We start from the raw sequence: 53,045 nt of genomic DNA on the forward strand, positions 1-53,045 counted from the left end.
CCGCCGCATCTCATGGAGCCCGGCGCCGACGGGCCCGGCGTCCAGGAACTGCTGGGGCACGCGTCGGTGACCACCACCCAGATCTACACGCTGGTCACCGTGGACACGCTGCGCGAGGTGTACGCGAGTGCCCACCCGCGAGCGGGTAGCCTCGGCCCTCGTCACGCCCCGGCCAGGCAGCGTCGCGCCGGGGCCGGGAACGGCACCGGGGCAGGAGGGCAGAGCCGCACATGAGCATCTCGACTCGGCCGGAGCACGAGCCCGAGCGAGACCCGCAACAGTCCGCCGAGCAGGCCGCCGGGCGCCCACGTCCGGGACCCGGCCCGAAGCGCGTTCGGCCGGGTGTCGCGGCCGCTGAGGCGCAGCTACCCGATGCGGACGCGCTGTTCCCGGCGGCACCCGCCGAGCCCAGCCGGTCCGCGGATCCGGCGCTCGCGCGGCGCAAGCGCGAACTGCTCGAGCCGCCCGTCCTGGACCGACACGGCCCGGCCCGCGTGCTCGCGCTGTGCAACCAGAAGGGCGGGGTCGGCAAGACGACGTCGGCGATCAACCTGGGCGCCGCGCTCGCCGAGGTCGGCCGACGGGTGCTGCTCGTCGACTTCGATCCGCAAGGTGCGCTGTCCGTCGGCCTCGGTGTGCAGCCGCACCAGCTCGAACGCACGACGTACAACCTGTTGATGGAACGTGCCGCGAGCATCGAGGACACCATCCGCAAGACCTCGGTGCCCAACCTGGACCTGCTGCCGAGCAACATCGACCTGTCCGCGGCGGAGATCCAGCTGGTCGGCGAGGTGGCCCGTGAGCAGGCGCTGTCGCGCGCGCTCGCGCCGGTGCTCGACCGCTACGACTTCGTGCTCATCGACTGCCAGCCGTCACTCGGGCTGCTGACCGTCAACGCGTTGACGGTCGCGTCCGGCGTAATCATCCCGCTGGAATGCGAGTTCTTCAGCCTGCGGGGCGTGGCGTTGCTGATCGACACGATCGACAAGGTGCAGCAGCGGCTCAATCCCGACCTGCGACTCGAGGGCATCCTGGCGACGATGTACGACGGGCGCACCCTGCACGGCCGCGAGGTGTTCTCCCGGGTGCTCGAGGCGTTCGGCGACAAGGTCTACGACACCGTCATCGCCCGCACGGTGCGCTTCCCGGAGACCACGGTCGCCGGTGAGCCGATCACCTCCTGGGCGTCGTCGTCCACCGGCGCAAAGGCCTACCGCGACCTGGCACGCGAAGTGATCGCACGCGCGTGACGCACCGATGAGCACACCGCAGAACGGTTCCGGCGTCGACACGATAGGTGCGGTCGGCGCCGACCGCACCGTCGACGACCTCGACGTGCTGGACGAGGCGGACCTCGGCGAACTCGTCGACGGGACGGTCGCCGCCGATTCCGGCGACGGCGCGTTCCGGGTCCGGTTGGACAACTTCGAGGGACCGTTCGATCTGTTGCTGACCCTGATCAGCCGCCGCAAGCTCGACGTGACCGAGGTGGCGCTGTCCCAGGTCACCGATGAGTTCATCGGCTACCTCGCGGGAATGGGTACCTGGACGCCGGCGGATCTCGGCAAGGCCACCGAGTTCCTGGTCGTCGCGGCGACGCTGCTCGACCTCAAGACCGCTCGGCTGCTGCCGGCCGCCGAGGTCGAGGACGAGGAGGACCTGGCGCTGCTCGAGGCGCGCGACCTGCTCTTCGCACGGGTGTTGCAGTACCGCGCGTACAAACTCTCCGCGGCGTACCTCGCCGAGCTGGACCGCACGCAGAGCCGGCGGCACGGCCGCGCCGTGGAGCTGGAGCAGCGTTTCGCCGATCTGCTGCCGGAGGTCGACATCGGCGTCAGCCCCGCGCAGCTGGCCGCCATCGCCGCCGCCGCGCTGGTGCCGAAGCCGGTGCCGGTGGTGATGACCGACCACGTGCACGCGCCGCAGGTCAGCGTGCGCGAGCACACCGAGATCCTGCGCGAGCGTTTGCGGCGGGTGGGCGCGGCGACGTTCCGGGCGCTGGTCAGCGATTGCGAGCTGACGCTGGAGATCGTCGCGCGGTTCCTCGGGCTGCTCGAGCTGTACCGGGACGGTTCGGTCGCCTTCGACCAGGCCGCGGCGCTGGCCGAGTTGCGGGTGCGCTGGATCGCCGGCGAGCACGCGCCGGTCGCTGCGGACGTCTCGGCCGGGGGCGAGCCCGTCGACGTCGACGAGGAGTACTCATGACCGGCACTCCCGAGCCGATGCCCGGTATGGACCTCGAGGTCGATGGCGAGGTGGACGCGGCAGTCGGCGAGGCCGAGTCGGGGTCGGCGGCGGCCGACATCGAGCCGCAGTCGCTGGTGTCGGCACTCGAGGCCATCTTGTTCGTCGTGGAGTCACCGGTGGCGCGTGCCGCGCTGGCCGCGGCCGTCCAGGCGCCGGTGCCGGTGGTGGAGGAGGCTCTCGGCCTGCTGCGCACGGGCTACGACGAACGCGGTGCGGGCATCGAACTGCGCGACGTCGCCGGCGGGGTGCGCATCTACACCCGGCCCGAGCACGCCGGTGCGGTGGAGCAGTTCCTGCTCGACGGCCAGCGCAGCAAGCTGAGCCAGGCCGCGCTCGAGACGCTGGCGGTGATCGCGTACCGGCAGCCGGTGACCCGCGCGCGGGTGTCCGCGATCCGCGGCGTCAATGTCGACGGCGTGGTGCGCTCGCTGTTGGCCCGGGGGCTGATCGTCGAGGTCGGTACCGATCCGGATTCCGGTGGGGGGCTGTTCCGCACGACCGACGTGTTTCTCGAGCGGATCGGGCTGCAGACGCTCGACGAGCTGCCGTCCCTGGCGCCGTTGCTGCCGGAGATCGAGGGGCTCGACGCGCTCAGCGGCGATGAGTTCTAGCCCGGCCGATCCGGCGACGGACGGCATTCGGCTACAGAAGGCGTTGGCCGCCGCTGGTGTGGGCTCGCGGCGGGTCTGTGACGAGCTGATCGCCGAGGGCCGGGTGACGGTGGCCGGGGTGGTCGCCGAGCCGGGCGCGCGGGTGGACGTGGCCACCGCCGTGATCCACGTCGACGGCCGGCGGGTGGTGGTGCGTGACGACCTGGTCTACCTGGCGCTGAACAAGCCCCGCGGCGTGCTCAGCGCGATGAGCGACGACCGCGGGCGGCGCACCGTGGGCGACCTCGTCGGCGACCGCGCCGAGCGGCTGTTCCACGTCGGTCGGCTCGACGCCGACAGCGAGGGCTTGTTGCTGCTGACCAGCGACGGCGATCTCGCGCACCGGCTCATGCATCCGTCGTTCGGCGTGCGCAAGACCTATCTGGCGACGGTGCCCGCGCCGGTCGGCCGCGATGTCGCCCGGCGCCTGCGTGACGGCGTCGAATTGGAAGACGGGCCGGCGCGGGCGGACACGTTCCGCGTCGTCCAGACCCAGGGCGAGCGCGCGATCGTCGAGATCGTGCTGCACGAGGGCCGCAAACACATCGTGCGGCGGATGCTCGCCGAGGTGGGGCACCCGGTGTCGCGGCTCGTGCGCACCCGGATCGGGCCGGTGAACCTCGGCGGGCAGCGGGCCGGGACGGTGCGCGAGCTGACCGCCGACGAGGTGGCCGACCTGCACGCGCTCGGTGACACTGCCGCCGAACCGGGCGCGGGGCAGCCCTAGTCTCGACGCATGGCAGTGCGGGCGGTGCGCGGCGCGATCCAGATCGACGGCGACGACCGGGAGAAGATCCTCGCCGGCACGTCCGAGCTGGTCGCCACAGTGCTCGACCGCAACGAGATCGACCCGCAGGATCTGATCAGCATCGTGTTCACCGCCACGCCGGACCTGACCGCGGAGTTCCCGGCCTACGCGGCGCGGCAGATGGGGCTGACCGACGTGCCGCTGCTGTGCACGACGGAGATCGCGGTGCCGGGGTCGATGCCGCGGGTGCTGCGGCTGATGGCGCACGTCGAGACGCCGCGCCCTCGTGCGCAGATCCGGCACGTCTACCTGCGCGGCGCCGCCGCGCTGCGCACCGACCTGCCGAAGTAACCTGCTCGACGTGAGCTCGCAGTCCCCGTTCGCCGGCGTCGTCGCGCTCGACGGACCGTCGGGCACCGGCAAGTCGACCGTCGCGCGGCGCCTCGCGGCGCGGCTCTCGGCCCGCTACCTGGACACCGGCGCGATGTACCGCGCGGCCACGGTCGCCGTGCTGCACGCGGATGTGGACCTCGACGACCAAGTGGCGATCGCGGCCACGGTCGAGGCCGCGCAGATCGAGATCTCGACCGATCCGGACAACACCTGGGTGACGCTGGACGGCGTCGCGGTGGACGGTGAGATCCGCACCGCGGACACCACGGCGGCGGTGAGCGCGGTGTCGGCGGTGCCGGCGGTCCGCGCGCAGCTGGTCGCGGCGCAGCGGGAGCTGATCGATTCCGGCGGGATCGTCGTGGAGGGCCGCGACATCGGCTCGGTGGTCTGGCCCACGGCGCGGCCGAAGGTGTACCTGACGGCAAGCGCCCGCGCCCGCGCGGAGCGTCGCGCGGGTGAGGTCGGCGCCGACGTCGACTCGGTCGCCGCGGACATCGCCCGCCGCGACGGGCTCGACTCCAGCCGGGCCGCCAGCCCGCTGACCCAGGCCGCCGACGCGATCGAGCTGGACACCACGGAACTCGACATCGACGACGTGGTCGCCAAGCTGCTCGAACTCGCGCAGGACTGACGTGATGAGCGAGGGGACTTCTACGGCGCTGCCGGTGGTGGCCGTGGTCGGCCGCCCCAATGTCGGCAAGTCGACGCTGGTCAACCGCATCCTGGGCCGCCGCGAGGCTGTCGTGCAGGACGTCCCTGGCGTCACCCGCGACCGCATCGCCTACGACGCGGTATGGAACGGCCGGCGGTTCACGCTGGTCGACACCGGCGGCTGGGAGCCGGACGCCAAGGGCCTGCAGGCCATGGTGTCGGCGCAGGCGGAGTACGCGGTGCAGGCGGCGGACCTCGTGCTGTTCGTCGTCGACGGGCGGACCGGCGCGACGCAGACCGATCTCGTGGTCGCCCGGACGCTGCGCCGCGCGGAGCGGCCGGTCGTGCTCGCCGCGACGAAGGTCGACGACGAACGGCTGGAGTCCGACACCGCGCAGTTGTGGTCGCTCGGGCTCGGCGAGCCGTTCCCGGTGAGCGGGCTGCACGGGCGCGGCAGCGGTGACCTGCTCGACGCCGTGCTCGAGGCCCTGCCGGAGGCGCCGCCGGACACCGACGTCGAGGGCGGCCCACGGCGTGTGGCGCTCGTCGGCCGGCCGAACGTGGGCAAGTCGAGCCTGCTCAACCGGCTGACGGGGGAGTCGCGGGCCGTGGTCGACTCGGTCGCAGGCACCACGATCGACCCGGTGGACAGCCTGGTCGAGCTTGGCGGGCGGACGTGGCGCTTCGTGGACACCGCGGGGCTGCGCCGCCGGGTGCACCAGGCCAGCGGGATGGAGTACTACGCGAGCCTGCGCACCGCCGCGGCGATCGAGAGCGCCGAGGTGGCGATCGTGCTGCTCGACGCGGCCGAGCGGCTGACCGAGCAGGACCAGCGGGTGATCGCCGAGGTGGTCGACGCCGGTCGGGCGCTGGTGATCGCGTTCAACAAGTGGGATCTCGTCGACGACGATCGCCGCGAGGATCTGACCCGCGAGATCGAGCGGGATCTCGCGCGCATCACCTGGGCGCCGCGGGTCAATGTCTCCGCACGCACCGGCCGCGCGATCGATCGACTCGCCGGAGCGCTGGACACGTCGCTGGCGTCCTGGGACGCGCGCATCCCGACGGGTCGGTTGAACACCTGGCTGACCGACGTGGTCGCGCAGACGCCGCCGCCGGCACGCAGTGGGCGCGCGCCGCGGGTGCTGTTCGCGACCCAGGCCGACACCCGGCCGCCGCGCTTCGTGCTGTTCACCACCGGCTTCCTGGAGGCCGGTTACCGGCGCTTCCTGGAGCGGCGGCTGCGCGAAGATTTCGAGTTCACCGGCAGCCCGATCGAGATTTCCGTCCGCGTCCGCGAGAAGCGCCCCCGTTCTTAGCTTGCGTTTGCGCTCGCCGGCGGCTCGGCCAGCACGTTCCCGGCCGTCATCACCTTGAACACCGCGTAGGCCTGCAGGCTCAGCCGCTGGCGCCCGACGACATCGGCGGTGGGTAGCAGGTAGGCGTTCAACTCGCCGTCGACCACGAAGAAGCAGTCGATCTCACCTTGCGAGTAGGACACACGTCCGGCGGATCGCGAGTTGGTGATCGAGACCGCGTAGCTTCCGTCGTCGCGCCACGTCGTGGTCTTGACCTGCACGCGCTGAATCTGCGCGCCACGCTCGACCAAGAGGTCGTAGCGCTGCGGTTCCAACGGCCAGCAGACGGCATAACCCCGCACGGTGAACCACGCGGCGGCCAACATCGGCGCGGCGGTGCGCAAGCGGGTCAGCTCGACAGCAGGGTGTGCGTCAGGTGTCAGCTGCCGCGGTTCGAGATGAGTGATGTCGAGCCCGCGCCGCAGAGCATGGGTGCGCAGGCTGGCCAGTGCGCCGCCGTCAGGCGTCCGCCCGACGCGAATGGCGACCTCGCTCCAGGACGCTGCGTTGTCGACAGCCGCACTCAGTTGCGCGTCCGACCACCTGCGTTGGCCGGTGAGATGGTCGTAGGGAACGCCGAGCTGGTCGGCGCGCCGGCGCGCGGCCCGCAGCGAGCCCGCTGAACTGTCGTTCAGGTCCAACGCCCGGAGCACGCCGCGCCAGGACTGCGCAGCCGCCACTGCCGCGATCAGTTGCTCGTCCGAGTAGCGGCGCGTACCCATGATCGGGACCGTACGGGCGGCCACCGACAATTTCGTGGTCGGGACGACAGGATTTGAACCTGCGGCCTTCCGGCCCCCAGCCGGACGCTCAACCAAACTGAGCTACGTCCCGTTGCCGATTCTCGGCGGGCTCAGCGTATCGCGCCGGAGCGGACCCGCAGCTGCGCGGTAGCTTGATGGCGCGCGGCCGGACGGATGCGCGAGGAGGGTGGACGTGGCTGAGAACGCTGCCGACACCGCCGCACCGCAGTCGACCGACCGGCTGTGGACCATTCCGAACGCGTTGAGCATCCTGCGGCTGTTCGGCGTGCCGCTGTTCCTGTGGCTGCTGCTCGGCCCGCACGCGGACGCATGGGCGCTCGTGGTGCTGGCGGTGTCCGGGTTCACCGACTGGGCCGACGGCGTGCTCGCCCGCAAGCTGAACCAGATGAGCGCGCTCGGCGCCCTGCTCGACCCGCTGGCCGACCGGCTCTACATCCTCGCCACGCTTGTCGGCCTGGTGCTGCGGCACATCATCCCGTTGTGGCTGGCGATCGTCATCGTCGGGCGCGACGTCGTGCTGGCCGTAGCGCTGCCGCTGCTGCGCCGGGCGGGTTACGGGCCGCCGGCCGTGCACTATCTCGGCAAGGCGGCGACCTTCTGCCTGCTGTACGCCTTCCCGCTGCTGCTGATCGGCGCTTATCACGGCACCGTCGCCGACATCGCCCGGCCGATCGCCTGGGCGTTCACCCTCTGGGGCACGGCGCTCTACCTGTGGTCCGGCGTGGTCTACCTGCGCCAGACCGCCGGGCTGCTCCGCGACCCCGTGCACCCGTGAGCACCCGCGGCACGCCGCCGCAGCGCACCGAGCCGGCGCGACTGCTGGTCGAGCTCGTCAGCGACCCGGTCGATCCCGGTTATCGGCAGGCCGCCCGCCGCCGTGCCGAGCGCGGCGGCGGCCGTCACTGGTACGACCAACCCCTCGTTGCCCTCGGCTGCCTGCTGATCGGGTTCGTCGCCGTCGTGGCCTATGTCCACACCCATCGCGGCGCACCGGAGGAGGCGCGTACGCACAACCGATTGGTAGAGCGGGTGCGCAGCGCGCAGCGCAACGCCGACGGTCTCGGCAGTCAGGTCGACACCTTGCAACGCCGCCTCGCGAAGGTGCGCGACAGCGCCCTGCCGCCCGGCGCCCTCGCCGCACAGCTCGGGCGCGCGCAGCTCGGCGCAGGGCAGACCGCGGTGCACGGCCCGGGCATCACCATCACCCTGCGCGAGCCGAAGAAGCCGAGTGCCAGCCCGAGCGCCGGTCGTGTCGGCAGCATCCCGATCGACGCGACGCATATCCTCACCGACCGAGATGTGCGCAGCGTGGTCAACGAGCTGTGGCACGACGGCGCGGAGGCGATCGAGGTGAACGGGGTGCGCTTGACGCCAACCAGCGCGATCCGCTTCGCGGGCGAGGCGGTGCTCGTCGACTTCCAACCCATCACGGCGCCGTACCGAATTGCGGCGATCGGCAACGCCGACGACCTGTCCACGTCGTTCGCGCAGAGCTCGGTCGCGAGCCGGTACCAGACTCTCGTCGGCGTGGACGGCATCGGCTTCTCGATCCACGACGAGCGCCGCATCGACCTACCGGCCGCCGCACCGGTGAATCCGCGCTACGCCCGGCCCGCGCCGACCGCTATACCGAGCCGCGCCAAGCCCACGACACCGTCGACGTCCGCGTCGTCCGCGCATCACCGGAAGACGCACCGATGATCGCCGCACTCGCCCTGGTGGTCGGCGTCGTGCTCGGGCTGATCTTCCACCCGACGGTCCCCGGCTGGTTGGAGCCCTATCTGCCGATCGCCGTCGTCGCGGCACTCGACGCGGTCTTCGGCGGCATCCGGGCGCGCCTGGACCGCATCTTCGACGCCAAGGTGTTCGTCGTGTCGTTCGTGTCGAACGTGCTGGTCGCGGCACTGATCGTCTTCCTCGGCGACAAGCTCGGCGTGGGCGGCCAGCTGTCGACCGCGGTCGTCGTCGTCCTCGGCATCCGGATCTTCGGCAACGCCGCCGCGATCCGCCGGCATCTGTTCCGGGCATGAGCGCGGAACGACGATCATGACCGACGACCCGGACGCGCCCGACGACCACGACGACCACGACGACCAGAACCAGACCGCACGTCGCCGGCTGCCCGGCCGCCGTGCGCCGCTCGCCGTCATCGGCGTGTTGACCCTGCTGCTCGGCTTCGCCATCGCGGTGCAGGTGCACGCGAACTCCTCGTCGGACTCGCTGTCCGCGCTGCGCGACGACGACCTCATCGGCATCCTCGACAACCAGTCCGACCGCGCGGACCGCCTGCGCCAGCAGATCAGCCAGCTGCAGGCCAACCTGCGACAACTGCAGGACACCGGCAACCGTTCCGCCGCCGCACGCAAGCAGGCGGCCGCGCAGGCGCAGGCACTCGGCGTGTTGACCGGGACGCTGCCGGCCACCGGGCCCGGCATCACCGTCACCGTCACGGACCCGTCCGGCAAGCTCGACGGCGAGGACCTGCTCGACGTCATCGAGGAACTGCGCGGCGCCGGTGCCGAAGCGATCGAGGTCGGCGCTGTCCGGGTCGGCACGAACACCGCCTTCGAGGGCACCGGCGGTTCGCTGACCGTCGACGGGACGACGATGCACACGCCCTACACGGTGATCGCGGTCGGCGAGAGCAAGACACTGGACACCGCGCTCAACATCCCCGGCGGCGTGGCGGCCACCGTGCGCGCTGCCGGTGGCGAGCTCACCGTCGTCGAGCACGCCACGGTGACGATCCGGGCGATCCGTGCTGCGCAACGCACGAAATACGCACATACAACGCACTGAGCGACGGCGTCGCGGCTATCGGTAGGGTCGGGTCGGTTCGATCTCCTGCGTCCGAAAGAGGCCGGTTCATGCCCGACGTCCCCGACGACCTCAAGTACACGCCCGAGCACGAATGGGTGCGCGCCGGCGACGGCTCGACGGTCCGGGTCGGCATCACCGATTACGCGCAGGAGGCGTTGGGTGACGTCGTGTTCGTGCAGTTGCCCGACGTAGGCGAGTCGATCACGAAGGGCGCGACGATCGGCGAGATCGAGTCCACGAAGAGCGTGTCCGACGTCTTCGCGCCGCTCACCGGCACGGTTACGGCACACAACGACCAGCTCGACGCACAACCTGAGTTGATCAACTCGTCGCCGTACGGTGACGGTTGGATCTTGGAGCTCGAGGTGTCCGACACCGCAGAGCTCGATGCACTGCTCGATGCTGCCGCCTACGGCGAGTTGTCGGGCTGAACCGCCCCGTCACGTCCGCGCCGACAGCACCTGGCATGATCGCGCGGGCCTCGACGGCATGCACCGTCGCGAGCGGTCGTGGCGGTGAAGTGTCCGATTGACCCTCGCGCGGAGCCGGACCTAGGCTCTGCGCACCGACCGAACCGCATACAGCAGCACCGGCGTTCCTGCGTGACCGGCGGTAATCGAGAAAGGGTGGCGCGCGTGTTCTGCACCGCTTGTGGCACGGAGAATCAGGCAGGTAGTCATTTCTGTGCCAACTGCGGCGCGGCCTTGCCGGTTGCCTCGGCGGGTCCCGACGTCACGACCACGATCAACCCGACCGGCACCGTCCCGGACGGCGACAGCGACTTCTCCGCCGAAGCCCATCAGGGCGCGGTCGACGCACTCACCCCGGGCTCGGCGCTGCTCGTCGTCAAGCGCGGACCGAACGCCGGCAGCAGATTCCTGCTCGACCAGGACGTCACGTCGGCGGGTCGTCACCCGGACAGCGACATCTTCCTGGACGATGTCACGGTGTCCCGCAGGCATGCCGAGTTCCGACGCGAAGGCAGCGGTTACACGGTGCACGACGTCGGGTCGTTGAACGGTTCCTACGTCAATCGCGAACGCATCGACGCGGCTCCGTTGTCCGGCGGCGACGAGGTGCAGATCGGCAAGTTCCGGCTCGTCTACCTGACCGCGGCGGTCCGCACCGGAGCCGGGGCCCAGACGTGACGGGCGCGCGATCCGCGGCATTCGGATCTCAGCCGTCCGCCGCGACCCTCACCATCGGTGACGTCCTCGCGACCCTGAAGGTCGAGTTCCCGGATCTCACGATCAGCAAGATCCGTTTCCTGGAGGACCAGGGTCTGGTGCAGCCCGAGCGCACGCCGTCGGGGTACCGCAAGTTCGCCAACGGCGACGTGTCGCGACTGCGCTACGTGCTCGGCCAGCAGCGCGACCACTACCTGCCGCTGCGCGTGATCAAGGAACAACTCGACGCCATCGACCGCGGGCTGGTGCCACCGGGCACGTCCACCGACAGCCCGCGTGCCGCGCACGTCGCGATCGCGTCGATCGAGGACAACGCGCCGACCGCCGCACACTTCAATCCGGCGCCGGCGGCAATGCGCCTGTCGCGCGACGAACTGCTCAACGCCGCGGGCCTGCGCAGCGACCAGCTCGGCGAGCTCGAGCAGTTCGGTCTGATCACCGCCAAGCCCGGCGGTATGTACGACGACGACGCCCTCGCGGTCGCGAAGGTCGTCGTCGAGCTCGCCCGCTTCGGCCTGGAAGGACGTCACCTGCGTGCGTTCCGCACCGCCGCCGAACGTGAGGTCAGCCTGTTCTCGCAGGTGGTCGGGCCGGCGTCACGCCAGCGTGGCGGCGAGGCCCGTGCGCGTGCCGAGGAGACGGTGCGCGAACTCGCTGCGTTGTCCGTCCGCCTGCACGCCGCGTTGGTGCAGATCGGTCTGCGCGACATCGTCGGCGGCAGCTGATCACCAGCTGGTAACGCCTCCACGAGGACGCACACCGGCTCGCAGCCTGCGTGTAGCGTCGAACGCGCAACGCGCTGTCTCGGGTGCGGCGCAGGCGCGAGGAGGTCCGGTCGTGCATCCCATGCGGGTAGTCGGCGTCCGCGTCGAGTTGCCGGCCAACCAGCCGGTGGTGCTGCTGCGTGAAGAGGACGGCGTGCGGTACCTGCCGATCTGGATCGGTGCCGTCGAGGCCTCGGCCATCGCGTTCCAGCAGCAAGGTGTCCAGACGTCGCGCCCGCTGACCCACGACCTGCTGCGCGACGTCATCGGCGCGCTCGGCATCTCGCTGGAGTCGGTGCACATCACCGAGCTGCGCGACGACGTGTACTACGCCGAGCTGCGCTTCAGCGGCGGAGTGGTGGTCAGTGCCCGCCCGTCCGACGCCATTGCGCTCGCGCTGCGCGCCGAGGTCGACATCCTCGGCTCCGACGCCGTCCTGGACGCCGCCGGCATCGAGATCCCGGACGAGCAGGAGGACGAGGTCGAGAAGTTCCGCGAGTTCCTCGACACGATCACGCCGGAGGACTTCGCCTCCGGCGGTTGAGCCGACTGTCGACCTCATGTTGAGGGTTAAGTTTCGCGGCGCGTCGCATTGACCGGATACGTACCGACACCTACCTTCGATCCAGCGAATCACGTTCGTGCAATTCCGCCCTCGGCGGACTCGCGGCACGGACGGCGACGAGAGGTGAACGAGCGTGGTCACTGGTGACGGGCTGCCCCAACAGGGCGCACTTTTCGCCGATCCCAGCGTGGCCGAGGGCAGCGGTGCCTACGACGGTGACGCCGTGGTCGGCTACCGGGGCCCGACCGCCTGTGCGGCCGCCGGCATCACCTACCGCCAGCTCGACTACTGGGCGCGCACCGCGTTGGTCCTGCCGACCGTGCGTACCGCCAGCGGGTCCGGCAGCCAGCGGCTCTACTCGTTCAAGGACATCCTCGTCCTCAAGGTCGTCAAGCGGCTGCTCGACGCCGGGGTCTCGCTGCAGAACATCCGCGTCGCCGTCGACGCACTGCGGGCACGTGGGGTCGAGGACCTCGCCCAGGTGACGCTGCTCTCCGACGGCACGACGGTGTACGAGTGCACGTCCTCGGAAGAGGTCGTCGACCTGCTCCAAGGCGGTCAGGGTGTGTTCGGCATCGCCGTCAGCGGCGCACTGCGCGAGCTGCGCGGGTCGCTGGCGAACCTGCCCGCCGAGCGTGCCGACGGCGTCGAGGACACGCCGGCGGCAGCCCACCCCAATGACGAGCTCTCCCGGCGGCGCAGCCAGCGCAGCGCCACGGCCTGACCCGTCGCCGGCCACCGCGTCGGCCGAGCGGCACCGACCGATGTGGCGTCCTGCACAGTGCGGCGTTGCGCGGTGCGCAACCAAACGCTGATACCGTCGGAGGCGGCTGAACACGCCGCACGGGAGAGCCGGATCGGGCACGACCCGGCGCCGAAGGGGCAACTTCCCCGGAACCTCTCAGGCACCCAGGACCGCGCGGTCGAGGCCACTCTGAAGGGATCGCTCCCGACAGACGGGGACGCGGTCGCCGTTTCGGCGAGCGCGTCGGACCCGCGACCGACGGAGCGCACGCCACGATGACAGCCCGTAACGCCGCCGACCTCGCCGGCAGCGCCCCCTTCGCCGCCCGGCACATCGGCACCCTCGGCCACGAAGCGTCCCTGCTGGACGCGCTGGGCTATCGCGACCTCGACGAGTTGCTCGCCGACGCGGTGCCCGCCTCGATCCGTGAGCAACTCGACCTCGCACTGCCCGCGCCCGTGTCCGAGGCCGACGCGGCGCAGGAGCTGCGCGAGTTGGCCGCGCGCAACCAGGTGCTGACCTCGATGATCGGCCTCGGCTACTACGGCACCCTCACGCCGGCCGTGATCCGCCGCAACGTGCTCGAGAACCCCGCCTGGTACACCGCCTACACGCCGTACCAGCCGGAGATCAGCCAGGGGCGCCTCGAGGCCCTGCTCAACTTCCAGACCGTCGTCGAGGACCTCACCGGCCTGCCCGTGGCCGGCGCATCCGTCCTGGACGAGGCCACCGCCGCTGCCGAGGCCATGGCGCTCGCGCATCGGGGTTCGCGCAAGGGCAACACGCTGGTCGTCGACGCCGACGTGCTGCCGCAGACGCTCGACGTCGTGCGCACCCGCGCCGTCCCGCTGGGCCTGAAGATCGTCGAGCAGGACGTCGCAGCGTCGCTGCCCGACGACGACGTGTTCGGCGTGCTGGTGCAGTACCCCGGCGCGTCCGGGGCGATCCGCGACCTCGCGCCCGTCGCCGAGGCCGCGCACGAGCGCGGCGCGCAACTGATCGTCGCCGCCGACCTGCTCGCGTTGACGCTGATCACCCCGCCGGGCGAACTCGGCGCCGACATCGCAGTGGGCAGCACGCAGCGCTTTGGCGTGCCGATGGGCTTCGGCGGTCCGCACGCGGGTTACCTCGCTGTGCGTACCGGGCTTGAGCGGCAGCTGCCCGGCCGGCTGGTCGGGGTGTCGGTCGACGCCGTCGGCCAGCCCGCCTACCGGTTGGCGCTGCAGACCCGCGAGCAGCACATCCGCCGGGAGAAGGCGACCAGCAACATCTGCACCGCGCAGGTGCTGCTCGCTGTCATGGCCTCGATGTACGCCGTGTACCACGGGCCGGACGGCCTGCGCGCAATCGCCGAGCGCGTCCACCAGCACGCGGTCGCGCTGGCCGGTGCATTGCACGACGGCGGCGTCGAGGTCGTCGACGGCCCGTTCTTCGACACCGTCACGGCAGTCGTGCCCGGTCGCGCCGAGAACGTCGTCCGCGCGGCGCGCGACGCCGGCGTCAACCTGCGCCACGTCGATGCCGACACGGTCGGCATCTCCTGCGACGAACTGACCACCGCAGACCACGTCGCGACGGTGTGCCGGGCGTTCGGGGTGGACGTCGACGTCGCCGCCCTCGTGCAGGACGCCGACCCGATCACGCCGCAGCGCACCAGCGAGTATTTGACGCACCCGGTGTTCCACACGCACCGGTCCGAGACGTCGATGCTGCGCTACCTGCGCTCACTCGCCGACCGTGACTTCGCGCTCGACCGCGGCATGATCCCGCTCGGCTCGTGCACGATGAAGCTCAACGGCACGACCGAGATGGAGCCGATCACCAACCCCGGCTTCGCGGACCTGCACCCGTTCGCGCCGGCCGGCCAGTTCGACGGTTACCGCCAGCTGTTCGACGACCTGCAGCGCTGGCTGTGCGAGATCACCGGCTACGACGCGGTATCCCTGCAGCCCAACGCCGGCTCGCAGGGCGAGTTCGCCGGTCTGCTCGCGATCCACAACTACCACCGCGCCAACGGCGAGGCCGGTCGCGACATCTGCCTGATCCCGGCCAGCGCGCACGGCACGAACGCCGCGTCCGCGGTGATGGCCGGGCTGCGGGTCGTGGTCGTCAAGACCGGTGGCGAGCAGGGCGAGGTCGATCTCGACGACCTGCGCGCCAAGATCACCGAGCACGCCGACGAGCTCGCCGCGATCATGATCACGTATCCGTCGACGCACGGCGTCTTCGAGGACCACATCGGCGAGATCTGCGCACTGGTGCACGACGCCGGCGGCCAGGTGTACGTCGACGGTGCGAACCTCAACGCCATGGTCGGGCTCGCGCGGCCGGGCAGATTCGGTGCGGACGTCTCGCACCTGAATCTGCACAAGACGTTCTGCATCCCGCACGGCGGGGGCGGTCCGGGCGTCGGCCCGATCGGCGTGCGGGCGCACCTGGCCGGCTACCTGCCCAACCACCCCGCGCAGCCCGAGGCGGGACCCGAGACGGGCTGCGGCGCGATCGCCGCGGCGCCATGGGGCTCGGCGGCGATCCTGCCGATCACGTGGGCCTACATCCGGATGATGGGCGCGGCCGGCCTGACCGCGGCCACCGGCGCGGCGATCCTGTCCGCCAACTACGTCGCCCGTCGCCTCGATGCGCACTTCCCGGTGCTCTACCGCGGCGGCCACGGCCTGGTGGCGCACGAATGCATCCTCGACCTGCGCGAAATCACTAAGCGGACCGGCGTCACCGTCGACGACGTCGCGAAGCGGCTCATCGACTACGGCTTCCACGCGCCGACGATGTCGTTCCCGGTGGCCGGGACGCTGATGGTCGAGCCGACCGAGTCCGAGGACGTCGCCGAGCTCGACCGCTTCGTCGCCGCGATGATCGCCATCAAGGGCGAGATTGACCAGGTCGTCGCGGGGGAGTGGCCCGCGGCCGACAACCCGCTCGGCAACGCGCCGCACACCGCGCAGAGCCTCACCGGTGAATGGGCGCATCCGTACTCACGCGAGCTCGCGGTGTTCCCGGCCGGCGTCGACCCGCGCGCGAAGTACTGGCCGCCGGTGCGCCGTATCGACGGCGCCTTCGGCGACCGCAACCTGGTGTGCGCCTGCCCGCCGATCGAGCAGTACGCCTGACCTGTCGGTGTCGTCGTGGTCGAGGTGTCGCGGGCGCGGTTCGAGCAACTCGTCGCTGACGCGCTCGACTCGCTGCCTGCGGACTTCCGCCGGCTGATCAGCAACGTGCAGGTCGTCGTCGAGCCGGGCGACGACCCACATCTGCTGGGGTTGTATCAGGGTGTGCCGCTGACCGAGCGCACGTCGGACTACTCCGCGGTGCTGCCGGACAAGATCACGATCTTCCAGGACGCGATCTGTGCGCGGGCAGGTGGCGAGCAGGAGGTCGTGGACGAGGTCCGGACGACCGTCGTGCACGAGGTCGGCCACCACTTCGGCATCGACGACGACCGCCTGCACGAGCTCGGCTGGTGACTGCGGCCGAGCGCGCCGCTGCCGCACAGGTGCGTGCTTTTCCTCGGTAAACGTTGCGCGGCGCCGCGGATCACGCCCGCAACCGAGGAAAGGCGCCCGGAGAGCGGCGCCGACAGCGGCACGGCCACGCAGCGTCGGGATGCGCGGTCTATAGGCTCACCGCTCGTGGCCGACCGCGCGCGCAGCACCGCTCACCTCATCGTCGAATGTCTCGAACGCGAGGGCGTCACGCACGTCTTCGGCATCCCCGGTGAGGAGAACATCCGGCTGGTCGAGGCGCTCGCCGAATCTTCCATCGAGTACGTGCTGACCCGGCACGAGCAGGGCGCGTCGTTCATGGCCGAGACCTACGGGCGGCTGACCGGCAGGGCCGGGGTGTGTTCGGCGACGCTCGGCCCCGGTGCGATCAACCTGCTGCTCGGCACCGCCGACGCCACCACGAACTCGACGCCGGTGCTCGCGCTGTCCGCGCAGGTCGGCATGAACCGCAACTACAAGGAGTCGCACCAGAGCGTCGACCTCGTGGCCATGTTCGAGCCGGTGACCAAGTGGTCGGCGCTCGTGGCCACACCCGGCGCCGTGCCGGAGATGGTGCGCAAGGCGTTCAAGCTGGCACAGACCGAACGGCCGGGCGCGGTGTACCTCGCGGTGCCCGAGGACGTCGAGGAGGCCGACGCCCCCGACGGCTCCGTCGCGCTGCCGGTCAACGTCCCTCGTCCGGACGACCCGGCCCCGGGCCAGGTCGAACGGGCCGCCGCGATCCTGCGCGAGTCGCGCAACCCGGTGGTGCTCGCCGGCCACGGCGCGGCCCGCGCGGACGCGGGCGCGGCCCTGCGCCGCTTCGCGGAGCGGCTGGACGTCCCGGTGGCGACGACGTTCCACGGCAAGGGCGTGTTCGCCGACGACCACCCGCTCGCGCTGGGCGCTGTCGGCTTCATGCGCCACGACTACGTCAACTTCGGTTTCGACCAGGCCGACGTCATCGTCGCCGTGGGTTACGAGCTGCAGGAGTTCGACCCGGTGCGGATCAATCCGCGCGGTGACGTGCGGATCATCCACGTGCACCGTTTCCCCGCCGAGGTCGACGCGCACTACGACGTCGCGGTCGGGCTGCACTCGGACATCACGCGCAGCCTCGACGTGCTGGCGGACGCCGTCGGTGGACGCGCGGGTGCCGGAGCGCACAGCGAACGCATCCGCGAGTTGCTCACCGCGGAGCTCGACCGCGGCCGCGCCGACGATCGCTTCCCGCTCGCGCCGGCACGTGTCGTGGCCGACACCCGCGCCGCGCTGGGCCGCGAGGACATCGTGCTCGTCGACACCGGCGCGCTGAAGATGTGGATGGCCCGGCTGTACCCGACCTACGAGCCGAATACCTGCCTGATCAGCAACGGGTTGTCGACGATGGCATGGACGGTGCCCGGGGCGATCGCCGCGAAGATCGCCCGGCCGCAGGCCAAGGTGCTCGTCGCGACCGGCGACGGCGCCTTCCTGATGAACTCGCAGGAGATCGAGACCGCGCTGCGGGTCGGCACCCCGATGGTGATCCTGATCTGGGTCGACGACGCGTACGGATTGATCAGCTGGAAGATGGACCTGGAGATCGGGCACAACGTCGAGACCGGGTTCGGCAACCCGGACTTCGTCGCGTACGCCGAGAGCTTCGGCGCGACGGGTTACCGGATCACCTCGGCGGAGGAACTGCTGCCGACGCTGCGCACCGCCCTGGACGCCGACACCGTCTCGGTGATCGCCTGCCCGGTGGACTACTCCGCGAACCGTGACCTCATCGCGTCCCTCGGCGAGCTGGACGACACGCTTTCATGACGACCAGCCGCTGGCTGCCGGTCGCCGCGTACACCGCGGTCAGCGCCGCGAACCAGATGCTGTGGCTGACGTACACGCCGATCACCACCGGCTCCGCGCAGCGCTACGGCGTCTCGTCGGGCGCGATCGGCTGGCTTGCCGAGCTCTTCCCGTTGCTCTACGTCGTGCTGGCCGTGCCGGCGGGGCGCCTGATCGATCGCGATCTGCCGCGCTGGCTCGCGGTCGGTGCCGTGCTGACCGCTGCCGGGGCGCTGATGCGCTTGGGCGGGCACGAGTACGCGCTCGCGCTCACCGGGCAGCTGTTCGTCGCCGTGGCGCAGCCGCTGGTGCTCAACGCGGTGATCCCGGTGACCACCCGCTTCCTCGCGCCCGGCGACCGCGCCGCCGGGCTGGCGGTGGGCTCGGCGGGCATCTTCGCCGGCATGGTGTTCGCGCTGCTGCTCGGCACGGCCTTCGGCGCGCACCGACTCGCCGCACTGCTGCTCGTGCAGGCGGTGCTGAGCGTGCTGGCCGCACTGGCGCTGCTGATCGCGGTGCGCAGCCGCGGCGGCGCGGCGCCGGCGGCTGCGACGGTGCCGTTGCGCACAGTGTGGGCAGACCGGCAGGTGCGGTTGCTCGTCGCGCTGGTGTGCGCGGGATTCGGTGTCTTCATCGCGCTGACCACCTGGTTGCAGACGCTGCTCGACCCCGCCGGCGTGTCCTCCGACGCCGCCGGGGTGCTGCTGCTCGTCATGGTGATCGCCGGTGTGCTCGGCTCGGCATTGCTGCCCGCGCCGATCGCGGCGCGTGGTAGGCAACTGCAGTTCGTGCTGGGGTCGGTGCTGGCCGGTGTGCTCGGCCTGGTGGTGCTGGCCGTCGCGCCCGGCGTGGCCTCCGGCGCCGTGGTGCTCGCCGTGCTCGGTGTCTTCCTGCTCACCGACCTGCCCCTGATCCTCGAACTGGTCGAGCGCCGCGCACCGCAGGCGGGCGGGACGGCGAGCGGGCTCGTCTGGCTGGCCGGCAACGCCGCGGGCCTGGTCGCCGCGCTGGTCGTGCAGACCGAGCTGCACCACCCGGCCCTCGCGTTTGGGACCCTGGCGGTGCTGCTCGCCGCGGGCGCGCCGCTGCTGGCAGCGTTGCGGCGCAGCCGGCTTGCGCCGGTGACCACGCGGTCAGAGCCGCAGGTGCCGGCGTAGCTCGCGTACCGAGTTGCGCAGCGACTGGTCGCGGATCAGCGCCTTGACCGGCCCCGGTACGTAGAATCCGACCTCGAACCAGATGTCGACGGTGACGTCCGTGCCGCCGTCGGCGCGCGGTGTGAGTCGGTAGCGGCCGTCGTTGCGTTTGAGGTCGCCGTGCGCCATCGTCCAGCGGAAGCTCTGCGGCAGGTCGTAGCTGTAGCGCGAGGTGTAACGCACCGTGCGGACCTTGGCGTCGACGGTGAAGTCGACCAGCAGCGGACGGCCCGCGGTGTCGCGTTCGCGGACCACGCAGGACTTCATGATCGTCTGCCAGGACGGGTAGCTCTCGACGTCCAGCAACGCGGCGAGCACGACGTCCGGCGGCGCCGCGACCGTCGCGGTCAGGCCGCCGGTCTCGGACGCCACCGCGGCCGGATTCAGGCGGCGGATTCGACGGTGCGCTTGAGATTGCGCAGCGTCGTCGCGATGTTGCGAGCGTTGAACTGCGCGAACGTCTTGCCGCTCGTCGCCACCCAGTCGAAGGCGCGGGCCGCGGCGTCCGGCCACGAGGTGCGCAGGTCGGTCCACGTCTCGGTGACCTCGGTGCCGCCGCGGACGGGCGCGAGCTGGTAGTCCCAGACGGCGATCGGGACCTTGAGCCGTGGGGTGCGCAGGCCGTACTGCTCGACGCGGAAGGTGAACCGCTCGCCGGCACGGGCCTCGGTGACCCGACACCGGGTGACCCAGCGGAAATGGCCGCGCTTGTTGGTGCCGGTGAACGTCGAGCCGACCCGCAGCTGCGCGTCCGTGTCGTCGTACTTCGCGCCGGTGTTCTCCGGGCTCCAGCCGTTCGTCTGGCGCGGGTCGCTGATCCGCGCGTAGATGACGTCAGGCGTCGCGTCGATCACCACGCTGTCGGACACGGTCATCAGGCGGCTCGGCATGTGCGTCAGCCTAGGCAATGCGCTGCGGCAGACTGGTGTGGTGTTCACCTCACCGCAGGACGTCGCGCAGCAACTGGCGCGGGTGCGCTACCTGCCCGACGCCGCGACGGCGACCACCGTGTATTTGGCCGACACGCTCGGCAAGCCACTGCTGCTCGAGGGCCCGGCCGGTGTCGGCAAGACGCGGCTCGCCACCGCGGTTGCCGAGGCCACCGACGCCGAGCTGATCCGGCTGCAGTGCTATGAGGGTCTGGACGAGGCGCGCGCGCTGTACGAGTGGAACTACCGCAAGCAACTGTTGCGCATCCAGGCCACCACCCCCACCGGGGCGGACGGCGGGTGGGAGCAGGCGCACGACGACATCTTCACCGAGGAGTTCCTGCTCAGCCGCCCGCTGCTGCAGGCCATCCGCGGCGAGCGACCCGCCGTGCTGCTGATCGACGAGGCGGACAAGACCGATGTCGAGGTCGAAGCGCTGCTGCTCGAGGTGCTCGCCGAGTTCCAGGTGACGATCCCCGAGCTGGGCACCGTGCGTGCCACCCGCAGGCCGTTCGTCGCGGTGACGTCCAACGCCACCCGCGAACTGTCCGAGGCGCTCAAGCGGCGCTGCCTGTACCTGCACCTCGACTACCCGTCGCCGGAACGGGAGCGCGAGATCGTGCTCGCGCAGGTGCCCGACCTCGAGGCCGGACTGGCCGAGCAGTTGGTGCGCACCGTCGCGACGTTGCGCACGCTGGAGTTGAAGAAGGCGCCGTCGGTCGCGGAGACGATCGACTGGGCACGCACCTTGCTGACGCTCGGCATCGGCACCCTCGACGAGGCCGCGATCGCGCAGACGCTCGGCGCGGTGCTCAAACACCACACTGACCACCGCAGGGCCGCGAAGGAACTCGGGCTGCCGGACGTCGTATGACGCTCCCGCTGCTCGAGCATCAGCTCGCGTTCGTCACGGCTCTGCGCGATGCCGGGCTGACGGTGTCGGTGGCCGAGGGGCTCGACGCCGCGGCCGCGATGCGCGCCGTGGACCTGCGCGACCGCGGCCAGCTGCGCGACGCGCTGGCCGCGACTCTCGTCAAACGCCAGGCGCAACGCCCGGTGTTCGACGCCGCGTTCGACGTCTTCTACCCGGCGGTCGTCGGTGCGTCGGTGGCGCCGGCGAGCGACACGGTGGTGCCGGCACGCGACGACACCGCCGCACCGCGCGGCCCGCTCGAGGATCCGGTCCGCGACCGGGTGCGCCTCGACCTCGCCGAGTTCCTGCGCACCGGCGACGAGCGGCTGCGCGATGCCGTGGCCCGCGAGGCGGTCACCGCGTTCGGCGCGGTGGCCGGTTCCGATCCGGGGACGTCGTCGTGGTCGCGGTTGGCGACGCTCTCGCGCGTCTCCGCGCAGACGCTGATGGCCACCGTGCTCGCCCAGGTGCTCGCCGGCGGTGACCGCGGCGGCCTAGTTGAGCAGCGGGCGCGCACCACGGTCCAGGCGCGGATCACGCAGTTCGAGGCGCGCGTCGACGCCGATGTGCGGCGCCGGCTGGCCGAACTGTCCGACGCGCAGACGGTCAGCCGCCGCACCCGCAGACCGACGATCGAGCAGGTCGACTTTCTCGGCGCCACCCGTGCGGACCTCGTGGCGCTGCGTCGCGAGATCCAGCCGCTCGCCCGCCGGCTGGCCACCCGGCTCGCGCTGGACCGGCGCCGCGGCTCGCGCGGCCAGCTGGACTTCCGGCGCACGATCCGGGCCTCGCTGTCGACGGGCGGGGTGCCCGTCGAGACGCTGCACCGCCCGCGCCGGCCGCTCAAGCACGACCTCGTCGTCATCTGCGACCTGTCCGAGTCGGTCAGCTCGTTCGCGCACTTCACGCTGCTGTTGGTGTTCGCGCTGCACGAGGTGTTCGGCAAAGTGCTCGCGTTCGGCTTCGTCGACGAGCTCGACGAGCTGACCCGGTTCTTCACCCCGGGGGGCGACGTGCTGGAGGCCGTCGTGCGGTTGACCGACGAGGCGGACGTGACCGCGATGTTCGGGCGTACCGACTACGGTCGCGCGTTCGAGCTGCTGGACGAGCGGTTCCCCGACGTGGTGGGAACGCGCACCTCACTGCTCGTGCTCGGCGACGCGCGGTCGAACTACGGCGACCTCGCGCTGCCGGTGCTTCGCCAATTCACCGAGCGCGCGCGTCACGCGTACTGGCTGAACCCGGAGCGTCGCGGCATCTGGAACACGGGTGACTCACGCGCTGCCGAGGTCGACGCGATCATCCCGATGCGCGAATGCCGCAACCTCACCCAGCTCGGCGAGTTCGTCCGCGACCTGACCGACTGAACAGCGTTACTGCGTTACGGGATCAGCACGATCTTGCCGGTGGCGTGGCCGCCGAGGCTCTCCCGATGCGCGTCCGCGATGCGCCCGAGCGGATAGGTCGCCGCGATGACGATCGTGAGCCGGCCGTCGGCCACGGCCTCGGTCAAGGGCATGCGGGACGCGTTGCGGATGCTCGTCTCGGGCTCACCGCCGCCGCCCAGTACCTGGATGCCGTCACGGCCACGGCCGAACGCGGTGATCGTCGCCACCCGGTCCGGGCGCGCGACAACCGCCAGGGAAACGTCGACAGCCTCGTCCGTGCCGACCAGATCGGCGGCGGCGTCGACTCCGTCGGGCGCCGCGGCGCGTACCCGCTCGAGCAGGCCGTCGCCGTAGGCAATCGGTGTCGCGCCGAGGGCGCGCAACTGGTCGTGCCGCGCCGGGCTGGCGGTTGCGATCACCGTGGCGCCGCGCTCGACCGCGAGCTGGACGACGAGCTGGCCGACGCCGCCGGCGCCGCCGTGTACGAGCAACGTCTGACCCGCGCGCACGTCGAGGGCCTCGAGCAGGTGCGCGGCGGTGACGCCGGTGACCAGGAGGCCGGCGGCGACGTCCCACGGCACCTGCGCCGGCTTCGGGACGACCGTCGAAGCCGGGACGACCCACTCGTCGGCCGCGGCGCCAGGGGTGCCGTTGGAGTTGGCGATCACTTCGTCACCGACCGAGATCGGACCCGCAGGTCCCGAGACGTCCCCGCTGCCCACGGCCGACACGACGCCTGCTGCCTCGAGGCCGACGCGCTGCGGCAGCGAGTCGGGGTCCTCGCCCATCATCCCGCTGTAGCGCTTGTGGTCGATGGGGTTCACCCCGCTGGCGCGCACGCTGATACGTACTTCGCCGGGGCCGGGCTCGGCCACCGGCTCGTCGACCACGGACAGGACCTCGGGGCCACCGAACGCGGTGGCGACTGCGACTGCGCTCATGCCCTGGCAACGGGCGACCCGCGCCGACCATTCCCGGCGAACGCGGCGTCGGCGCAGCTCAGCCGGCGAGCTGTTGCCGGTCGACCTCGACGAGGCGTGCGTCGGGCGCGGCGGACGCGGACTTGTGCAAGACCATTTCCGCGCGCCGACCGTCGGTGGCGAAGACCGCGATCTCGTTGCCGAAGAACGGGCCGGACAAACGCTGCCAGTCGATCTCGGTGCGCGGTGCACGGGCGACGACGCACATCAGGGCGCGCACCAGCGCGGCCGCCGCACGGCTCCAGAACACCCGGAAGAACACCCGCATCGCGATGGGCACGTAGTTGTGCAGAGGCGAGCACGTCAGCTGGTACACCGCCGAGGTCACGGGTGTCGCGAATCGGGCCCGTGCGACGTAGGCATGGTGTACATCTCCGGACAGCACGCAGATGGTCGCCGGCGCGTTCGCGCGACAGCCCACCGAGGCGATCAGCCGGCCGAGGGCTTCGAACGACTCGCGGAAGGCGGCCCAGTGTTCGAGGTCGCCCGCCCGGCGCAGCCACTCGCCGAAGCGCGCGAGCCGCGCGCCTGCGACGCCTGCGGCCAGTCGCTCGTCCCATGCCTCGATGTCGTGCAATGAGCGGGCGAGCAGCCACGGCAGTGACGTGCCGATCAGCAGGTGGTCGTAGTCGCCGTCGGTCTGCGCGACGATCCAGGCGAACTCGTCCTTGCTGACCATCGAGCGCGTACCGCCGGCGAGGATGCGCCCGCACCGCGAATCGACCATGAGCAGCCGGGTCCGGCCGAAGTCGCGGCGGTACGACCAGCGGGTGCGCACGTCCGGGTCGGTCCACGACTCGAGGTAGAGCCAGGTGTACTCCTCGAAGTCGGCGACCTGGTCCTTCGCGCCGGTCTCGATGTCGCGGCGCGCCGCGATCCGCCGGCGGGTCGCCACCGACGTCTCGTCGGCGTAGACCTGGTCGCCGAGCATCAGCATCGCGTCCGGCCACCGGTCGTCGGGACGTCCGGCGAGATCGCGGGCAAACGCGGCCAGGGAGTCGGCGTCGAAGTGCTTGTCCGTCAGCTTCGCCGCTGCGCGGCCGTAGCGGCACGAGCCGAAGGCGAGGTGCACCTGGTCCGGATCGCCGAGGGTGCGGATCCGGCTGCCGCCGCGTTCGGGTCGCAGCGACGGCCATGCGCGCTCGCCGTCGAGATGTACCTCGTACTCGGTGCTGCTGCCCGGCGCCAGACCGGTCACCAGCACCAGCGCATAGTGGTGGCCGGCGACGGACCACGTCCGCTCGCGATGACCGAGGACCTCGACCACGCACGCCTCGTCCGTCTCCACCCAGACGGTTGCGTCGGTGGTGCCCACGTACCGCAGGACCGGGCCGATCAGCAGGCGGGTCATGGCGACACACTCTGTCGGACGGGACGGTCGGCGCGCCAGCAGGGGCCCAGCTGCTGCGATTCTGTCGGTGCCGCGAGTTAGATTGGACCCGATCGCGAGAGAGGGGGCGCAATGCCCACCCACGACAGTGGCCAGAACCGGCCGCAGCGCCAACACGAGGATCAGGTCGAGGAGACCGAGGCCCCGGAGGCGAGCAGCGATGTCGCCGAGCGGCACGAGAAGTTGACCGAAGACGTCGACGCGATCCTCGATGAGATCGACGACGTCCTGGAGACAAACGCCGAGGACTTCGTCCGCGCTTTCGTGCAGAAAGGGGGCGAGTGATCAACTTCTCTGGGCCCGTTCCGGGCCGCAAAATACTGCCCGGATTGTCGGGCGGAGAAGCCGATGGCCGACTTCACCCGCGATGCGCAGCGCAAAGACGGACTGTCGTTCTATTGCCGCGACTGCCGCATCCTGCGGGACGAAGCGAGTCGCAGGAAGCGTCTCGGGCCGGTCCGGAACAACATCCGCCCGCGTTCCTTGGTTGTGCCCGCAGGGCATCAATGGTGTCCTGACTGCGGCGAGGTCAAGCCGCTTTCGGAGTTCCCACGTAACAAGCGGATGCCGAACGGCTACATGACCTACTGCAAGCCGTGTCACAACACCCGGACCCGTGCCTCCCTCGAGAAGAATGGTGGCTCGCGGAACTATCACTTGCGGCGGCGGTACGGCATCACGGCGGAGCACGCCGACCAGATGCTCGCCGAGCAGGACGGGCTGTGCGCCATCTGCCGCGAGGCGCCCGCCGCGCACGTCGACCACGACCACGCGAGCGGTCGGGTGCGCGGGCTGCTCTGCTTCAACTGCAACGGCGCGCTCGGTCAGTTCCGCGATCGCGCGGACCTGATGTTGCGTGCTGCCGACTACCTGCAGCGCAGTGACCAGACGCGTACCGGCGCGCCCGCGGGAGCGACTTTCGTCGATCTTCCTCGGCGATGTCCGTGACCCGCGGCCGGCCGACGAGCCGCGCCCGGCCTGACCCAGCAGCCTCGACGGCGCTCGCGTAGGTTGGGTCGCAGACCGCCCGCGATCGAGGAGCGACGTTGAGCAACGAGCCATCCGGCCCGCACGGCATCCTGCGCTACGCGACGTCGCCCGGCTCGTCCTCGTTCACCGAGTTCCTCGCCGCCGCATCGCCCGAGTCGCTGCCCTCGGCCGGCGCCGACGTCGCCTCCGTTCCACACGGCACCACCATCGTCGCCGCCGTCTACGCCGACGGTGTGGTGATGGCAGGCGATCGCCGCGCGACGGCCGGCAACCTCATCGCACAACGCGACATCGAGAAGGTGTTCGCCGCCGACGACTACACGCTCGTCGGCATCGCCGGTGTTGCCGGGTTGGCCGTCGAGATCGTGCGGCTCTACCAGGTCGAGCTCGAGCACTACGAGAAGATCGAGGGCACGCAGCTGACTCTCGACGGCAAGGCCAACCGGCTGGCAACGATGATCCGCGGCAATCTGCAGATGGCCATGCAGGGCCTTGCCGTGGTGCCGCTGTTCGCCGGCTTCGATGTCGACGCCCCGGATGCGGCGAGCGCCGGGCGCATCTTCAGCTTCGACCCGACCGGCGGCCGCTATCCCGAGCAGTACCACCACTGTGTCGGGTCGGGCTCGCTGTTCGCGCGCGGGGCGTTGAAGAAGCTCTGGCGGCCCGGTATGAGTCGCGCCGAGGCGGTCCGCGTGGTCGTCGAGGCGCTCTACGACGCCGCCGATGACGACTCGGCCACCGGCGGACCGGACATCACCCGGCGCATCTACCCGGTGGTGCGCACCGCCACCGCCGAAGGTGCCGCGCGCATCGGCGACGACGAACTCGACGCCGTCGTGCGCGAGATCATCACCGACCGCGAATCCCGCCCCGGCGCGTAGGAAAGATTCGACATGAGCATGCCGTTCTACGCCTCGGCCGAGCAGATCATGCGCGACCGCTCGGAGTTCGCGCGCAAGGGCATCGCCCGCGGTCGCGGCGTGGTCGTGCTGACCTATGCCGACGGCGTGCTGTTCGTCGCCGAGAACGCCAGCTCGGCGTTGCACAAGGTCAGCGAGATCTACGACCGCATCGGCTTCGCCGGCGTCGGCAAGTACCCGGAGTACGAGAACCTGCGGGTCGCCGGCATCCGGCTGGCCGATCTGCGCGGGTATTCCTACGACCGCCGCGACGTCACGGCCCGCAGCCTCGCGAACGCCTACGCGCAGACGCTCGGCGCGATCTTCGTCGAGCAACAGAAACCGTACGAGGTCGAGATCTGCGTGGCCGAGGTCGGCGACACCGCCGACAGCGATCAGATCTACCGGCTCACCTACGACGGCACGATCGTCGACGAGCCGGACTTCTTGGCGATGGGCGGGCAGGCCGACGCGTTGACCGCCGCCATGAAGGACGGTTTCACGCCCGGCCTGCCGCTGCGTGAGGCGCTGGCCGTCGCCATCCGCGCCCTCACCGCCGGCGGCAACGGCACAGCGCGGGAACTGCCCGCCGCGCAGCTCGAGGTCGCGGTGCTCGACCGCACCCGGGGCAATCGCAAGTTCCGCCGGATCGGCGGCCTCGCGCTCAGCGAGCTGCTGCCCGGCGAGACGACGGCCGACGACGCGACAGCGGAGCCCACCGAGGCCGAGCCGTCGGACGTGCCGAGCATCAACGAGCAGCAGAGCGAGTGATCGCGGTCAACCCCGGATGGCGTTGACCACGCTGTAGATGCCGAGCGCGACCATCACGACGGCCGCGACGCGCGTGATCCACTTCAGTGGCAGCACCCGCAACAGCGTCTTGCCGCCGAGGATCGCGAGCAGCCCGACCGCCCACAGACCCAGCACCGCGCCGATGCCCACCGACAGCGGGTCGTGGTACTTGGCGGCGAGATTCGCGGTCAGGATCTGCGTCAGGTCGCCCCACTCGGCAACGAAGATCACTCCGTAGCCGAGCGTGGCGACTCGCCAGAAACCGGCGCCGTCCGACTGGTCGTCGTCCGTCTCGTCGGGTCCGGCGGCCTCGTCCTCGTCGTCCGCCAAGCCCTCACGCCAGATCAGCACGGCGCCGAGCAGGAACAGCGCGGCGACGATTGCCTCGAGCAGCCGGCGCGGCAGCAGCGTGAGCAGCGACCCGGCGGTCACCGCGATGACGACGTGGGTGGCAAATGCAGCTGCGATGCCGGTGAACGCCCAACGCCAGGGGAATCGGGTGCCCAGGACGAGCCCGGCGACAGCCGTCTTGTCCGGCAGCTCGCCGACGAAGATCAGGCCGAAGACGGTGGCGATGACCGCGATGTCGAGCACGCGACGGCTCCCTGGCGTCCGGGGCTGCCGTCGGCGTCCTCGATGGCGAGCACACGTCGGATGACAGCCGGATACGACTGTGGTCCGAACGTCTCGTCCGGTCGGCGGGCCGACCCTGGACACCGGGCCCGGTGATCGCGGCCAGTATGTCGACGTCCAGTCGAGGGACTACTCCCGTTCATCAGCGAGTGTAACGATGTACGGACGCAGGTCCGCGACGCGGTGCTAGCTGGTGACGACCTTCCCGCCCTGCACTGTGACGGCGATCTTCGGCAGCGGGCTCGGCGCCGGTCCGTTGAGGACCTTGCCGGTCGTGGTGTCGTACTTCGAGCCGTGGCACGGGCAGTCGAGCGACGTCGCACCGGGCTTCACCGTGCAGCCCTGGTGCGTGCAGATTGCGCTGAAGCAGACGACGGTCGAGCTGGTCGGCCGAGCGACGATCGCCGGCTTGCCGTCCGGCAGTTTCGCCGACACCGCCTTGCCGACGCCGATGTCGTCCAGCGTGGCCAGCGCGGCGCCACCCGCTGCGCCGGACGTGGCAGCCGGCGCACGCGAACTGGAACTCTGGCCGCTGTCGTTGTCGCCGTCGTGGTCGGAGTCACTGTCACTGCGGGCGCCGCTGTCCTGCTTCGCCGGGGCGCCGGAGTTCGAGCAAGCGGCCAGCACGCCGCCCGCGACGACGACGCCGACGCCACCGGCACCCACGGCAAGGAGAGAGCGACGCGACAGAGTGGGTTCATGGTCCATGCCGAGATCACGTGCCGTGCCGCCGATCGGTTCGACCTGCCGGTGAATTGAACCGATCGCGTGCCTGATCCGTGTCTACGGTGTGACCATGGCAGCTGTGGCCGGACCGTCGTGGACGCGCAGGCGTCGCGAGGTGTCGACGTCCGACGAGCTGCTGCTGCGAGCGCTGCACGACGAGCACGGTCAGGCGCTGTGGCGCCACGTCGTGTCGTTGACCGACGGCGACCACGCCCGGGCACAGGACGTCGTACAGGAGACGTTCCTGCGTGCCTGGCGCAATCCGAAGGTGCTGGCCGACACGTCGGCCGCGCGCGGGTGGTTGTTCACGGTCGCCAAGCGGATCGTCATCGACGAGTGGCGTACGAGCCGGTCACGTCACGAGCGCGTCAGCGCACACCTACCGGAGCAGGTGGTTCCCGACACCACCGAGCAGGCGGTCGACCGGCACGTCGTCGGCGCCGCGCTGTCGCGGCTGTCGAGCGAGCATCAGGCCGTGCTGCGCGAGTGCTACTTCCGCGGTGCCAGCGTCGGTGAAGCGTCCAAGGCACTCGGCATCCCGGCGGGCACGGTGAAGTCGCGCACGCATTACGCGCTGCGCGCGCTGCGCGTGGCGTTGGACGAGATCGGGGGAGTGCGATGACCACGCAGCCCACCGACCGCGACCCGTTCGAGCACGACGACGCCGCGTACGTCCTGGGCGCGCTCGACGCCGCCGACGCCGCTGCATTCGAGGCGCATCTTGCGACGTGCCGGCAGTGCCAGGAACGCGTGCAGGAGGCGCGCTCCACCGTCGCGCTGCTGGGGCCGCGGACGGCGAGCGGGAACGCGCCCACGGCCACGCTGCACGACACCGCCCTGCCGGACACGGTGCTGCCCGCGCTGGTCCGTACGGTGCGACGCGAACGCCGGCGACGGCAGGGGACGCTCGCCGCGCTCGGCGCCGTGGCTGCGGCGTGTCTGATCGCATTCGTCGTCTCCGTCTGGCCGAACACGCACCCGGCGCCGCACGCTGCGCCGCAGGCGATGTCGCCGGTCGGCGCGAGCCCGGTGCGGGCGACAGCGCAGCTGACGGACCGCCGCTGGGGCACGAGCATCGACCTGCATTGCCGCTACGCCAAGGGCTTCGACTCCGATGTCGCCTACTACCTGCGGGTGGTCGACCGTGCCGGCGGACAGCACGGGGCGGGCAGCTGGGAGCTCTCGCCCGGCGGCGTCACCGACTTCGTCGGGGGCACACAGGTGCGCCGCGCCCGCATCGGCCGGATCCAGGTGACGTTGCCGAACGGCCAGCCGGTGCTCGAGCTCGCCGTCCACTGACGGCCGACGTCAGGGAGTTGTGAACCGCCTGCCGCGCGCCGCGCCGCGCCGCGCCGCATGCGGACGACTCACCACCTGCGCGCAACGCTTCTCGGACGTGCGCCCGCTCACGTGCCGAGCAGCTCGTCGACGAACCGCGCGAACATCCGCCCGACGTCGTCCGCGACGCGCTGCGGGTCGCGCTCCGGAACGAGTGCGTGGCTGATGGCGAGACGGACGAGCGAGTCGGACAGCAGCCGCGCGTCCTGTTCGCCGACCTGCGGCCATACCTCGGGGACGAGCCGCGCCACGGTGTCACCGGCCAGGGTGCGCCCCAGTGTCGTGACGAGGCGGTACGGCTCACCGCTGTCGCCGTCCCCGGCGAGCAACCGGATCACCGGCTCGTCGGACGCCAGTTGCAAGAACATCGCGAACGCGCTGCGCAGCGCGGCGTGCGCGTCGTCCGCGTGCTCGCGCACCGTCGCCGCGACCTGATCCACCAGCACCCCGATCTCGCGCGCGACGTAGGTCTCGACCAGCGCCGCACGTCCGCCGAACTCGTTGTAGAGCGTCTGCCGGCTCACGCCGGCGGCAGTGGCGACATGTGCCATCGTGGTGGCCGACCAGCCACGTTCGCGTACGAGCCGGTCGACGGCGTCGAGCACCGTGTCGCGCAGCAGCGTGCGCGCCGCCTGTACGTACGGCGTGCCGGCCGCCGGCAGGTCCGGAGTAGCCGTCACGCGTCGACGCCCGCGGCCACGAAATCGACCTTGTCGCGCACCCCGCAGTCCGGGCACGACCAGTCGTCGGGCACGTCCGCCCACGGCGTCCCGGGCGGGAATCCCTCGCGCGGCTCACCCGCCGACTCGTCGTAGACGTAGTCGCAGACCTCGCAGCGGTAGCGGCTCACCCAGCGAGTGTCTCAGGCGGCGCGAGACGTCGCCGCGGCCGTGTCCGCGCCGTAGCGCGCCAACACGCTCGCGCGCCTGCCCGGCGCGATGTTCGCCCGTGTGACGTCCCCGCCGTAATGCGCGAGCACCCTGCGGTCCATGACCCGCCGCCACAGCGGCGGCACGTACGCCAGCAGGATCATCGCTGCGTAGCCGGCTGGCAGCTGCGGCGATTCGTCGAAGTGCCGCAGCGACTGGTAGCGCCGCGTCGGGTTCGCGTGGTGGTCGCTGTGCCGCTGCAGGTGGTACAGGAACAGGTTCGTCGTGAGGTGGTTGTTGTTCCAGCTGTGCCGCGGGCTCACCCGCTCGTAGCGACCGTTCGGCAGTTGCGTGCGCAGCAGCCCGTAGTGCTCGAGGTAGTTGACGGCCTCGAGCAGGCTGAACGCGAGCAACGCCTGCAGCAGCAGGTACGGCACGGTGCCGACGCCGAACGCGACGATCAGCGTTGCCCACAGCACGACCGTCATGGCCCACGCGTTCAGCACGTCGTTGCGCAGACTCCACGTGCGCTTGTCCATGCGCCGCAGCCGGGTGCGCTCGAGCTGCCAGCCGTTGCGCAGGCTGCCGGCCACCGTGCGCGGCCAGAAGCGGTAGAAGGATTCACCCAGCCGACTCGACGCCGGGTCGTCGGGCGTGGCGACGCGCACGTGATGGCCTCGGTTGTGCTCGATGAAGAAGTGCCCGTAGCCGGACGGTGCGAGCGCGACGCGCGCGAACCAACGCTCGAGGTGCTCCTTCTTGTGGCCCAGCTCGTGCGCGGTGTTGATCGCGACGCCGTTGAGCATGCCGATCGTCACTGCGATCCCCAGCTTGTCGATCACCGGCAGGCCGCCGTGCCGCGTCATCAGCCAGAACGCCGCGACGAAGCTGACGAACTGGCACGGCAGGAACAGATATGTGACCCAGCGGTAGTAGCGGTCGCGCTCGAGCCACGCCACCGCCTCCTCGGGTGCGTTGCTGGGGTCGTCGCCGATGGCCAGGTCGAGCAGCGGGATCGCGACATACAGCACCATCGGCCCGATCCACCAGAAGACGCCGGAGCCGGTGAGGTTCACCAGCCCCCAGCCGAGGAACATGAACAGCGGCACGATCGTGCCGAGCAGCCACAGGTACCGCTTGCCGTCGCGCCAGTCCGGGCGCTCGGCGGCGAGCACGGCAGTTCCGGACAACGACCCCTCGCGCATGTGGACACCAATCCCTCGACTGACAGCGTGCTTTACATGACCGTCTCACGTGTAAAACACGTCGTCAACCGCGCGGAGCGCAATCCGGGCGTGCGGTCGATAAGCTCGGCAGCGTGCACAAGCGCATCGTCGGCATCGAGAACGAGTACGGCGTCACGTGCACCTTCCACGGTCAGCGGCGGCTCTCGCCGGACGAGGTCGCCCGCTATCTGTTCCGGCGGGTCGTGTCCTGGGGCCGCTCGTCCAACGTGTTCCTGAAGAACGGCGCGCGGCTGTACCTCGACGTCGGCAGCCACCCCGAGTACGCCACGCCCGAGTGCGATGCGCTGCCCGCGCTCGTCGCTCACGACAAGGCCGGCGAGCGGGTGCTCGAGGGCCTCGTCGTCGACGCCGAGAAACGGCTGCACGACGAGGGCATCGCCGGCGACATCTACCTGTTCAAGAACAACACCGATTCCGCAGGCAACTCCTACGGTTGCCACGAGAACTTCCTGGTGGGTCGGCAGGGCGAGTTCAGCCGGCTGGCGGACGTGCTGATCCCATTCCTCGTCACCCGGCAACTGATCTGCGGCGCGGGCAAGGTGCTGCAGACCCCCCGCGGCGCGGTGTTCTGCATCAGCCAGCGTGCCGAGCACATCTGGGAGGGCGTCTCGTCGGCGACGACCCGCAGCCGGCCGATCATCAACACCCGCGACGAGCCGCACGCCGACGCCGAGCGCTACCGCCGGCTGCACGTGATCGTCGGCGACTCGAACATGAACGAGTGCACGACGCTGCTCAAGGTCGGCGCCGCGGACATCGTGCTGCGCATGATCGAGCGCGGGGTGTCGTTCCGCGACCTGACGCTGGAGAACCCGATCCGCGCGATCCGCGAGATCAGCCACGACCTGACCGGCACGCGGTCCGTGCGGCTCGCCGCGGGCCGCACCGCCTCCGCGTTGGAGATCCAGCGCGAGTACTACTCGAAGGCCGTCGACTTCTTCGCCCAGTACGAGGGCGACGCAGCCGACAAGCGAGTGCTCGAGCTGTGGGGCCGCACGCTGGACGCCATCGAGTCGCAGGACCTGTCGCTGATCGACCGGGAGATCGACTGGGCCACCAAGTACCAGTTGATCGAGCGCTACCGGGCCAAGCACGACCTGACGCTGTCCTCGCCGCGGATCGCACAGCTCGATCTCGCGTACCACGACATCTCCCGCACCCGCGGCCTGTACTACCTGCTGCAGCAGCGCGGTGCCGTCGAGCGCGTCGTGTCCGACCTCGAGGTGTTCGAGGCCAAGAGCGTCCCGCCGCAGACGACCCGCGCCAAACTGCGCGGCGACTTCATCCGGCGCGCGCAGGAACGGCGCCGGGACTTCACCGTCGACTGGGTGCACCTGAAGCTCAACGATCAGGCCCAGCGCACCGTGTTGTGCAAGGACCCGTTCCGCAGCGTCGACGAGCGCGTCGAGAAGCTGATCGCTTCGATGTGACCAGGTACGCCGCGCGCGAGCCTCGGCAATCGCGCAAATCGGACGCTCCGCGGATTAGCTTTGCGGACATGGCAGCCCGACGCGCGGAACGGCTGGTCAACCTGGTGATCTGCCTGCTGTCGACCCGCCAATTCCTCACCGCGGAGCGCATCCGGGACGCGGTGCCCGGTTACGAGGGCAGCGACGGTTCACGGGCCGCCGACGAGGCGTTCAAGCGCATGTTCGAACGCGACAAGGCCGAGCTGCGTGACCTCGGCATCCCGCTCGAGACCGGCCGGAACAGCTCGTTCGACGCCGAGGACGGCTACCGCATCCGCCGCGGCGACTACGAGTTGCCGCCGATCGAGTTCGACGCCGACGAGGCGGCGGCGGTCGGTCTCGCGGCCCGGCTGTGGCAGTCGGCCACGCTGGGCGAGCAGGCCCGGCAGGCGCTGATCAAACTGCGTGCCGCGGGCACCGACGTCCGCGCCGCCGACGCGCCGGGCGCCGTGCCGCAGCTCGACGCCAGCGACCCGAGCCTGCCGGTGCTGATCGACGCCGCGCGCACCGCCACCGCGGTGTCCTTCGACTACACCAAGCCCGGCGAGGAGCAGCCGCAACGTCGCACGCTCGAGCCGTGGGGCGTGCTCTCCTGGCGCCGGCGGTGGTACGTCGCCGGCTTCGACCGCGACCGCGACAAGCCGCGCAGCTTTCGGCTCTCGCGCATCTCCGGCGCCGTGCGTCCGCTCGACGGGCCGGGCGCGTTCGACCGCCCCGCGGACTTCGACCTGCTCGACATGGTCGCGCGCCGTGACCCGGAGGACGGCCGGGTCGCGCGGATCCGCGTGGACGGCCCCGGTGCCGGCGAACTGCGCCGGATCGCACAGGACGACGACGCCGGCACTCTCACCGTCAGCTACACGGACACGGCGTGGCTCGCGCGCATCGTGGCCAGTGCGGGCACCAGCGCGCGGGTGCTCGAGCCCGACGATCTGGCCCGGGCGGTGGTCGAGCGGCTGCACACCGTCGTGCAGCGGTCGGCGCAGGTGCCGCGGTGACGAACGCAAACGAGCAGCGGCTGCCGCGTCTGCTGGCGCTCGTGCCGTACCTGCAGGCGCGGCCGAACATCGGCGTCGCCCAGGCAGCAGCCGACTTCGGCGTGTCCGAGACCCAGCTGCGCCGCGATCTGACGCTGCTGTGGATGTGTGGCCTGCCCGGGCACGGCCCGGGTGACCTCATCGACCTCTCCTTCGAGGGCGAGACGGTCTCGGTGATCTTCGACGCCGGCATGTCGCGGCCGTTGCGGCTGACCGGCGAGGAGGCGTTGGCACTCGTCGTGGCCCTGCGCACGCTCGCTGAGACGCCCGGCCTGGCCGACTCCGACGCGGTGCAGCGGGCGTTGGCCAAGGTCGAGGCCGCCGCCGGGGGGAGCGTCGACGCCGGCACCGTGGCGGTGCAACTCGATCACGACGAGCGGTTGCTGCCGGTGCTCACCCAGGCGGTCGAACGCCGGCAGGCGCTGCAGCTGCGCTACTACAGCGCGTCGCGGGACGAGACCAGCGAACGTGTCGTCGACCCGCTGCGGGTGTTCACCTCCGACGGGCACAGCTACCTCGAGGCGTGGTGCCGTCAGGCCGAGGGCCTGCGGGTGTTCCGCTTCGACCGCATCGACGACGCGGTCCTGCTCGACGAACCGGCGGTCGTACCGGAGGGCGTGCAGCCGCGGGACCTGTCCGAGGGGGTGTTCCATCCGGCGTCCGAGCATCTGCTCGTCGACCTGCGGTTGGGTCCCGCGTACGCCTGGGTCGCCGACTACTACGCGGCCGAGGACGTCTGGGCCGAAGGCGAGGACGTGCGGCTCGAGCTGCGCGTCGCCGACCCGGCGTGGGTGCGCGCCCTGGTGCTCGGCTCGGCCGGCCAGGTGGCCATCATCTCGCCGGATTGGCTCGCCGACGACGTGCGCACGGAAGCCGAGCGCGCGCTGAGCGCCTACGGGCACTGACCAGCACCTGCCGTTCAACGGCCCGTCGTAGAGTGCAGGCGTGCATTGGATCCCCCTGTACGCGTGGATCGCCGCGGTCGTGGTGGCCATCGTCGTGCTCGGGTTCTGCGCGTACGAGCTGATGTGGAAGACGAAGCGCCTGCGCGGCGATCTCGAGCGGCTGCAGACCTTGACCGCCGAGCTCGACACCGTGCAGCACACCCTGGCCGCGGCGCAGCAACGGATGGCCGCCGTCCGGCCGCCCGGCAGCGCGCTGACGCGATGAGCGGCGAGTCGCTGACCGGGCGTCGCGGTGCGCTGCGACGACGCAGTCGCAAGCGGCCGGCGAAGACGCCGGACGGCCGGATGCCGGTCATGGACCATCTGCGCGAACTGCGCCGGCGCATCGTGCTGATCCTGCTGTTCGTCGCGCTCGGCGCGGTGCTCGGCTACTTCCTCTACCCGCACACGCTCGACCTCCTGCGCCACCCGTACTGCGGCGTGCCGGAGAAGTACCGCTACACCCCGCGCGGCACGAAGAACTGCGTGCTGATCTACCACGGCGTACTGGACGGCTTCACCACCCGGTTGAAGGTCTCCGTCATCTCCGGCGCGGTCTTCACCGGGCCGTTGTGGCTCTACCAGATCTGGGCATTCATCACCCCGGGCCTGCGCAAGAACGAACGTCGCTACACGATCTTCTTCATCGTCGCGTCCACTCTGTTGTTCGCTGCGGGCGTCGTGCTCGCGTACCTCGTGCTCGACCGCGGCCTGCCGATCGTCCTCGCGCAGGCGGGCTACGGCACGCAGGCGCAGCTGACGGTCAGCGACTACATCGGGTTCGTCACGCTGCTGCTTGTTGTCTTCGGCTCGGCGTTCGAGCTGCCGCTCATCGTCGTGCTGGCGAACTTTGCCGGCGTGCTGCCGGCCTGGGTGCTGAAGAAGTCGCAGCGCATCGCGATCTTCCTGATCTTCCTGTTCGCTGCCGTCGCCACGCCGACGGTCGACCCGTTCACCATGTGTGCGATGGCCTTCCCGATGGTGCTGCTGTTCGAGGCCGCGGTGCTGACCGCCGTCGTCCACGACCGCCGCAAGGCGGCCCGGCGTGCCGCCGAGCGCCAGGAGCCGCACCTCGAGGACCACGTGCCGACGCCGATCGATCCGATCCCGCAACCGCTGGCAGCGCGCGAGCAGCGCGCCGAGGCCGATTCCGCGTGGTCGGACTCCACCTGACCGCCTGTCGCACGGGCGCTGCAGGTGTCGGCGGACCGGCGCTCCTAGTGTGGAGGCATGGCCTCGCCGAGTGAGCGGTACGCCGCCGCCCGGCGGCGAACGGGCCAACCGGTCCTCGCCGATTTCCGCGCCGGGTACTCCTTCGAACTCGACGACTTCCAGGTCCGTGCCTGCGCCGACGTCGAGAACGGCTACTCGGTGCTGGTGTGCGCGCCGACCGGTTCGGGCAAGACGGTCGTCGGCGAGTTCGCCGTGCACCTCGCGCTCGCCGCGGGCCAGAAGTGCTTCTACACCACGCCGATCAAAGCGTTGTCGAACCAGAAGTACAACGACCTCGTCGACCGTTACGGCGCGGCATCGGTCGGGCTGCTGACCGGCGACACCGCGGTCAACGGCAACGCGCCGATCGTGGTTATGACCACCGAGGTGCTGCGCAACATGCTCTACGTCGGCAGCCCCGCGCTGGCCGGGCTGGGCTACGTCGTCATGGACGAGGTGCATTACCTCGGTGACCGGTTCCGCGGCGCCGTCTGGGAGGAAGTGATCATCCACCTGCCGGCGGCCGTCCGGTTGGTGTCGCTGTCCGCCACCGTCTCGAACGCCGAGGAGTTCGGTGAATGGCTGCAGTCCGTGCGCGGCGAGACGACGGTGATCGTGCACGAGGAGCGGCCCGTCCCGCTCTGGCAGCATGTGCTCGTCGGGCCGCGGATGTACGACCTGTTCGGTTCGGTGCACGCCGACGGCGGTGTCGACGCGGCGGCCGGCGCGAGCATCAACGGCGAGCTGCTGCGCCAGGTGGCCGATCAGCGGCGCTTCGTCGAGCCGGTCGGCCGGCGTGGCGGCGACCGGCGAGGGGGGCAGCGCGGGCGCGGGTGGCGCCCGCCGCACCGGCCCGATGTCATCGCGCGGCTGGACCGCGACGGCCTGTTGCCGGCCATCACATTCATCTTCAGCCGCGCCGGGTGCGACGCCGCCGCCCGCCAGTGCGTGTGGTCGGGCATGTGGCTCACCGACGAGGACGAGCGCGCGGAGATCGACGAGGTCATCGACACGTTCACCGCCCAGGTGCCGCCGGAGGACCTGGACGTCCTGGGCTTCTGGGAATGGCGCGACGCGCTGCGGCGCGGGTTCGCCGCCCACCACGCCGGGCTGATCCCGCCGTTCAAACAGGCGGTCGAGGAACTGTTCGTCCGCGGCCTGGTGCGTGCGGTCTTCGCCACCGAGACGCTGGCGCTGGGCATCAACATGCCGGCCCGGACCGTCGTCCTGGAGCGCCTGACCAAATTCAACGGCGAGGCGCACGCCGACATCACGCCGGGGGAGTACACGCAGCTCACCGGGCGCGCCGGGCGCCGCGGCATCGATGTCGAGGGGCACGCGGTGGTGGTGTGGTCGCCCGAGGTCGAGCCGCAACGGGTCGCCGGTCTGGCGTCCACCCGCACCTACCCGCTGCGCTCGTCGTTCCGCCCGTCCTACAACATGGCCGCCAACCTCGTCGCGCAGATGGGCCGCGCCGACGCACGCCAACTGCTCGAGGCCTCGTTCGCGCAGTTCCAGTCCGACCGTGCCGTTGCCGGTCTCGTCCGCCAGATCCGGCGTAACGACGAGACCCTGCGCGGCTACGAGCGCTCGATGCACTGCGAGCACGGTGACTTCGCCGAATACGCCGAACTACGCCGCAAGCTGGGCGAGCGCGAGTCGGCGCTCGCGCGCGAGTCGGGTCGCGCGCGGCGGGTGGCGGTGTCCGACTCGCTCGAGTCGTTGCGCCGCGGCGACGTCATCCGGGTACCGCGCGGGCGCCGCGCCGGGCTCGCCGTGGTGATCGACCCCGGCGCACAGCCGCACGACGACCCGCGCCCGCTCGTCATCACCGAGTCACGGTGGTCCGGCCGGTTGTCGACCACGGACTTCCCGACCGCGGTCGACGTGCTCGGGTCCGTCCGGCTGGGCAAGCACGTCAACCACCGCTCACCGCAGGAACGGCGCGACATCGTCGCGCGGCTGCGTTCGCTCGACCTGCCGGACGAGCCGCGCGCCGCCCGCGGGCAAGGCGCGGATGCCGCCGACGATCCCGAGCTGCTGCGGCTGCGCCGCGCGTTACGCGCGCACCCGTGCCATGCGTGCCCGGACCGCGAGGAGCACGCACGGTGGGCACAACGACACACCCGGCTCACCCAGGAGAACACCAAGCTGCGCGCGCGCATCGACGGGCGCACCGGGTCGCTCGGCCGCACCTTCGACCGCATCTGCGGGTTGCTCGACGAGCGCGGCTACCTGGCCGGGGACGACGTCACCGACGCGGGTTGCCGGCTCGCCCGCATCTGGTCCGAGGCCGATCTGGTCGTCGCGCAATGCATCCGCGACGGCGCGTGGGCCGGGCTGGACGCCGCGGAACTCGCCGCCGTCGTGTCGACGATGGTGTACGAACCGCGCCGCGAGGAGGTCGCGATGCAGGCGGCGCCCACCGACGCCGTCCGCCTGGCGCTCGAGCGCACCGACGCGGTGTGGGCCGCGTTGGCTGCCGACGAGGACGCCGCCGGGCTGCCGCGCAGCCGCGAGCCGCAGCACGGGTTCGTCCTCGCCGCCTACCGGTGGGCACAGGGCCGGCGACTCGACGCGGTGCTCGACGTCGCGACCGCGCGTGGCGAGCAGATGTCGGCCGGCGATTTCATCCGGTGGTGCAAGCAGCTGCTGGACCTGCTCGACCAGCTCGCGGGCGCTCCGGAGGCCGGCGGCGGATCGGCTCAGCTGGCCCGAACCGCGCGGTCCGCGGCCACCGCGGTGCGCCGCGGCGTGGTGGCCCAGAGCATGGGGCCGTGACGCGGGCATCCACGCGACGCCCGGGGTGACGCAGTAGCGTGTGCGCAGCCGTGGCGGCGCAGCGCAGCGGGTAGGAGGGGCGAGATGAGCGACACCGGAAACCCCGGCGACCAGTCGGGCCAGCAGCCCGAGGACCGCGAGCACGAAGTGCACCGGCCAACGCCCGGCGGCACCGAGCCCGCGTCCCGGGATTTCGGCACGACGCCGATGTTCGGTCGCCCGCGCGCCGTGCCCGACCAGCAGGACGAGCCGCAGCCCGGTGCATCAGGCCAGCAGGTTTACGGCGAGCAGTCGACCCAGCAGTTCGGTGCCGCCCATCAAAGTCAGCCGGGCTACGGCGAGTCGCAGCAGACGCAGTCATTCGGCGCCGGGCCGCAGTCGGGTTACGGGCAGCAGCCGGGCTACGGGCAGCAGTCCGGACAGTCCGGCTACGGGCAGCAGCCGGGCTACGGGCAGCAGTCGGGCCAGTCCGGCTACGGGCAGCAGCCGGGCCAGTCCGGGTACGGGCAGCAGTCGGGCCAGTCCGGCTACGGGCAGCAGTCCGGGTACGGGCAGCAGTCCGGGTACGGGCAGCAGTCCGGGTACGGGCAGCAGTCCGGGCAGTCCGATTACGGCCAGACCGGCTACCAGACGCAGCACTACGGTCAATCCGGCTACGGCACGGCGCCGAGCGGGTACGGCCAGCCGGGTTACGGCCAGCAGCAATATGGTCAGCCGGGTTACGGACCGGGCTACGGCCAGCAGCAGTACGGCCAGCCGGGTTACGCACCGTACGGCCAGCCCGGGTACGGGCAGCCGCAGCCGAGGAAAAGCCGCAAGGGGTTGCTCGCGACACTGGCCGCGATCGTCGTCGTGCTCGCAGTTGCCGCCGTGCTGATCTTCGTCGTATTCGCTGCGCAACTCGGTCTCGCCGACAAGGCGCTCAGCCACACGGCGGTGGAGAAGTACATCTCGAACAGCAGCGCGCTCGGCTCACCGAAGGGCGTGTCGTGCAACGGCGGCAAGGACTTCACGATGAGCCGCAACGGCGCGACCTTCGACTGCACGGCATCCGGCGGCAAGTCCTTCACCGTGCAGATCCGCAATAAGGACAACGGCGACTACATCGTGCACTGACCGGCAGAACTGCCGGGGCGTCCGGCCTGGTACCTGGCGGTCGCGCCTTCGGCCGGCCGGACACCGCGATCGCGCGGTGCCACGTCAGCCGCGCAGCGCCACGCGCGGGCCGCCGCGCCGATCAGTCAGACTCCGACGGCGGCCAGCGCGGCGCTCATGCGCTGCACCGGGCTCTCAATGCCCAGCGTCACGGCCAGTTCCGCGAGCTTCGCCGTATCGCGCGGCTCGGCGTAGAGGGTGTCGTCGATCTCGTCGAGCGGGACGTCGAGTCGGCCGCGCACCGCAGCCGGTGCCGCACCCAGGTAGTCGATGCACGCCCGGATCTTTGCCGCACTGCCGGCCGGGAATCCCGCATCACCCGCCTGCGCCGCCGCGACGATGTCCTCGACCGCTCCGAAGCGGCTGACCAGAGCGGCGGCGGTCTTCTCCCCGACGCCGGGCACGCCGGGCAGCCCGTCGCTGGGGTCACCGCGGAGCACCGCGAAGTCCGCGTAGTGCTCGGCCGGCACGCCGTACTTGCGCTGCACCTGCTCCGGGCCCATCTCCTCGAGCTTGGCGATGCCCTTGCCGGTGTAGAGAACGGTCACCCGGTCGGTTGCGAGTGCGAGCATGTCGCGGTCGCCGCTGACGACGAGCACGTCGTCGGTGTCGCGGTGCGCCAGCGTCGCCATCACGTCGTCGGCCTCGAACCCGTCCGCCCCGGCGGTGGCGAGCCCGAAGGCGGCCAGCACGTCGAGCAGCGCCGGCACCTGCGGAGCCAGCAGATCCGGAACCTGCTCGCCGCCGGCCGGGGCGACCCGGTGCGCCTTGTAGGACGGCACCAGCTCGACCCGGAACGCCGGGCGCCAGTCGAGATCGAGGCACGCGACCCACCGCGTCGGCCGTCGCTTGTCGATGAGTGACGCCGCCATGTCGAGGAAGCCGCGGATCGCGTTCACCGGCCGACCGTCGGGCGCAGTCACCGAATCGGGAACCGCGTAGAACGCGCGGAAGTACAGGTTGGCCGCGTCGATCAGCATCAGGCTCACAACGGGCGACCCTAACGAGGAACGCGGACGGCGACGCTCACGCCGGCGCCGGCCCGGTGCTGCCGCGCACGACGAACTCGGTCGGCAGCACCACGCCCGGGTCGCGCGGCACGGCGTCACCGTCGAGTTCGTCCTCGGCGAGCAGCGTGAGCAACCGGGAGGTGATGTCCAGCGCCTGGTCGGCGACGGGCTGGCGCACGGTCGTCAACCGCCACAGCTCGGACAGCGGCTGGTCGTCGAAGCCGACCACCGAGACGTCCTCGGGCACCCGCAGCCCGGCGTCGTGCAACTCGCGCAGCGCGCCGTAGGCCATCTCGTCGCTCTCGGCGAAGATCGCGGTCGGCGGGTCGGCGGCTGTGAGGAGTTCGCGGGCTGCGGCCCGGCCGCCGTCGACGGTGAAGTAACCCAACCGCTCGAGGGCCTGATCGGGCTCGATGCCACCGGTGCGCAACGCCGCGCGGTAACCCTCGAGGCGGCGCAACGGGGGGGTGAAGGCCATCGGGTCGTCGGTGTCGCCGCCGATCAACGCGATCCGCCGGTGTCCGAGACCGACGAGGTGGTCGACGGCGTTGCGCGCAGCGGCCACGTCGTCGATGCGCGCCGACAGGAACCCGGAACGTTCCAGACCGAGCAACCCGACCGGCCGGTTGAGCGCCGTCAGGGCCTTGAACTCGTCGTCGTCGAGCACGAGGCTGGCGACGAGCACGCCGTCGACGCGCTTGCGCATGGGCATGACGTCGAAGAACCTGGCGCGTCCCTCCTCGTCACCCAGGTTGTAGAGCAGCAGGTCGAAGCCTGCGGTGCGCAGCTCGCTCTCGACCGTCGAGATGACCTCGGCGAAGAACCACCGGTTGACGAACGGCACCACGAGGCCGACCGTCGTGGTCCGGCCGCTCGCGAGCCGCGCGGCGAACGGCGAGGCGACGTAGTTGAGCTCGTTCGCCGCCGCGAGCACGCGGTCACGGGTGGACGACGCGACGTCCGGCAGGCCGCGCAGCGCGCGGGAGACGGTCGCGATCGAGACGCCGGCGAGCCGGGCGACGTCCTCGATGCTGGCGACCATGCACGTCCCTTCCGGTAGCTGATTGGCGCAAACGCTACCTTTCGCGCGCGTCAAGGCGTCGCTGGCAGACTCGGCACGGTGCCGACGCTCTACCGCAACGCGGTGCTGCACGCAGTGCCGCAGCCGACGCTTCGCCCGGCCACCGCGTTCCTCGTCGCCGACGGCCGCATCGGCTGGCTGGGTGACGACCCGGCCGCGGACCGTCTGGACGTCGGCGCCGACACCGCCGTCGTCGACCTGCAGACCTCGCTGGTCACGCCCGCGTTCGTCGACGCGCACGTGCACTGCACCGCCACCGGACTGGCACTGACCGGGCTGGACCTGCGCGAGTGCCCTTCGGGCGCCGACGTCGTGCGCAAGGTCGGTGAGCGGGTCCGAACCGCGCGGGGGCGGCCCGTGCTCGGCAGCGGCTGGGACGAGACGCGCTGGCCGGACGGTCGCCCGCCGACGATCAACGAGCTGGACCGTGCGTCGTACGGCGGCGCCGTCTATCTGAGCCGGGTGGACGAGCACTCGGCGCTGGTGTCGTCGTCGCTGCTCGCCGCGGTGCCCGGAATTCGCGACCTGCCGGGCTTCGCGCCCGACGGCTGGCTGCGCGGCACGGCGCACGAGGCGGCACGCACGGCGGCGCTGGCCGGCATCACCGGCGAGCAGCGTCGCACCGCGCAGCTGGCCGCACTGCGCCGAGCCGCTGCGCTGGGTATCGCCTGCGTGCACGAGATGGCCGGCCCGGTCGTGTCGAGCGCCGATGATCTGCTCGAGCTGCTGGCGCTGGCCGCGGACGAGACGCTGCCGGACGTCGTCGGCTACTGGGGCGAGCTGTTCGGGATCGACACCGCACGCGAGCTGGGCGCCGTGGGTGCCGCCGGCGACTTGTTCTGCGACGGCTCGCTCGGTTCGCACACGGCCGCCCTGCACGAGCCGTACGCCGACGCGCCCGGGGAGTACGGCAACCTGCAGCACGACACCGGCGACCTCGTCGAGCACGTCGTACGGTGCACCGAGGCGGGAATGCAGGCGGGTTTCCACGCCATCGGCGATGCCGCCGTGGATCAGGTGCTCACCGCCGTGGAGACCGCGCAGCAGCGCGTCGGCCCGGCCGCGCAGCGCGTGCGCCACCGCCTGGAGCACGCGGAGTACGTGCGCGACCCGCGCCGGTTCGCAGCCACCGGCCTGATCGCGTCCGTGCAGCCGTGCTTCGACGCGCTGTGGGGCGGCGGCGATCGCATGTACGCCCAACGCCTCGGCGCCGAGCGGGCCGGCGCGCTCAACCGGTTCGCCGAACTCGCCGCCGCCGGGGTACCGCTGGCGTTCGGGTCGGACAGCCCGGTCACCGAACTCGGGCCCTGGGCCGCGGTGCGCGCCGCGACCCGCCCGCGCGGACCGGTGGCACCGCTGGACGCGGACCAGGCGTTCGCCGCGCACACGGTGGGCGCCCGCGCCGCGGCGGACTCGGATGCCGGGCCGGCACGGCTGCAGGTCGGCGCACCCGCGACGTTCGCGGTGTGGCAGTGCGCAGGTCGGGACGCGACGCTGCCGGACCTGACCGGGGACGAGCTGCCGACGTGCCTGGCCACCGTGTCCGGCGGCAGCACGCTGTATGACACGGGCGTGCTTGGCGGCTGAGAATCCGACGGGCCGGCGACCTGCCTCGGCGATACTGGTCCGGTGCACCAGCGCCGGGAACCGCTCTGCGCCAAGCGATGGGCTGCGCTGCTCGCTGTTGCGGGCGGCCTCGTCGGCGTGCTCGCGTTCCCCCGGTTCGGCATCTGGCCGGCTGCGCCGGTCAGCGTCGCGCTGCTCAGCCTGGCCGTCGACGGCCGCCGCGCACGCACCGGGGCGTGGCTCGGGTACGTCTACGGCGCCACGTTCCTCGTGCCGTTGCTCAGCTGGACCGGTATCTACGTCGGCCCGGGGCCCTGGCTGATCCTGGCGCTGGCGTTCGCCGCGTTCTTCGCGCTGCTCGGTGCGCTGTTGCCGATCCTGGCAACCCTGCCTGCGTATCCGCTCTGGGTCGGCGCGGCATGGGTGCTGCAGGAGGCGCTGCGCGACCGGCTGCCGTTCGGCGGCTTCCCGTGGGGTCGGCTCGCGTTCAGCCAGTCGACCTCACCCCTGCGCTGGTTCGCCGCGCTCGGCGGCGAACCGCTGCTCACGTTCGTGGTGGCCGGGTGCGGGGCCGGTCTGGCGAGCGCGCTGATCGCGCTGCGTCCGGTCGTCGACGGGCGGCGTCCGCTCGCACGTCCGGTCGCGGCGGGGCTCGCAGTGGCCGTCGCCGTACCGCTCGCCGGGCTGCTGCTCGGCGCCGCGCTGTCGCCCGGCGCGCCGCGACGCACCGAGCGGATCGCAGTGATCCAGGGCGGCCTGCCCGACCTCGCGTTGCAGTTCGAGAGCCGGGCCGAGCAGGTGCTCGACAACCACATCCGGCAGACGATGAAGCTGGCCGCGCAGGTGCGCGCCGGCAAGGCGCAGCGCCCGGACCTGGTGCTGTGGCCCGAGAACGCCTCCGACGTCGACCCGTTCCAGGTCCCCGGCGCCTACCGCAAGATCGACGACGCGGTGCGCGCCATCGGCGCCCCGGTGCTCGTCGGCGCGATCCTGCAGGGCCCGGGCCCGACCCACCGGCGCAATGTCGGCATCCTCTGGTCACCCACCACCGGGCCCGGGGCCCGCTACGTCAAACGCCATCCCGTGCCGTTCGCCGAATACATCCCCCTGCGCGGTATCGCCGAGTGGGTGAGCTCGGATGCCAAGACCGTCACCCAGGACATGGTGGCCGGGCACGGCAACGGCCTGGTACGCGGCGCCGGCGCGCCGATCGGGGACGTCATCTGCTTCGAGGTCGCCTACGACAACCTGGTGCACTCCTCGGTGGCCGACGGCGCGCAACTGCTCGTCGTCCAGACGAACAACGCGACGTTCGGGCACACCGCCGAGACCTATCAGCAGCTGGCCATGAGCCGGTTGCGGGCCGTCGAGTCGGGCCGCACCGTCGTGCAGGTGGCCACGACCGGTAAGTCTGCGGTGATCGACGCCGACGGTGACGTCGTGGCCGAATCCGGCACGCTGTTCGCTCCTGCGATCATTTCGCGCACGGTGGCGCTACGGTCTGCGCAGACGTGGGCCACGGACGTCGGTGCATGGCCGGAGTACGTCCTCGCCGCAGCGGCCGTCGTGGGCGTCGCGGTATCCGGCGTACGTCGCCGCCGCGCAGCACCGGCGGACCGATCGGCGGTTGCAGAGAACGATCGACAGTTGGAGGTCGCACGCACGTGAGCGGGCAGACGGGTGCCGGCACGCTGGTCGTCATCCCCACCTACCAGGAACGCGACAACATCGAGTCGATCGTCGACCGGGTCCGCGCCGCGACCCCCGAGGCGCACGTCCTCGTCGTCGACGACGCCAGCCCCGACGGCACCGGGAAGATCGCCGACGCGCTCGCCGACGCGGATCCGCACGTCCACGTGCTGCATCGCGAGGGAAAGGCCGGGCTGGGTGCCGCGTACATCGCCGGGTTCGATGTCGCGCTGGAGCGCGGCGACGAGTTCGTCGTGGAGATGGACGCCGACGGCTCGCACCGGCCCGAACAGCTGCCCGACCTGCTCGCGGCTCTCGACGGTCCGGACGGGCGTGCCGATGTCGTGCTCGGTTCGCGCTGGGTCGACGGGGGATCGGTGGTCAACTGGCCGAAGAGCCGCGAACTGCTCTCCCGTGGCGGCAACGTCTACACCCGCGTGGCGCTGGGCCTGAACCTGCGCGACGCGACCGGCGGCTACCGGGTCTACCGCAGCGCGGTCCTGCGGGCGATCGACTACGCGGCTGTCGCGTCGCAGGGCTACTGCTTCCAGGTGGACCTCGCCCGGCGCGCGCTGGACGCCGGGTTCGTGGTGCGCGAGGTGCCGATCACCTTCGTGGAGCGTGAGTTGGGCGAGTCGAAGATGAGCACCGCCATCGTGCGTGAAGCGCTGTGGCGGGTGACCCAGTGGGGTGCCGCGCGGCGCACCGAGCAGTTGCGTGCGACCTTCGGTGGCCGCGACCGCTCCTGAAGGCCGCTTCCGCGCCGCCGGATCGTCGTCCGGTTTCGCCCTGATCTCCCGAATCGACCCCGGGTCGTTTAGGCTGTAAACCGACGCTCTCGAGATGCCTCAGCGGCACGAGAGCGAGCAGAGCGTCGCACGCCGAACAACGGCAGACGGCGATCGCACGGTCGGCAGGGTGGCGGGTACCGCGCCCTTCGCCGGTCTGGCGGCCACATTCGAAGGAGCCACGGCTGCGATGTCCGAGTCCACCGGCAAGAGCCCAGCCCGCACATCATCCGACAAGCCCACCGAGAACACGCCGGCCACCCGGGACGATCGGCTGACCACCGACGAAGGCAAGATCAACGTCGCGCAGAGCGTGGTGTCCAAGATCGCCGGAGTGGCGTGCCGGGAGATTGCCGGGGTACACGCCATGGGGACGTCGTCCAGCCGCGCGTTCGGTGCGATTCGCGAGCGCATTCCCGGCAGCTCCGGCCCGAGCGTCACGCAGGGCGTCGCCGTCGAGGTCGGCGAGTCGCAGGCCGCCATCGACCTCGACATCGTCGTGGAGTACGGCGTTTCGATCGCCGATCTGGGGCAGAGCATCCAGCGCAACGTTAAGCAGGCGGTCGAGCGGATGACCGGGCTCGAGGTGGTCGAGGTGAACATCAGCGTCGACGACGTGTACCTGCCCGACGACGGCGACGACGACCAAGGCCCGTCGCGCGTGGCATGACCGCGATGAACCCCGACCCGCAGTCGGTCGACGGCGTCGACGTCGAGGCCGTCGCGGCTGCGGTGCGCGGCTGCCATGCCGTCGCCGACCTCGCCGAGGGAGCGCTCGGGTCGGTGGTGTCCTACCTGCCGGGGCGGCGGGTCGTCGGTGTCCGGGTCGACCGCGATCACGTCGATGTCCAGGTCCAGGCGCAGTGGGGGGTGCCGGTTCCCGAGCTGGCGGCGCAGGTCCGCGCCGCGGCCGGGCCGCTCGCTGCGGGGCGCCGGATCGACATCGTGGTCGCCGACGTCGCGGACCCGCCGGGATGGGAGGCCAGCACGTGGAACAGCGAACCGACGAGCAGCGCAGGCGCGCCGCCCGGCGCGCGTTCGTCCGCGACCATCACCCCGACCGGGGCGGCGACCCCGCCGCCTTCGTAGCCGGACTCGCCGCCCTCGACGCCCGCGACCACACGGATGCATCGGTGCGCGTGCGCGTGGTGAAGCGGGGGAGATGGCCGCGCCGGGTGCTGGACACCGCCTGGGGACGCGTCGCCCACCGGCGTGAGCCCCGCGTCCGCTGACCGATCCAGGCCCAACCCGCGGCAACGTTCGCGATGACCTGCAACACCGTTTCCGGGAATGAGGAGAACATGAACCGCACCGCGCTAGCGACCATCGTCGGATTGGTCCTCGGCCTTGCGGTCGCCTTCGGCAGCTTCGGGGACATGCTGATCGTGGCGCTGTTCGCCGCCATCGGCTACGTCCTGGCCAAGATCGTCGAAGGCGACATCGACATCAGCCCCTATGTGTCCGGGCGCCGCAACAACCGATGACGGCCACGAAGACCGGCCCCGACGCCGCGTCCGACTCGGGAGCACCGGCAACGACGCACAGCGGCGCGCACCCCGGACGTACCGATCTCGGCGCGGTAACGATTGCGGACCGCGTGGTGGCGAAGATCGTCACGCGGGCGGTGTCCGAGGTGCCCGACGCCGGGTCGGCGACGCGCCGCATCCTGGGCAGACCCGCATCGGTCCACGGATTGGGCTCCGGACAACTCGGTGAGGCGCCGAAGGTGTCCGTCGACGTGGACCTGTCAGTGACCTCGGTGGAGGTGACGATCAGCGTGCGATGGCCGGCGTCGGTGCCGGAAGTGACCTCGGCGGTGCGTGAGCGGATCGTGCACCGGCTTGCCGAGCTGACCGGCCTGACCGTTGCCGACGTGCGCATCCACGTCAGCGAGCTGCTGACGCGGACCGCCCCCGCGAGGCGAGTCCGTTGACGAGAGGGAGGTGCGCGATCCGATGAGGCTGCTCAACAGGCTGCTCGGTGCGTTGCTGGGCCTGGCCGTGATCGTCGTCGGGGTCCTGCTGATCATCGAAGTGGTTGCCGACCGGACCACTCACCATGCCGAGGTCGTCAAGTGGCACGGCGCCTATCACTGGGCGGGCCACACCTCGTGGACGCAGGGCAGTGTGCGGGTCGGCTGCATCATCGCCGCGGTGGTCGGTCTCTTGCTGCTTATCCTGGAGCTCAAACGCGGTCGGGTCACCCGCTTCCGGGTCGCGGCCAAGGGCGACGAGCAACCCGTCGACGCCGCGTACACCCGCCGCGGCGTCGCAGGTGCCGTCCGTGCGGCGGTGATCGACGTGGACGGCGTGAAGTCGGCGAAGGTCGGCGTCGGACGCAGGTCGGTGCGCGTGCGGGCGGTCACGAGTGCCCGCGACACAGAATCCGCCGGAGCGCTCGCCGCGCCGTCGCAGGCTGCAGCGCAGAGCCGGCTCGACGCACTCGAGCTCGCGCACGCTCCCCGGCTCAAACTGACCGCGACACCCAGGAAGCGCTGATGCACGCCGACCGCACGAATCGCACCGCACTAGTGATCCTCGCGCTCCTGCTCATTGCCGGTGGCGGGGCGGGCGCCGCCGCGTCCTTCGGGGTGTTCGGCCGGCATTTCCAGCACGCGTCCCTGGTGCACAACAGCATCGGCCGCTTCGTCGGCCGCAACGGCGCATGGTTCTGGTGGGCCGCCGCGGGCGTCGCCCTGGTGCTGGTGCTGCTCACGCTGCGCTGGCTGCTCGCCCTGCTCTTCTCGACCGACCGCACCGGTGACGTGTCGATCAAGGACGGCGGGGGTAGCGGCCGGACCACGCTGGCGGCGGGCGCGGTGACCGACGCCGTGGTCGGTGAGATCGAAAGCCTCCCCGGCGTCGACTCCGCCAAGGCCCGGTTGATCGGCGACCCGGACGACCCCTCGCTCGTCGTCGACGCGCGCGTGCGCCACGACGCCGACCTCGCCGACCTGCGCAAGCGCATCGTCGGCGGCCCCATCGCGCACGCGCGGACGTCGACGGGCCGTACCGACCTGCCCGTCCGCCTCGATCTCGTGGTGTCGGCCGGCCAGGGACCGCGAGTCAGCTGACCAGCATCGTCCACGACCACGAAGGAGCTGACCAACCGTGTGGCTGTTCTTGTCTTCCCGGATCCGTACCTGGCTGCTGATTGCCGTTGCGCTGCCCGTGGCGCGCAGTGGCGTGCGTCGTCTCGCCGCGGCGGCCGAATCGCGTAGTCCCGGCAGCCGGTCCGCCCAGCTGCTGCGGCGTACCGACTCGGCCGTGGGTTCCGTCGCCGACCGCGCCGGGCGGCGCAGCGGTCGTGGGCGCCGCTGATACTGCGCGACAGGCTCGCGGGCGAGCGGCGACGCGTTGCGGGCCGATCCCGCAGACTGTCAGCACCGGCGGCGACCGACCGCCGGAACCGTAGGGGGAGGGAACGGGTGAGTGGCTCCCGGCTGAGTCAGCGGCTGCCGCGGCGCGGGGTCTGCGTCGCGGTCGCGCTGGGTTCGCTGGTCGCGTACCTGCTCCTGCGCTGGCTGGAAGCGCCGTCGATGGTCGATCTCGCCACCTACCGCGCCGAGGGCGCCGCGATCCGGCACGGCCACCCTCTGTACGCATCGATCCACGCGCCGGGCGGACTGCTCGCCACGTACCCGCCGTTCGCGGCGCTGGTCTTCGTGCCGTTGAGTTTCTTGAGCTGGACGGTGACGCAGCTGATCGGCAATGCCGTCGATCTAGCCCTGGTCGGGGTGGTCGCCTGGCTCTCGTGCCGGTTCGCCGGCGTCGACCGGGCACGACTCGTCGACGGCGCGCTGCTGCTCGCGGGAGCGGCGCTGTGGTGCGAGCCGGTCTTCGACACGCTCAGTTTCGGGCAGGTCAACCTGGCCGTGGTCGCGCTGGTGCTCGCGGACTTCGCCCGGCCGCCCGGTGCTCGCGGCCGGGGAGTGGGCATCGGGCTGGCCGCCGCGATCAAGGTCGCTCCGGGGATCTTCGTGGTCTATCTGCTGGTGACGGGTCGTTACCGCATGGCACGCAACGCGATCGTGACGTTCGTGGTCACCGTGCTGCTCTCGGGTGCGGTCGACTTCTCCGACACGAAGCTCTACTGGACGAAGCTGCTGTTCGACACGGGCCGGGTGGGTGATATCGCGAACGGCACCAACCAGACCGTGCAGGGTGCGGTGGCGCGGCTGTCCCGCGACGACGTCACGAGTCGAGCCGGAACGGTGGGCGCGTTCGTGACGCTCGTGCTGCTGCTCGTGGGTGCCGCGCTGGTGTACCGGCGCCTCGGCGACCGGTGGGGGCTCACGGTGGCGGCCGTTGCCGGCCTGCTCGCGTCACCCATCTCGTGGTCGCACCACTGGGTGTGGTGCGTGCCGATGCTCGCCGTCGCCGCGACGCAGCGATCGCGCGCGGCGGTGCTCGCCGTCGGCTTCTGGCTGTGGCTGCCGTTTGCGGTGTCCCGCCGGGCCACCGACATCCGGCTGTTCCCGACCTGGGAGCTGCTCTGGACGAATTGGTACGTCGTCTTCGGTGCGTCGTGGGTGGTGGCCGCCGTGGTGAAAGCGCGCCGCGTGGTCGCGTCCCCGGTTCCCGAGCGTCTGCAGCTGGTGGCCTGACGTGCGACTCATCGGCACCGCGCCCCGGGCGGGCGTCCTGCTGGCCGTGTCCGTCGTCGCCTATCTGGTCACCCGCGCGCTGCTGCACCCGTCGATGATCGATTTCGCGGTGTACCGCGTCGAGGGTGACGCTTTACGCCGCGGCCACCGGCTCTACGAGAACCTGCCCACGCCCCAGGGCCTGCTCGCCACTTACCCGCCGTTCGCCGCGGCTGTGTTCGTGCCCGCCGCGATGCTCTCGTGGCCGGTGGCGCGCGCTCTGGCGGTCGCCGGCAACCTCGTGCTGCTGGTGGTGGTGTCCCGGCAGTCGGTCCGGCTGGCCGGCATCACCGGGCCGTCGGCGCTTGGCTCGACGGCGGTCATCGCCGCGGTCACGCTGTGGGCCGAGCCCGTGTACACGACACTGGGCAACGGTCAGGTGAACCTCGCGGTGCTGGCCCTGGTGCTGGCCGATTTCACCTGCGCGCCGCAGTCGCGGTGGCGCGGCGTCGGTACCGGGCTCGCGGCCGGGTTGAAGGTGACGCCGGGCTTGTTCATCGTGTACCTGCTCCTGACCCGGCGGTTCCGCGCAGCGGCGACGGCCACCGGCGTGTTCGCAGCGACGATCGCGGCGTCCGGCGTGGTGGCGCCGGTCGACACCTGGCGGTACTGGACGCGGTACGTGTGGCAGAGCGGCCGGGTCGGTGACCTGGCGAATTCGACCAATCAGTCGATGCAGGGTCTGCTCGCGCGGGCGGCCGGGGTCGATCGGTTGCCGACGGCGCTCGCGGTGTTGTGTCTTGTCGTGGCGGTCGCTGCGCTGGCCACCGCCGTGCTGGCGTACCGGCGGCTCGGCGAGGTGTGGGGGTTGACCTGCGCCGCGGTGGCGGGGCTGCTCGGCGCGCCCATCGCATGGACCCATCACTGGGTGTGGTGCGTGCCGATCACCGCGTTGGTCGTCGCGCGTCGGCCGAAGTGGGGTCCGCTCGTCCTGGTGTTCTGGACGTTCGCGTTGTTCTATCTCCCGCACAAAGCCGACGCGGTGCTGACGTTCCCGTGGTGGCGGGTGGCGCTGACGAACTGGTACGTGCTGTTCGGGGTCGGCTTCGTCGCCGCCGTATGGGCGCGATTGCGGCGGCGGCCGGCGCAGGCCGCCGCGCCGCCCCCGCCCCGGGGTGCCGGGGGGCGCGCGCCGCCGGCGGCACCGCGATGGCCACGC

The 53,045-nt window shown here is 71.3% G+C and carries 59 protein-coding genes, 1 tRNA gene, 1 pseudogene and 1 riboswitch; of the genes and pseudogenes, 48 read left to right on the forward strand and 13 right to left on the reverse strand.

The window, feature by feature from the left end:
• From ACFFCN_RS05455 to der, 8 genes and pseudogenes are all read left to right on the forward strand, one after another.
• Positions 1-234, forward strand: a pseudogene (locus tag ACFFCN_RS05455) (hypothetical protein); the annotation flags it as partial.
• A complete protein-coding gene (locus ACFFCN_RS05460) occupies positions 231-1,250 on the forward strand; it encodes a ParA family protein (RefSeq protein ID WP_375490125.1) in 1,020 nt (339 codons plus the stop codon). The pseudogene ACFFCN_RS05455 and the gene ACFFCN_RS05460, both read left to right, overlap by 4 nt.
• Positions 1,251-1,257: 7 nt before the next feature.
• Positions 1,258-2,205, forward strand: a complete 948-nt coding sequence (locus ACFFCN_RS05465) for a segregation and condensation protein A (protein ID WP_375490126.1) — start codon at positions 1,258-1,260, stop codon at positions 2,203-2,205.
• Entirely contained in the window at positions 2,202-2,858 is a 657-nt protein-coding gene (scpB, locus tag ACFFCN_RS05470; protein ID WP_375490127.1) for an SMC-Scp complex subunit ScpB, read from the forward strand. Before ACFFCN_RS05465 ends, scpB begins: the two co-directional genes overlap by 4 nt.
• A complete protein-coding gene (locus ACFFCN_RS05475; RefSeq protein ID WP_375490128.1) occupies positions 2,848-3,624 on the forward strand; it encodes a pseudouridine synthase in 777 nt (258 codons plus the stop codon). Before scpB ends, ACFFCN_RS05475 begins: the two co-directional genes overlap by 11 nt.
• Positions 3,625-3,633: 9 nt before the next feature.
• A complete protein-coding gene (aroH, locus tag ACFFCN_RS05480) occupies positions 3,634-3,996 on the forward strand; it encodes a chorismate mutase (protein ID WP_375490129.1) in 363 nt (120 codons plus the stop codon).
• A gap of 10 nt (positions 3,997-4,006) precedes the next feature.
• Positions 4,007-4,669, forward strand: a complete 663-nt coding sequence (gene cmk, locus ACFFCN_RS05485) for a (d)CMP kinase (RefSeq protein ID WP_375490130.1) — start codon at positions 4,007-4,009, stop codon at positions 4,667-4,669.
• Positions 4,670-4,673: 4 nt separating this feature from the next.
• The gene (der, locus tag ACFFCN_RS05490) at positions 4,674-6,008 is read left to right on the forward strand and encodes a ribosome biogenesis GTPase Der (protein ID WP_375490131.1); all 1,335 of its coding nucleotides are present in this window, start codon (positions 4,674-4,676) and stop codon (positions 6,006-6,008) included.
• Here the strand turns inward: der and ACFFCN_RS05495 are convergent.
• Both ACFFCN_RS05495 and ACFFCN_RS05500 read right to left on the reverse strand, forming a co-directional pair.
• Positions 6,005-6,769 (reverse strand): group I intron-associated PD-(D/E)XK endonuclease, encoded by a 765-nt coding sequence (locus ACFFCN_RS05495; protein ID WP_375490132.1) that lies wholly within the window; start codon positions 6,767-6,769, stop codon positions 6,005-6,007. The two genes, der and ACFFCN_RS05495, sit on opposite strands and share 4 nt — an antisense overlap.
• A 35-nt stretch (positions 6,770-6,804) precedes the next feature.
• Positions 6,805-6,881 (reverse strand) — tRNA-Pro (locus ACFFCN_RS05500).
• Between the two features lie 102 nt (positions 6,882-6,983).
• On the opposite strand from ACFFCN_RS05500, the gene ACFFCN_RS05505 reads away from it, so the two are divergent.
• The 13 genes from ACFFCN_RS05505 (at position 6,984) to ACFFCN_RS05565 (ending at position 19,376) form a co-directional block, all read left to right on the forward strand.
• Positions 6,984-7,586: a CDP-alcohol phosphatidyltransferase family protein gene (locus ACFFCN_RS05505; protein WP_375490133.1), complete on the forward strand. Its 603-nt coding sequence runs from the start codon at positions 6,984-6,986 to the stop codon at positions 7,584-7,586.
• Positions 7,583-8,512: a DUF881 domain-containing protein gene (locus tag ACFFCN_RS05510; RefSeq protein ID WP_375490134.1), complete on the forward strand. Its 930-nt coding sequence runs from the start codon at positions 7,583-7,585 to the stop codon at positions 8,510-8,512. The genes ACFFCN_RS05505 and ACFFCN_RS05510 overlap by 4 nt, the downstream gene beginning before the upstream one ends.
• Positions 8,509-8,841 (forward strand): small basic family protein, encoded by a 333-nt coding sequence (locus tag ACFFCN_RS05515; RefSeq protein WP_375490135.1) that lies wholly within the window; start codon positions 8,509-8,511, stop codon positions 8,839-8,841. Before ACFFCN_RS05510 ends, ACFFCN_RS05515 begins: the two co-directional genes overlap by 4 nt.
• 16 nt (positions 8,842-8,857) lie before the next feature.
• Positions 8,858-9,610, forward strand: a complete 753-nt coding sequence (locus ACFFCN_RS05520) for a DUF881 domain-containing protein (RefSeq protein WP_375490136.1) — start codon at positions 8,858-8,860, stop codon at positions 9,608-9,610.
• A gap of 68 nt (positions 9,611-9,678) precedes the next feature.
• Positions 9,679-10,062, forward strand: coding sequence for a glycine cleavage system protein GcvH (gene gcvH / locus ACFFCN_RS05525; protein ID WP_375490137.1), 384 nt, complete (start codon positions 9,679-9,681; stop codon positions 10,060-10,062).
• Between the two features lie 204 nt (positions 10,063-10,266).
• Entirely contained in the window at positions 10,267-10,779 is a 513-nt protein-coding gene (locus ACFFCN_RS05530; protein ID WP_375490138.1) for an FHA domain-containing protein, read from the forward strand.
• On the forward strand, positions 10,776-11,543 hold the full coding sequence (locus ACFFCN_RS05535) for a MerR family transcriptional regulator (protein ID WP_375490139.1): 768 nt from the start codon (positions 10,776-10,778) through the stop codon (positions 11,541-11,543). The genes ACFFCN_RS05530 and ACFFCN_RS05535 overlap by 4 nt, the downstream gene beginning before the upstream one ends.
• A gap of 121 nt (positions 11,544-11,664) precedes the next feature.
• A complete protein-coding gene (locus ACFFCN_RS05540; RefSeq protein ID WP_375490196.1) occupies positions 11,665-12,126 on the forward strand; it encodes a bifunctional nuclease family protein in 462 nt (153 codons plus the stop codon).
• A 154-nt stretch (positions 12,127-12,280) separates the two neighbouring features.
• Positions 12,281-12,871 carry a MerR family transcriptional regulator gene (locus ACFFCN_RS05545; protein ID WP_375490140.1) on the forward strand — a complete coding sequence of 197 codons (591 nt, stop codon included), beginning with the start codon at positions 12,281-12,283 and terminating at the stop codon, positions 12,869-12,871.
• Between the two features lie 110 nt (positions 12,872-12,981).
• A riboswitch (glycine riboswitch) is annotated at positions 12,982-13,075 on the forward strand.
• A gap of 92 nt (positions 13,076-13,167) precedes the next feature.
• On the forward strand, positions 13,168-16,020 hold the full coding sequence (gene gcvP, locus ACFFCN_RS05550) for an aminomethyl-transferring glycine dehydrogenase (RefSeq protein WP_375490141.1): 2,853 nt from the start codon (positions 13,168-13,170) through the stop codon (positions 16,018-16,020).
• 15 nt (positions 16,021-16,035) lie between these two features.
• A complete protein-coding gene (locus tag ACFFCN_RS05555; protein ID WP_375490142.1) occupies positions 16,036-16,374 on the forward strand; it encodes a metallopeptidase family protein in 339 nt (112 codons plus the stop codon).
• A gap of 165 nt (positions 16,375-16,539) precedes the next feature.
• Positions 16,540-18,201: an acetolactate synthase large subunit gene (locus ACFFCN_RS05560; protein WP_375490143.1), complete on the forward strand. Its 1,662-nt coding sequence runs from the start codon at positions 16,540-16,542 to the stop codon at positions 18,199-18,201.
• Positions 18,198-19,376, forward strand: a complete 1,179-nt coding sequence (locus ACFFCN_RS05565; RefSeq protein ID WP_375490144.1) for an MFS transporter — start codon at positions 18,198-18,200, stop codon at positions 19,374-19,376. The genes ACFFCN_RS05560 and ACFFCN_RS05565 overlap by 4 nt, the downstream gene beginning before the upstream one ends.
• Here the strand turns inward: ACFFCN_RS05565 and ACFFCN_RS05570 are convergent.
• Both ACFFCN_RS05570 and ACFFCN_RS05575 read right to left on the reverse strand, forming a co-directional pair.
• The gene (locus ACFFCN_RS05570; protein WP_375490145.1) at positions 19,353-19,787 is read right to left on the reverse strand and encodes an SRPBCC family protein; all 435 of its coding nucleotides are present in this window, start codon (positions 19,785-19,787) and stop codon (positions 19,353-19,355) included. The genes ACFFCN_RS05565 and ACFFCN_RS05570 overlap by 24 nt on opposite strands.
• A gap of 11 nt (positions 19,788-19,798) precedes the next feature.
• Positions 19,799-20,305 carry an SRPBCC family protein gene (locus ACFFCN_RS05575; RefSeq protein WP_375490146.1) on the reverse strand — a complete coding sequence of 169 codons (507 nt, stop codon included), beginning with the start codon at positions 20,303-20,305 and terminating at the stop codon, positions 19,799-19,801.
• On the opposite strand from ACFFCN_RS05575, the gene ACFFCN_RS05580 reads away from it, so the two are divergent.
• Complete coding sequence (locus ACFFCN_RS05580; RefSeq protein ID WP_375490147.1) at positions 20,304-21,218, forward strand: AAA family ATPase; 915 nt, start codon at positions 20,304-20,306, stop codon at positions 21,216-21,218. The two genes, ACFFCN_RS05575 and ACFFCN_RS05580, sit on opposite strands and share 2 nt — an antisense overlap.
• Positions 21,215-22,624: a VWA domain-containing protein gene (locus ACFFCN_RS05585; RefSeq protein WP_375490148.1), complete on the forward strand. Its 1,410-nt coding sequence runs from the start codon at positions 21,215-21,217 to the stop codon at positions 22,622-22,624. Before ACFFCN_RS05580 ends, ACFFCN_RS05585 begins: the two co-directional genes overlap by 4 nt.
• Before the next feature lie 14 nt (positions 22,625-22,638).
• Here ACFFCN_RS05585 and ACFFCN_RS05590 read toward each other — a convergent pair whose 3' ends face one another.
• A complete protein-coding gene (locus tag ACFFCN_RS05590) occupies positions 22,639-23,586 on the reverse strand; it encodes an NADP-dependent oxidoreductase (RefSeq protein WP_375490149.1) in 948 nt (315 codons plus the stop codon).
• A gap of 58 nt (positions 23,587-23,644) precedes the next feature.
• Positions 23,645-24,976: a hypothetical protein gene (locus tag ACFFCN_RS05595; protein ID WP_375490150.1), complete on the reverse strand. Its 1,332-nt coding sequence runs from the start codon at positions 24,974-24,976 to the stop codon at positions 23,645-23,647.
• 111 nt (positions 24,977-25,087) lie between these two features.
• Between ACFFCN_RS05595 and ACFFCN_RS05600 the strand changes: the two genes are divergently transcribed.
• From ACFFCN_RS05600 to prcA, 4 genes are all read left to right on the forward strand, one after another.
• Entirely contained in the window at positions 25,088-25,300 is a 213-nt protein-coding gene (locus ACFFCN_RS05600; protein ID WP_375490151.1) for a ubiquitin-like protein Pup, read from the forward strand.
• A 63-nt stretch (positions 25,301-25,363) separates the two neighbouring features.
• Positions 25,364-25,963: an endonuclease VII domain-containing protein gene (locus ACFFCN_RS05605; RefSeq protein WP_375490152.1), complete on the forward strand. Its 600-nt coding sequence runs from the start codon at positions 25,364-25,366 to the stop codon at positions 25,961-25,963.
• 98 nt (positions 25,964-26,061) lie between these two features.
• Positions 26,062-26,886, forward strand: a complete 825-nt coding sequence (gene prcB / locus ACFFCN_RS05610; RefSeq protein WP_375490153.1) for a proteasome subunit beta — start codon at positions 26,062-26,064, stop codon at positions 26,884-26,886.
• Positions 26,887-26,898: 12 nt separating this feature from the next.
• Positions 26,899-27,675 carry a proteasome subunit alpha gene (prcA, locus tag ACFFCN_RS05615; RefSeq protein ID WP_375490154.1) on the forward strand — a complete coding sequence of 259 codons (777 nt, stop codon included), beginning with the start codon at positions 26,899-26,901 and terminating at the stop codon, positions 27,673-27,675.
• 6 nt (positions 27,676-27,681) lie between these two features.
• On the opposite strand, the gene ACFFCN_RS05620 is transcribed toward prcA, so the two are convergent.
• Together ACFFCN_RS05620 and ACFFCN_RS05625 are read right to left on the reverse strand one after the other, a co-directional pair.
• Positions 27,682-28,290, reverse strand: a complete 609-nt coding sequence (locus ACFFCN_RS05620) for a TMEM165/GDT1 family protein (protein WP_375490155.1) — start codon at positions 28,288-28,290, stop codon at positions 27,682-27,684.
• 225 nt (positions 28,291-28,515) lie between these two features.
• Entirely contained in the window at positions 28,516-29,037 is a 522-nt protein-coding gene (locus ACFFCN_RS05625; RefSeq protein ID WP_375490156.1) for a ubiquinol-cytochrome c reductase iron-sulfur subunit, read from the reverse strand.
• Positions 29,038-29,125: 88 nt separating this feature from the next.
• Here ACFFCN_RS05625 and ACFFCN_RS05630 point away from each other — a divergent pair, with 88 nt between their 5' ends.
• A complete protein-coding gene (locus ACFFCN_RS05630; RefSeq protein WP_375490157.1) occupies positions 29,126-29,677 on the forward strand; it encodes a sigma-70 family RNA polymerase sigma factor in 552 nt (183 codons plus the stop codon).
• Positions 29,674-30,354 carry an anti-sigma factor family protein gene (locus ACFFCN_RS05635; protein WP_375490158.1) on the forward strand — a complete coding sequence of 227 codons (681 nt, stop codon included), beginning with the start codon at positions 29,674-29,676 and terminating at the stop codon, positions 30,352-30,354. Before ACFFCN_RS05630 ends, ACFFCN_RS05635 begins: the two co-directional genes overlap by 4 nt.
• Positions 30,355-30,461: 107 nt before the next feature.
• On the opposite strand, the gene ACFFCN_RS05640 is transcribed toward ACFFCN_RS05635, so the two are convergent.
• The 3 genes from ACFFCN_RS05640 to ACFFCN_RS05650 are packed head-to-tail and all read right to left on the reverse strand — an operon-like array spanning position 30,462 to position 32,467.
• Entirely contained in the window at positions 30,462-31,073 is a 612-nt protein-coding gene (locus ACFFCN_RS05640) for a TetR family transcriptional regulator (protein WP_375490159.1), read from the reverse strand.
• Complete coding sequence (locus ACFFCN_RS05645; protein WP_375490160.1) at positions 31,070-31,243, reverse strand: rubredoxin; 174 nt, start codon at positions 31,241-31,243, stop codon at positions 31,070-31,072. The genes ACFFCN_RS05640 and ACFFCN_RS05645 overlap by 4 nt, the downstream gene beginning before the upstream one ends.
• Before the next feature lie 12 nt (positions 31,244-31,255).
• Positions 31,256-32,467 carry an alkane 1-monooxygenase gene (locus tag ACFFCN_RS05650; RefSeq protein WP_375490161.1) on the reverse strand — a complete coding sequence of 404 codons (1,212 nt, stop codon included), beginning with the start codon at positions 32,465-32,467 and terminating at the stop codon, positions 31,256-31,258.
• 113 nt (positions 32,468-32,580) lie between these two features.
• On the opposite strand from ACFFCN_RS05650, the gene pafA reads away from it, so the two are divergent.
• The 7 genes from pafA (at position 32,581) to ACFFCN_RS05685 (ending at position 41,068) form a co-directional block, all read left to right on the forward strand.
• Positions 32,581-33,939, forward strand: coding sequence for a Pup--protein ligase (gene pafA / locus ACFFCN_RS05655; protein WP_375490162.1), 1,359 nt, complete (start codon positions 32,581-32,583; stop codon positions 33,937-33,939).
• A 68-nt stretch (positions 33,940-34,007) separates the two neighbouring features.
• Positions 34,008-34,976: a helix-turn-helix transcriptional regulator gene (locus tag ACFFCN_RS05660; protein ID WP_375490163.1), complete on the forward strand. Its 969-nt coding sequence runs from the start codon at positions 34,008-34,010 to the stop codon at positions 34,974-34,976.
• On the forward strand, positions 34,973-35,920 hold the full coding sequence (locus ACFFCN_RS05665) for a helix-turn-helix transcriptional regulator (protein ID WP_375490164.1): 948 nt from the start codon (positions 34,973-34,975) through the stop codon (positions 35,918-35,920). The genes ACFFCN_RS05660 and ACFFCN_RS05665 overlap by 4 nt, the downstream gene beginning before the upstream one ends.
• 40 nt (positions 35,921-35,960) lie before the next feature.
• Positions 35,961-36,185 carry a hypothetical protein gene (locus ACFFCN_RS05670; protein ID WP_375490165.1) on the forward strand — a complete coding sequence of 75 codons (225 nt, stop codon included), beginning with the start codon at positions 35,961-35,963 and terminating at the stop codon, positions 36,183-36,185.
• Complete coding sequence (gene tatC / locus ACFFCN_RS05675) at positions 36,182-37,132, forward strand: twin-arginine translocase subunit TatC (RefSeq protein ID WP_375490166.1); 951 nt, start codon at positions 36,182-36,184, stop codon at positions 37,130-37,132. Before ACFFCN_RS05670 ends, tatC begins: the two co-directional genes overlap by 4 nt.
• A 57-nt stretch (positions 37,133-37,189) precedes the next feature.
• A complete protein-coding gene (locus ACFFCN_RS05680; protein ID WP_375490167.1) occupies positions 37,190-39,952 on the forward strand; it encodes a DEAD/DEAH box helicase in 2,763 nt (920 codons plus the stop codon).
• A gap of 84 nt (positions 39,953-40,036) precedes the next feature.
• Positions 40,037-41,068, forward strand: a complete 1,032-nt coding sequence (locus ACFFCN_RS05685) for a hypothetical protein (protein WP_375490168.1) — start codon at positions 40,037-40,039, stop codon at positions 41,066-41,068.
• Between the two features lie 125 nt (positions 41,069-41,193).
• Here the strand turns inward: ACFFCN_RS05685 and ACFFCN_RS05690 are convergent, their stop codons facing one another.
• Both ACFFCN_RS05690 and ACFFCN_RS05695 read right to left on the reverse strand, forming a co-directional pair.
• Positions 41,194-42,087 (reverse strand): 5'-3' exonuclease H3TH domain-containing protein, encoded by an 894-nt coding sequence (locus ACFFCN_RS05690; protein WP_375490197.1) that lies wholly within the window; start codon positions 42,085-42,087, stop codon positions 41,194-41,196.
• 46 nt (positions 42,088-42,133) lie between these two features.
• Positions 42,134-43,159 carry a LacI family DNA-binding transcriptional regulator gene (locus ACFFCN_RS05695; protein WP_375490169.1) on the reverse strand — a complete coding sequence of 342 codons (1,026 nt, stop codon included), beginning with the start codon at positions 43,157-43,159 and terminating at the stop codon, positions 42,134-42,136.
• A gap of 78 nt (positions 43,160-43,237) precedes the next feature.
• Between ACFFCN_RS05695 and ACFFCN_RS05700 the strand changes: the two genes are divergently transcribed.
• The 12 genes from ACFFCN_RS05700 to ACFFCN_RS05755 all read left to right on the forward strand — a co-directional run.
• Positions 43,238-44,785 carry an amidohydrolase gene (locus tag ACFFCN_RS05700; RefSeq protein WP_375490170.1) on the forward strand — a complete coding sequence of 516 codons (1,548 nt, stop codon included), beginning with the start codon at positions 43,238-43,240 and terminating at the stop codon, positions 44,783-44,785.
• Positions 44,786-44,827: 42 nt separating this feature from the next.
• Positions 44,828-46,432, forward strand: coding sequence for an apolipoprotein N-acyltransferase (lnt, locus tag ACFFCN_RS05705; protein WP_375490171.1), 1,605 nt, complete (start codon positions 44,828-44,830; stop codon positions 46,430-46,432).
• Positions 46,429-47,202, forward strand: coding sequence for a polyprenol monophosphomannose synthase (locus tag ACFFCN_RS05710; RefSeq protein WP_375490172.1), 774 nt, complete (start codon positions 46,429-46,431; stop codon positions 47,200-47,202). Before lnt ends, ACFFCN_RS05710 begins: the two co-directional genes overlap by 4 nt.
• 229 nt (positions 47,203-47,431) lie before the next feature.
• Positions 47,432-47,911: an Asp23/Gls24 family envelope stress response protein gene (locus ACFFCN_RS05715; RefSeq protein ID WP_375490173.1), complete on the forward strand. Its 480-nt coding sequence runs from the start codon at positions 47,432-47,434 to the stop codon at positions 47,909-47,911.
• Between the two features lie 5 nt (positions 47,912-47,916).
• Positions 47,917-48,330, forward strand: a complete 414-nt coding sequence (locus ACFFCN_RS05720) for an Asp23/Gls24 family envelope stress response protein (protein ID WP_375490174.1) — start codon at positions 47,917-47,919, stop codon at positions 48,328-48,330.
• 212 nt (positions 48,331-48,542) lie between these two features.
• Positions 48,543-48,725, forward strand: a complete 183-nt coding sequence (locus ACFFCN_RS05725) for a DUF2273 domain-containing protein (RefSeq protein WP_375490175.1) — start codon at positions 48,543-48,545, stop codon at positions 48,723-48,725.
• A complete protein-coding gene (locus ACFFCN_RS05730; protein ID WP_375490176.1) occupies positions 48,722-49,174 on the forward strand; it encodes an Asp23/Gls24 family envelope stress response protein in 453 nt (150 codons plus the stop codon). Before ACFFCN_RS05725 ends, ACFFCN_RS05730 begins: the two co-directional genes overlap by 4 nt.
• Positions 49,175-49,196: 22 nt before the next feature.
• Positions 49,197-49,739: a DUF6286 domain-containing protein gene (locus ACFFCN_RS05735; protein WP_375490177.1), complete on the forward strand. Its 543-nt coding sequence runs from the start codon at positions 49,197-49,199 to the stop codon at positions 49,737-49,739.
• On the forward strand, positions 49,739-50,314 hold the full coding sequence (amaP, locus tag ACFFCN_RS05740) for an alkaline shock response membrane anchor protein AmaP (RefSeq protein WP_375490178.1): 576 nt from the start codon (positions 49,739-49,741) through the stop codon (positions 50,312-50,314). The genes ACFFCN_RS05735 and amaP overlap by 1 nt, the downstream gene beginning before the upstream one ends.
• A 37-nt stretch (positions 50,315-50,351) precedes the next feature.
• Positions 50,352-50,561 (forward strand): hypothetical protein, encoded by a 210-nt coding sequence (locus ACFFCN_RS05745; RefSeq protein ID WP_375490179.1) that lies wholly within the window; start codon positions 50,352-50,354, stop codon positions 50,559-50,561.
• 107 nt (positions 50,562-50,668) lie between these two features.
• Complete coding sequence (locus ACFFCN_RS05750) at positions 50,669-51,847, forward strand: glycosyltransferase 87 family protein (RefSeq protein ID WP_375490180.1); 1,179 nt, start codon at positions 50,669-50,671, stop codon at positions 51,845-51,847.
• Between the two features lies 1 nt (position 51,848).
• A partial coding sequence (locus ACFFCN_RS05755; RefSeq protein WP_375490181.1) for a glycosyltransferase 87 family protein occupies positions 51,849-53,045 on the forward strand: 1,197 nt, incomplete at its 3' end.

Source organism: uncultured Jatrophihabitans sp., from assembly GCF_964246335.1.
Taxonomy (GTDB): Bacteria; Actinomycetota; Actinomycetes; order Mycobacteriales; family Jatrophihabitantaceae; genus Jatrophihabitans.

What these genes read in the sequence shown, in the direction of transcription:
- ACFFCN_RS05460 (WP_375490125.1), top strand. Translation starts at nt 231, where the DNA reads ATGAGCATCTCGACTCGGCCGGAGCACGAGCCCGAGCGAGACCCGCAA.
- ACFFCN_RS05465 (WP_375490126.1), top strand. Translation starts at nt 1,258, where the DNA reads ATGAGCACACCGCAGAACGGTTCCGGCGTCGACACGATAGGTGCGGTC.
- scpB (WP_375490127.1), top strand. Translation starts at nt 2,202, where the DNA reads ATGACCGGCACTCCCGAGCCGATGCCCGGTATGGACCTCGAGGTCGAT.
- ACFFCN_RS05475 (WP_375490128.1), top strand. Translation starts at nt 2,848, where the DNA reads ATGAGTTCTAGCCCGGCCGATCCGGCGACGGACGGCATTCGGCTACAG.
- aroH (WP_375490129.1), top strand. Translation starts at nt 3,634, where the DNA reads ATGGCAGTGCGGGCGGTGCGCGGCGCGATCCAGATCGACGGCGACGAC.
- der (WP_375490131.1), top strand. Translation starts at nt 4,674, where the DNA reads ATGAGCGAGGGGACTTCTACGGCGCTGCCGGTGGTGGCCGTGGTCGGC.
- ACFFCN_RS05495 (WP_375490132.1), bottom strand. Translation starts at nt 6,769, where the DNA reads ATGGGTACGCGCCGCTACTCGGACGAGCAACTGATCGCGGCAGTGGCG.
- ACFFCN_RS05515 (WP_375490135.1), top strand. Translation starts at nt 8,509, where the DNA reads ATGATCGCCGCACTCGCCCTGGTGGTCGGCGTCGTGCTCGGGCTGATC.
- ACFFCN_RS05520 (WP_375490136.1), top strand. Translation starts at nt 8,858, where the DNA reads ATGACCGACGACCCGGACGCGCCCGACGACCACGACGACCACGACGAC.
- gcvH (WP_375490137.1), top strand. Translation starts at nt 9,679, where the DNA reads ATGCCCGACGTCCCCGACGACCTCAAGTACACGCCCGAGCACGAATGG.
- ACFFCN_RS05540 (WP_375490196.1), top strand. Translation starts at nt 11,665, where the DNA reads ATGCGGGTAGTCGGCGTCCGCGTCGAGTTGCCGGCCAACCAGCCGGTG.
- gcvP (WP_375490141.1), top strand. Translation starts at nt 13,168, where the DNA reads ATGACAGCCCGTAACGCCGCCGACCTCGCCGGCAGCGCCCCCTTCGCC.
- ACFFCN_RS05565 (WP_375490144.1), top strand. Translation starts at nt 18,198, where the DNA reads ATGACGACCAGCCGCTGGCTGCCGGTCGCCGCGTACACCGCGGTCAGC.
- ACFFCN_RS05580 (WP_375490147.1), top strand. Translation starts at nt 20,304, where the DNA reads ATGTGCGTCAGCCTAGGCAATGCGCTGCGGCAGACTGGTGTGGTGTTC.
- ACFFCN_RS05575 (WP_375490146.1), bottom strand. Translation starts at nt 20,305, where the DNA reads ATGCCGAGCCGCCTGATGACCGTGTCCGACAGCGTGGTGATCGACGCG.
- ACFFCN_RS05585 (WP_375490148.1), top strand. Translation starts at nt 21,215, where the DNA reads ATGACGCTCCCGCTGCTCGAGCATCAGCTCGCGTTCGTCACGGCTCTG.
- ACFFCN_RS05590 (WP_375490149.1), bottom strand. Translation starts at nt 23,586, where the DNA reads ATGAGCGCAGTCGCAGTCGCCACCGCGTTCGGTGGCCCCGAGGTCCTG.
- ACFFCN_RS05595 (WP_375490150.1), bottom strand. Translation starts at nt 24,976, where the DNA reads ATGACCCGCCTGCTGATCGGCCCGGTCCTGCGGTACGTGGGCACCACC.
- ACFFCN_RS05600 (WP_375490151.1), top strand. Translation starts at nt 25,088, where the DNA reads ATGCCCACCCACGACAGTGGCCAGAACCGGCCGCAGCGCCAACACGAG.
- ACFFCN_RS05605 (WP_375490152.1), top strand. Translation starts at nt 25,364, where the DNA reads ATGGCCGACTTCACCCGCGATGCGCAGCGCAAAGACGGACTGTCGTTC.
- prcA (WP_375490154.1), top strand. Translation starts at nt 26,899, where the DNA reads ATGAGCATGCCGTTCTACGCCTCGGCCGAGCAGATCATGCGCGACCGC.
- ACFFCN_RS05625 (WP_375490156.1), bottom strand. Translation starts at nt 29,037, where the DNA reads ATGGACCATGAACCCACTCTGTCGCGTCGCTCTCTCCTTGCCGTGGGT.
- ACFFCN_RS05630 (WP_375490157.1), top strand. Translation starts at nt 29,126, where the DNA reads ATGGCAGCTGTGGCCGGACCGTCGTGGACGCGCAGGCGTCGCGAGGTG.
- ACFFCN_RS05635 (WP_375490158.1), top strand. Translation starts at nt 29,674, where the DNA reads ATGACCACGCAGCCCACCGACCGCGACCCGTTCGAGCACGACGACGCC.
- ACFFCN_RS05650 (WP_375490161.1), bottom strand. Translation starts at nt 32,467, where the DNA reads ATGCGCGAGGGGTCGTTGTCCGGAACTGCCGTGCTCGCCGCCGAGCGC.
- ACFFCN_RS05660 (WP_375490163.1), top strand. Translation starts at nt 34,008, where the DNA reads ATGGCAGCCCGACGCGCGGAACGGCTGGTCAACCTGGTGATCTGCCTG.
- tatC (WP_375490166.1), top strand. Translation starts at nt 36,182, where the DNA reads ATGAGCGGCGAGTCGCTGACCGGGCGTCGCGGTGCGCTGCGACGACGC.
- ACFFCN_RS05680 (WP_375490167.1), top strand. Translation starts at nt 37,190, where the DNA reads ATGGCCTCGCCGAGTGAGCGGTACGCCGCCGCCCGGCGGCGAACGGGC.
- ACFFCN_RS05685 (WP_375490168.1), top strand. Translation starts at nt 40,037, where the DNA reads ATGAGCGACACCGGAAACCCCGGCGACCAGTCGGGCCAGCAGCCCGAG.
- ACFFCN_RS05690 (WP_375490197.1), bottom strand. Translation starts at nt 42,087, where the DNA reads ATGCTGATCGACGCGGCCAACCTGTACTTCCGCGCGTTCTACGCGGTT.
- ACFFCN_RS05695 (WP_375490169.1), bottom strand. Translation starts at nt 43,159, where the DNA reads ATGGTCGCCAGCATCGAGGACGTCGCCCGGCTCGCCGGCGTCTCGATC.
- ACFFCN_RS05715 (WP_375490173.1), top strand. Translation starts at nt 47,432, where the DNA reads ATGTCCGAGTCCACCGGCAAGAGCCCAGCCCGCACATCATCCGACAAG.
- ACFFCN_RS05720 (WP_375490174.1), top strand. Translation starts at nt 47,917, where the DNA reads ATGAACCCCGACCCGCAGTCGGTCGACGGCGTCGACGTCGAGGCCGTC.
- ACFFCN_RS05725 (WP_375490175.1), top strand. Translation starts at nt 48,543, where the DNA reads ATGAACCGCACCGCGCTAGCGACCATCGTCGGATTGGTCCTCGGCCTT.
- ACFFCN_RS05730 (WP_375490176.1), top strand. Translation starts at nt 48,722, where the DNA reads ATGACGGCCACGAAGACCGGCCCCGACGCCGCGTCCGACTCGGGAGCA.
- ACFFCN_RS05735 (WP_375490177.1), top strand. Translation starts at nt 49,197, where the DNA reads ATGAGGCTGCTCAACAGGCTGCTCGGTGCGTTGCTGGGCCTGGCCGTG.
- amaP (WP_375490178.1), top strand. Translation starts at nt 49,739, where the DNA reads ATGCACGCCGACCGCACGAATCGCACCGCACTAGTGATCCTCGCGCTC.